Genomic DNA, 57,671 nt, shown 5'->3' on the forward strand with positions numbered 1-57,671 from the left:
CTCTTTGACAAGTCAGTGGTTCCTATTACACTATCCGTTTTTTTACTGTTTATCGCCTATGGTGGTATTACTACATACATACCTCTGTTTGCTGATTCCATCAAAGTAAATTCAGGCACTTTCTTTCTTGTCTATGCAGCAACCCTTGTATTAACTCGTCCAATTGCAGGAAAGCTTTCTGACCGGCACGGTGAGGCCTTTGTTATTATCCCGGCTAAAGTAATTACAATCTCGGCATTGATTATCTTAAGCCTTTCCACTAATTTATTAGGAATAATCATATCAGCGATTTTGTACGGAATTGGTTTTGGTTCTGCACAGCCAGCACTTCAAGCTGCAACAATCCGTCTAGTAAGTCCAGACCGCACAGGTGTTGCCAACGCTTCATTTGCCACCGGGGCAGATCTTGGAATCGGGCTTGGTGCCATGATGTTAGGCTGGATTTCTCAGTATATGAGTTATCAGGCATTGTTCACAGTTAGTGCTGTTGCAGTCGTATTTTCCTTACTGATGTTCATCTTTTTAGTAAAGCGTTTATTAAATTATGACGCTATCCCTCATAATAAGGAAGCAGCTAAAAGAGCATTATAAAAACCGATTCTCCCTTTTCCAGGGAAGAATCGGTTTTTCTAATCAAAATTTCTATCTAATAACATTCCTACTTGTGCTGCCACGGCCTGAGTAGACTCAGATAATTCATTGGTAAACCATGCTTCTACTATTTCTACTATTGCTGCAGAAAAAAATTTAAGGATTAAATCCTTACTTAACCCCTGATTCTGACCATTACTTACATCCACTTCAGCTTCTAGCTCTTCCATAACAAACTTTATAAATTGACTGCGAAAAACCGGTGCCCCTTTACTGGCAAACATAGCCGAAAAAAAGGAGGAATGACGTTCAAAGTATTCAAACCACATAAGATTTCCTTCAGCAAAGCTCAATTCTGATGCTGATTCGCATAGTTTTCTTAATTCGCCGATATGTCCTTCAATCAGCCTTTCGAGTAAATCATATTTATCTAAATAATGCAGATAAACTGTTCTCCTGCCAACATTTGCTTTATCGGCAATATCTTGGATCGTAATTTCATCAATAGCTTTTTCAGTCATCATTGCAATAAAAGCATTTTTGATAGCTTCCTGTGATCTGATTATCCTTCTATCCACCTTGTTCTCCTTCATATACATATCACCAATCTTTCTATTAAAAAATGCACAATTCACCATAATCTGTGCATTAAAACACAAATCTATGGTAATTGGTTATTGTAGGTATTCTAATATCGATTATAATTATACACAAATGTGCGATAATGCACCAAGATGTATTTCGCACAATCCATTAACTAACTGGGCAAATGTGAATACGTAATTTTAATAAATTAGGAGGGGAAGATATGGACCGTATGGAAAAAGGCATGGGAAAATACGAACAACTTTTTGGCAAAGGAGAACCTGCCTCCTATTTTACAGATCCTGAGTTTCAAAACATCTTAAGCAGCTTTATTTTTGGAGAGGTGTTTTTTCAAGGAAAGCTTGATGATAAAATACGTGAACTAATCACTATAGTTGTTTTAACTACTAATCAGACACTTCCCCAGCTTAAAGCACATGTTAATGCTGCATTAAATATTGGCCTAACACCTGTTGAAATCAAAGAGGCTGTTTACCAATGTGCACCGTATATTGGATTCCCAAAAACATTTAATGCTATCAATGAAGTGAACGAGGTATTTAAAGCTCATAATATTGCCTTACCAATTGATAGTCAGAAAACTGTAGATGAAGGTTATCGTCTTTCAAAAGGGCTTGCTATCCAAATAGAGATTTTTGGTGATGTAATTACAAAAATGCGATATCCACAGTCCACAGCCTTGGAAGGAGTTTCGCGAGGAGAGCCGTTATTATGAAGAAAACAAGCAAGTATGGGCTGCTTTGGAGGATGCTTATAAGAAAGGCAAGGTAAAGGCAATAGGGCTTTCTAACTTCCTGCAGGATGATATTGAGAATATTCTTGCAAGCTGTGAGATTAAGCCTATGGTAAATCAAATATTAGCACATGTTAGCAATACTCCTTTGGAGCTGATTGAATTCTGCCAGAAGAATGACATCCTCGTAGAGACATACTCACCAATTGCACACGGTGCAGTTCTTGAGAATGCTGAGGTTAAAGTCATAGCTGATAAATATGGCGTATCTGTTGCTCAGCTATGCCTCCGTTATGATATCCAGCTTGGTCTTGTAGTAATTCCAAAAACGGCTAATCCTGATCATATGAGAATAAATACAGAGCTTGATTTTGTTATCAGCGATGCAGATATGGAGCTTTTGAAGAATGCAGAGCCTATCCAAAATTATGGTGAGCATAGTTTTTTCCCAGTATTCGGTGGAAAACTAAAATAATCAAGTAGTCCCTGAATTGGTCATTGAAAATGATATTGAACAACAAATAATTTGGCTACAACAAATTAAATAATGTCTTTAGGAGGAATATTAATGATTAAGCATGAAAACGTAAAAAATGGCGTAATTTTCCCAGCAGGTGAAAAAAATGAAGCATTTTCCCAATTTTTCGTCGGACAAAGTTACCTTAAGACATTAATTGCTGACCCTAAAGTGAGTGTTGGTGTCGGAAATGTAACTTTTGAACCTGGTTGCAGAAACAACTGGCATGTTCACCGTAATGGTTTTCAGCTATTGCTAGTAACTGGCGGTGAAGGCTGGTATCAGGAGGAAGGAAAACCAGCTCAATTCTTACAGGCTGGTGATGTTATTATCACACATGACGGAGTGAAACACTGGCATGGTGCTGCAAAGGACAGTTGGTTTGAGCATATTGCAATAACTGCTGGTACACCTGAATGGCTAGAACCAGTAACAGATGAGGAGTATAATAAGTTAACATAATAAGCGAGAAAAAAAGCCCTGCAGAGCAAGGATTTTTTGCATTATTCAAGCTAATGATTATTCCAAGACTGCTCTGTACGTGACTATCCCTAGCCGTAATGGAAACATTCTTGATGGTTAGTTAATACGAAATAAAGCCAATTTTTCGGTTTCGATTTGCATATTCATTATTTTCATTTTGGTGGTAGCAGCCAGTGTCTCTTTTATTTATGGAAGAGTTTATTACGGTGCATCAATTAAGTTCCAATTAATTGATGCAGTATATTGCCCTTTATACACATATGGTTCGATTAGTAATAATGGCCCTTTATCTTCCTCCCAGTTCACGGAGATAATTTGCTGTTCCTCTGTAATAGCTTCATAGACTTTTGTCGCAATGCCGATTTCCATATTTATTTCATCACCATTATTGTCAATAAACTTTAAAGCATTTTCTAGTTTTTGGCCTTCACTGTTTGTAAACTCGTCCGTTAAAGTCGCTGTTAAACGAAAGGAGCTTCCGTTTCCGCGGGTATCCAATACTACAATTCCCCAATCATCGCTTCTCTTTGAAAAAACGCGCTCTCCGGAAATTTCTGTGTCGTCAAAACTCACATTATCCGGTACATGGTCAAACTTCAATTCACCAATTACTTTAAGCGTTGTTATTCGAACATTAGATTGTCTATCCGTATCATCAATAGCATAGATTTGCAATTTATGTGTACCAATTGATAGCAATTCAGCTGGAATTTCAAACTCAAAATCAATATCATTCCCTTTGTCAGTGTCGTTAAGTACATTATCAGCAAACATTATAGGACCTTTTTTACCCAGAACATAGTATAAATCAACTTCATCACTATCTAAGTCCTTCCAAGTCCCTGAAATAGAATAACCCGCTCCATTATCAATGGTGACCTCTTTATTTGCATCCTTGAAAGTGATGGAAGGAGGACTTTCGACAATGATTGTTAACTGAACATTTGAAAACCCACCTGACGGGTCTGCTAATGTCATAACCAAGTTATTTTCTCCCAAATTCAATTCATCTGCATGAATAGGATAACTCCATTCAAGCGACTCTAATTCCCCCCCATTATCTAGTACCTCTGTTCCAAGCATAATACCATTTAACTCAGATGTGATGGTGTTTGTAGGATGATCTAAATCTTTCCAGGTTCCCTTTACTAAGTATTCTTCACCAACAGATAGATATATTGGCCCCGCTACATCAATAGTCAATTCGGGAACAAAATTAAAGGACTCCGTTATAGTTTGCTGTACAGTTCCATTAAAGGAATTATCACTTTCCAGATTCCAAGTTAACACATTTTGTCCTGCTGTGTTCCATATTAACTGATTGTTATTGTAATTCCCTTGTCCAGTTTTAAAGGTAATATTAGGTACTGACCCGTCTAAGCCAGCCAATACAAGATATGTAGGATTACCCGTTATTCCTTCCGACAGATAAATTTGTTGACCTCCAGCTTCAAAGCCCTTTAGATGCAATGCTTTTAAAGGACTTATATCACTGATTTTATTATATGAAATACTTAACGAGTTTAGATTCACTAAATTCTTCAACAAACTTATGTCTTTTATTTGGTTGTTTGTAAGATCTAATTCCTCTAGTTGAGTCAGCCTTTCTAGTCCTGTTATATTTTGTATTCCTTTATCAATCAGCACTAATCCTGTAATACTTTGTAATTCTTCCATTGAAACAGGAACACTCGTATTCTCGTTTTTATTTAAAATATTTGCCATCTCTTTAGCTAAGTAATCATCTGGGAAAATCTCCGCGATTGTCTGGTCTGCCCCGTATGCTTGATGGGGAGGAACGAAAACTGTCATTATTGATAATATAACTATTAAAGCTGCAATCAAACATGAGATAGTCCGATTACTCCGCAAGCTTCTTCTATTTTTGCGCATTTGGTAGTCTCTCCCTTAAGAAATGCTGTCACTTAATGAAAACAAAAAAATCTAATCCGTCAACTTTGACTATCCCTCATTTAGTCTTCTTTAGGTTTTCTTTTGTTTTTTACAAGTAAAACAATGATAAGTAGAACTGCTGCTAGTATGGAAGCTGACCAAATAACAATTTTGCTATAATCTTTTTCTGCTTTGACTGCTGTTAAATTAAGTTTTTCTGCAGCGGTATCTTTAATTTCAAACATTTTGTCAAATTCCCATGTTTCCTTGCCGGCAATCGCAGTTATATATAAATGATATTTTCCAGGTTCAAACTCTTGATTATCCCAGCTTATCGGAAAATCAAAGTTGGAATTAGGGGCCATTGATAAGGATTGTTTTTTCGTTTGATGGAGGACTTTTTTTTCTCCTTCTTTCGTAATTCGTGCATTCACAGTTAAGTTATTAATAATGACTGGTTTAATATTTTGTAAATTTGCTGTCACTGCATTTCGATAATTCAATAATACCGGCTTCACCTTATTTAACTGTAATTCCGGAGTAACCAATTTGTTTGTTTCCGTTAATTTCACACCAATGACATAAGAAAATTCGTTATTAATTTGCACACTTTTGTCTGATGTTTTTTTGTCCTCCTGAATAACTTCATATATATAGAAACCACCTAATATCACACCATCAAGTGATTTTTTTGGCATTTTAATAGTAAATGGAAGCGTTTTTGTCTCGTTTGCTTCCAAAATAACTTTTTGACTTGGAGAAATAAGGTCTGAAAAAGCATACTTTAAAGAGCTGTCTTTCTGGCTGCCAGCTTTACTATAGTCAATGACTCCGTTTTGGTTTGTAGTGGCAGTGTTTGTTTCAATCATCAGTTCCATTTTTCGTTCAGAGGTATTGCTAACTGTTATTGTTATCGTTTGTTTATCTCCCGGGCTCATTTTTAAATCAAAATAGCTTAGATTTTTACTTAGTTGATTTTCTGGCAGGTTCGCTTTCACTGAGTACTCCATCGTTGCAGCAAATGCTCTATCATCCTGCGAATTAATTCCGATACCAATCAAGATTAAAACGAGTAACAAAAAAAAGCTTCGTTTCATTCCTTTTCCTCCATACTTTAACTTTCTAAGAAAAACGAAATTATCTTAAAAAAACTAATATTTTAAGTTCATGTGCAGAAATACTGCCTGAGACTTAGCCTTTGTTGTCTTGATAGAAGACGACAATATCTCAGATGAGGGGGCACAGCCCTCGCACATTCATGTGCGAGAGCTGGACTATCTAGCGGTTGATACAGCCTCACCATCTCAACTCGAGTCGAAATTTTAAACTTTATTATTGCGGCGCGGCAACAAGGCTCCAATTTAAAGTAGAAACATAATCTCCAACATAGTTGCCTGTTGGTACAGATAGAGTAACCTCAACTGGATTGAATTTATCAATCCATGTACCCATTCCTTCATCTTTTTGAGCTTGCATGAGGATGTTTGTTTCTTCACTTAATACGACTTTCCTTAAATCTTTTGGGGCAGGAGAGATATTTTCGGGAAGCGTCCGGGCGGACCCTTGAGGTAATGTCAATTGTGCTCCCTTTAATGTTTTATTGGTATTTTCATCAACAAATGGTGTTGCCGATACTTGTAATGACCAGCCTTCTCCTGTTCCACGTCTATCAGTTACTTGGACATTAGGATTGTGTGCTGTCGTTATATACACTTCATCTTTTTCAGATATTTTACCCTCGAACCTTAAAGGCGTGACATAGTCGATTGTAAGTTCGCCGGTATTACCTGTTCCTGGTGGCTCTGGCTTTGGTTCAGGATCAATTGGCTGTGTCGGTCCGTTTCCAGGACCAATAGTGATGCTGCTTTCAGAAGTAGCAGAATCATCGGCAAAAACTGGTGTTACCAGCATCAGTGATGCTGCTAATGTTAATCCCCCAAATAATAATTTTTTCTTCTTCATCTTCAATTCCTCCTCTTGAATTCACCTAAAAATTTGTTTGTTAATGCAAGAAGGATTATATCACGGAGAATTTGCAATTCATTCTCAATAATGAAACAAAGAATTTTCTATTTTCCAGGTCTTAAAACATAGTTTTAGATAAACCTGTATGATTCTGATCAATTTTTAGAAAATATCAATTTTTATTTAATTTATTCACTATGCCAAACTAATATTTTATTTCAATCATGAAACTAAACAATTCTTAATTGTATCTATTTAACTATAATTCTTTAGCAAGATATTGTAGTTAGTTAGTTTTTTTAGCAAATTTTTGACACACTTGGGCAATGTTTAACAATAAACATTTCACTTCTTAGCTAGAATCAACAAACATATATGTCCGTATTTTCAATCATTTTTTATTAAGGTTTGAATTATTCGTCAGTTGTTTAACTTCCTTGGCAGCTAAAGCAAGCCCCTTTCCTAATTCTCCTGCTCGGGCAGCTTTAATTCCAACATTATGTGCCAATAAATTCGTAATCGATATCTTGTAAGATACTTTTATATCATTAGATAATTTCATAATAATCACCTGTTTTTTTGCAAGGATTTTCTTTTGAGAAATAATATTTTAAAAGATTAATAATCGTAAAATCAACTCCATTTATCAATACATTGCCTTCACTGTAATCACCATACCGATTATTAGAAGAAGTATTTTGTTTTATAGCTTTTCTATTTAATTTAGAAACATTAATAGCATCATCCGCGGTAAAGGAAATAAATTTCTCTCCCGCCTGATAAACCACCAAGCTTGAAGGTAATGAATATTCTAATTCGCTTTTAAATAACAACTTACTTGTATCAATTATCGCAGTATCAATTGTTAGCCTATTGCTTTTTGTATTAAAAGGTGATAGGTATGTCAATTGTGTCCACCCAATAAACCAATTGCAATTATGCGAAGATCTATCAGCTATCCTTATATAAGTAGTAGAATCAATCAGTTCTACAATCTTTATATATTCAAGCTTTAGTGCAAAGTGCTCCTCTCCGATTCTCACCAATAAAAAGTGTTCTTTTTCCATCTAATCTACTTATCCCTTCATACATAATTGTCTATAGAGAATCAATGTTATTATTCTTTTAACCTCTATAAACGGCTGCAAAGCTTGATATATTTATTCAGAAGTTATAGCTTGCTCGTATTAATTTATTATTTAGTTATAATCTATTCATATCGAAAGGTCTTGATATAAAATAACCTTGGCAATAATCTACTCCCAATTGCTTTGCTAGCTTTAAATCCTGATGATTTTCAATTCCCTCTAAAACAATGCTAAATTTACGATTTTTAAACTTTGTAATCATCGAAATTACCCTTTGTTTTTCTTTTGAAGTATAAAGGTTTCTAGAGTATGATTTATCTAGCTTTATATAATGTGGATTTACATTATATACTGTATTTATATTGGCAGCCCCAGTGCCAAAATCATCTATAGCTATTTTAAAACCCTTTTTTTTCAAAGCATTTATATGCATTTTAAATGCAAAGCTATCCCATACCTCTTCATCTTGAATATCTTCGTTTAATTCAAAAATAATATTTTTAATTATATCTGGGTATTTATTGCTTATCTGATTAATGAAATATTTAAATTGAGGATTTACAATAGTAGACGGAAATACATTGATAAATATATTAGTCCACAATATCCCTAATTCATTTAATTTACTTAAAGCACAATCAATCGCACTACTGTCCAATTGATAAAGATAGTTTTGTTCTCTTGCTGCTTGAAATAGGTTTAATGGAGAGCTTTCATTGGTACGCAATAATATTTCATAGCCAAAGGTAGTATCAGTAAGACAACATATTATAGGCTGAACATGAAAATCCATTGAATGTGAGATTTGATCACCTTTAACACTTTTTACTTCCTGATTTAATCTCATAATGTCTCCTTTTCGCTTTATTAAGTCCAATATTCAAGCATTTCTAATTATTAGCCACCTTTTTAAGGAGTTTCATCGCATAACTTTAGCACTAGTTCCTATTGATAATTCTATGATCATTTGTGTACGGAGTAAATTTAATCTTTCTATACACTGTGTTTAGTATTACTAACTTCATCTTTACTAATAATTAAAAACATTGGTCTAATAGTATTTATAGTCCTCTACAATTCTTTAAGCAGAAAAAAGCAGATTAACTTTTTGAAGAAACTCAAAAAAAAAATACTTAAGATTTATATAACCACGAGAAATATAAAATCTCTCCCAATAAAAGGCATTATCATAAGCATTACCTAAAAAGGAAAAATGCCATGATAATGCCAGCAAATCTTTTACTCCTTGCTTAAGTTCTAGAAAAGAGCCTCTGGTTCTAGAATGCTTTAATAGAACTGCATCCTATTCGTAATTACTATTTAAAGGTATATGAATTACAAGTGAATAAAGATATCAGAGTTGATTCGCCACTTATCTAAGAAGAAACTATTTATAAAATCCTCAATTACATTTAATTCACCTTTTGAGGGAAAGGTAGATATTTTAATTATTGGTAAATGCTCGAAATTTAGTTCGTCTGTGTCTATTACTGCTACAACTAAATCATACTCATTATTTTTTTTTAATAGCTCATTATCTATATAGTCCATTACCGTTAAACTCAAGTTACTTCCAAAATGGTAGTGTAAAACTTGTTTTATATACTCAGCTTCGATAAATGTTCTACATATTAATGCAGCTGTTATAACGGTCTGCGCTTTTTTTCTTAAAAGTGCTGCTTGTACTAGTAAAAAAATCTCAAAAATCCCCATCCTATCTACACTTATATTATCTGAATAATCCTGGTCAAATAAAGATTTGTTAATGATGTCTTCGATTTTCTTATATAGTGGATTCGACTCTACATAAGGAAGATAAGAAACCATAGCACTGTTTATACTATTAGTACCTAATTGTGAATCAATATAAATCCTCCGAAAGGTCTGAACAAGCTTGTACAAAAAGGTATCATCTTGAGCTATATCAAACCCTAAGTAATTTGCAAGATATTCCATAAAAATCGACAGAAGATTTGCTCGATCATCTGCATTTCCCCTCATTCTGAACCTAACCTCCATAATATCCTTAGATTTATTAACAGGTATTTTTTCGTTAAGAATATTCAAGGAGAAGTAGAGAGCTTCGTTCATTTGGGTTTCTCGATTAGGGCATTTCCTCATGAAATTAAACATTTCACTAGCTACTTTATAAAATTCTGAGTTTCCGTATTCCTTATGAATATATTTCGGAAGCTTCATGTAACACCCATGAGAAATACGCAGGTTTATAACATCCATTATTGTTGCAAGTCTATGTAATGCTCCCATATGTAAAGCTATTGAATATTTTTCAGTAGAAAGAAGTAATTTACTTTTAAAGTCGGCAATATTAAATGTATCTACTATAGAAGGATCGATTAATTTATTAGAGAACTCAAGATATTGGACAATAAATCGGCGGATTTTTCTTTCATCTCCCGTAAGCCGTAAGCGATTAGTTGAGATACTGATGCCGTTAAAGCTCGTTACCTCTTTAATTTTTTCAATGTGGCGATAAACAGTTGCTCTACTTAAATGAATCTTTTCCATTAATTCTGCGACTGTTATCCCATTATTAAAAATAATTAGCCCTATAATTTGAATATATGTATTATTTTCTCTTAAATACGTTAAGACATCCTCAATCGTACCGTTACTTGGTTTTTTTAAACGTATTCCCTTTAGCTCATTTTTTTCAATACTCCAATTAGGAGGAAGATTAAAATTCATAAAGCCAATCTCTCTCCAAATTGTACTTTTTGAATAACTAGTTTTTTCCGAGAGATACCCTATACTACACCATGTGTCTTCATGGAATAACTGATATATTATGTCTGAATATCTTTCATTAAACCTGTTCATATTATATTCCTTCTTTATTCATATTTAGTAAGCAACTCCTTATTAATTTTTTCCAATTAATTTTTTTTATTCAAATTGCTTCTATCCCAAACTTGAAATTATTCATTCCACTAAGTTTTTTCAGTATTGTATTTACCAAAAACACAAAAAAACTGAACTATTAATCGATATTCGATAGTATAGTTCAGAGTTTTACGTTAGTCTTACATACTAATGTACCCAGCCTGTTATCTTTTTAGGTTTTTAAATTCATTTATCAACTTTTCAGCTTGTTCTCCAAGCTTATTAGCCAGGTCATTCATTTGTTCCATGGATGCTGCTTGTTCCTCTATAGATGCAGAGACTTCTTCCGTGTTTGCAGCTGTTTCTTGTGTAATAGCTGTAATATCCATGCTTGATTGGATGATTTCTTCTTTTTTCGTTATCATTTCTGCAATGGCTGTAACCACGTCATTAATATTTTGTCCATTTTGTTTTGTCGTATGTTCAATGGCTTGAAATGCGCTTTCCGCCTCATTAACAGTCACATCTTGAGCCTTAACTAACTCGTGCGTATTTTCTATAAGACCAACAGTATTTTTAGTTTGACTTTGCATTTGTTGAATCAGACCAGCTATTTCCTTTGAAGATTGCGCTGATTTCTCCGCAAGTTTACGAACCTCGTCAGCAACCACTGCAAATCCACGTCCCGATTCACCAGCTCTAGCAGCTTCGATTGCAGCGTTTAACGCAAGTAAATTAGTTTGGTCGGCTAGCTCTTGTATGGTCAAAATGATCTCGCTGATGTTGTTAGAGTTATTTTCCAACAACTTAATAGCTCCTACCATTTCATTCGTCATAGTATTTGTTTGTGCAGATTGTTTTCTAAGCTCAACAACCTTTGTATAGCCTTTGTCTGTTTGTAGCAGCATAGCCTCAGAACTGGTTCTGATTTCGACACTATGTTGTATTACTTCTTCCATCTTTTCCGAAAGAAGGGAAAGATTGCTTGAATCTCTTTCGACAAGGTCGGCTTGTGTTGTAGCGTCATTCGCAATCTTATCCATTGCTGTAGATGTTTCTGCAATGGCACTTGCATTTTCATTCACGCTTATCACTAAGGTATTGGATGCTGTCATTACTGCTCCAGATGATTCTGCTATCGTGCTCAACATTTTCCTAACTTGCTCTAACATATGGTTGAACCCATTTGTTAGACTTCCGATTTCATCACTCGTGTACACATCAACAGAAATAGAGAAGTCCCCAGCTTTTACTTTATCCATCGCTGTGCTCAAATCTTTTAAAGGACGCAGCATCCTTCTGATTACAAAATAGAAGATAGTTGCTATGACAATAACAATACTGCCTAGGATAATTAACATAGGTTCTATATGAGCACTAGCTTGTGTAGCAAATTCCTTTAAAGGTATAACTCCTACTATATACAGGCCTGTAGTTTTATTTTTCACAAAATAAAGTTCTTTCGCGTCACCTTGATATTCATAACTAACGTTATCATTATTGCTATTGGACGTTATAATCCTTTGAATGAACTTTTCCGAACTTATGTCCTTGCCATTCGTATCTTTATTTGGATGGTACACAGCAAGTCCTGTTTCATCTAATAAGAATGTATAGCCTGTCTTTCCTATTTCTGTATTTTTCAACAAGACATTAAAAATAGATAAGTCAACATCGATAGCTAAAACTCCCAAGAACTTTCCTTCGGCGTTATTAACCATTTTTGCAACAGTCATCGTTAATTTCCCACTAGCTGCATCATTATAAGGTTTAGTTAAAACTATTTCTCCATTTTGTTCAATTGCTTTTGTAAACCACGAACTTTCACGTACGTCATAATCATCAGGTATATTCTGTTCTGGATATAATAACAATTTTCCTTTGTTTAACTGAATATAAGTATTAAGGATAACAGGGTTATTCTTCTTAAAACCAGCCAATGCCTTCAAACCTTTAGCTTCATTTTCTTCTATTCCTTGTATCGCCGGGACTTCAGAAAGTTGAGCCAAGGTTGTGCTAAGGCTGTTAAATAGACTCTCGAATTGTCTATCTGTTTGTGCAACTACATTTATTGCATTATTAACCAGTATCTCCTTTGTATTTTCTTTGACTAGATTATAATTTAAATAGGTTAAAACAGCTCCGCCAATAGCAAGCAAAGCAATAACTGGTAATAAAACTTTGCTTACAACGGATCGTGGTTTCTTCATTTAAGCCTCCTCCATTATCCTTCAAATTTCTTTTAAGCATTTTATATAAATTAGAATGGTGTTAATATACTCACGCTTTTAAATAGTTCGTTCTATTGCGCTCTACAGCGGGGCGGTATAAGGTCCTCCTCCCCTTCGCTTGGGGGTCTAAATTATCACTGTTTCCCGCAGCAGTCGAGTGTCCACTACTCCACTAAGAGTTTTTATTATTTTATTTAAAGCTAAAACATCAGCCATATTTACTGGAATTTCACACCAATTCCCACGACTTTATGTCAGTACACAGTCTCTGCCTCCTTCAACATCATTTCCTAGTTAAATTCTAAACCTCAAATTTACAAATAGTAAAATTAAACATTATATACACGATGTTTAGAAAAGCTTATCCACCTGTTAAAGTCCTAACACGACAATCAATGGCTAACTAATAGATGTTCACGTATAAATATGATTGTTTGTGCCATTCCCTGCCTTATTGAAGCTTCTAAATTGATAAAATCTAATAAAATTGCAGAAAAAGTTCCGTTACCTTTCACGGTAAATTTTCATCTCATATCTGGGACGACCAGTTTTAATTTTGAGACTATTTCTTACTCGGGATATTGTACTATATTGCTGTAGCAGCAAATCTTCAACTTCTTAGAAAACAAGAATTAGAGAAGTAACAAAAATACATCGGAGTTTAGAGTATAAAAATATGCCTATGAAAGCTGTTTATATCTATCTTGAGCTTTGGGCGTAAAAGAAATAATAGCCCTATTATCAGTGGTTTAGTAAAAGAAGATTTTCGTACCAACCAATAATTTATGCATGGACGCTGTATTATTTACAGTCTTAGTGTCACCAGTATGTAAAAACAATCAAAAGAAATAGACATTTTTATCTTTACAATTTGATGGGGTTATTTTTTATCGTGTTCAATATCACCTTCCCTCGAAAACACGCCTTCTTTTGTTCACAATTTGTTGCCTATTTACTTTACGAGAGCGGTTCATTAAACATAAAAAACATCCTTCCCTAATAAAGCACTATGATTTATTGGATACCAGCAAATGAAGTTTATCTTTGAGAGGAATAATCAATATTATTTTCAAACTATCTAATGGAATTTTAATCCACTTACATTCAGGAGGTATTTAGGAATATGAAACTAAATTTAGCGATGATGAAGAAAGAGAATCAGAATTTTCTTGAGGAAATATCACTTGAAAATAGATTACTAGTAATTTCCGAAATGAATATAAATTACATTAAATATAATCTAAAAAACGAGTACTCCTTTAGAATTTGTACAAATAATGGAATTGTAGAATTAGAAAGTGCGGAATTGATTAACCTGATATTAGAGACTCACTCAACAGATGATATAAGAGCACTTGTAGCTAATATTAGAAAGATAAAAAAGAGAAATATGCCAGTACGGCATTTTTTTCAAACAATAGCTACTGGACTTATTTAATTTACAATTCGTATAAAATAAAAGGTGCATTAAACAGAGCTAAGTATGTCTTTGACAATGGAGGATTTTTCTTTAGTAAAAAAGAAATATTAAAGGTTTTTGTACAGAGTACTCTTCGTATTAACTTCAAACTAAATGGAAATAAATATGGATATCTACCCTTTCATACTACTTCGCCCTTTTATTGTTAAAAAACAGCTGCCAAAGCAGCTGTTTTCTCTCATTACTTATGATTAGTCTTATTTGCAAAAATGTATAGCAGCATAAATAAAACAGCGAATAAAGAAGTTATGATAGAATACCGAAAGATAGTAAAGAAATACTCCGAATAAGGAATCTCTGTATATGATGTCCAGCCCTCTTCTTCTATGTCACTTATTTCCCGTTTCTTAAAGATTACTAATAGGAAAAATGAAACAATAAATGAGTAAATTCCTGTTTTAACTAGAATTTTTTCCAATGTGTACCCCCTTTTTCAATACATTTTCTTCCTTTGAATATCATAGTTTTACATACTTAATTTTGAAATAGGAGCGTTCTATTAACCTCAGAATCCATCACCAGTTTAGCCACAATTAACAGTCACTATAGTTAATTCATACCTTAAAATCGAGTGAAATCAGATTAAATATTACTAGTTATCATATGCTATTAACCTAGTATATAAGCACATTTAACAATAGACACTATATAAGCCCACTATTATTAGTGGGCTTATATAGTGTCTATTCTTGTCTATTAAATAAAATGTGCTGACTAAGATTTGGTGATTACTCACTTATTAATTTTTATATGTTTAGTTATTTTAAAATAGTCACATACTTGGCAGAAACATAACCAGTCTTTGATCCGTATTTCACCTTATACCATGAACCTTGCTGTGAAAGAATAACAACTGTTTGCTTTTTCTTTAGCTTAAGAATAACCTTTGAGGAAGTATTGGGCTTCTGTCTTAAATTAAGCACAGACGGTTTAACACTAGCTTTTTTCACCTTAACCGGTTTTTTAATTATGATTTTCTGCTTCATTGTATTCTTGTATCCATGTAAATTTTCTGTTGTGATTTCGGCTGTATATGTTCCATTACCCGCCTTGCTAATGTTCCAGCTAAATGATAGGGATCCTGACTTCACCTCTTTATTTTTCACTAAGGTGGCTACTGTCTTTCCTCTAGAATCCTTTAAGACAATGGTGATTTTTCCCGCTTTATTTGTTTTCATACCGAGTTTGACTGTATTCTTCTTATTATCTGTACTAGCCTTAAAGCTTGATATGGCAGGAGGTGCCTTGTCCTTTTTTACTGTTACCTTATGATAGGCTGTTTTTTGATAACCATCTTTATTACTTGCTATGATTTCAGCCGTATATGTGGCATTTTCCACTTTGCTAATATTCCAGTCTAAAGAAAGAGACCCAGACTTCACTTCTTTATTTTTTGCTATTGTGGCTACTGTCTTTCCTTTAGAATCCTTGACGATCATTGTCAGTTTTCCTGACTTATTTATCTTCATTGACAGCTTAGTAGTATTTTTCTTATAATCTATACTAGCTTTAAAGCTTGAAATATTAGGTGGCACCTTATCGTCCATACCTTGTGAATTGCTTGCTGTACCACTATATTCTTTCATAAGAGCGGCCTTTGGGTAATAGAACTGCAATATTTGATTATAGCTATGCCCAGCCTCGGCCCTGTTTCTGGCGCCATATTGACTAAGTCCTACAGCATGCCCATTGCCTCTCCCCTTCATATAAATGCTACCTTTTTTCGTTACTGTCTCATCGATTAAATAGCTAGTCATTCTGTCAATACCGACTATTGCACGGATCTTAGATGCTGCAGTCCCATTCATTTCTAAAACTTTCTTCTCCGCAGTCTTACCATTGGCCATTAACAAGTAGTCCATTTTTAATGTTCCTTTTAAAACTCTTCCTCCAGCAGATAATGAAGTTAAGTCTACCCCTAGCTTGTGAATTTTTGCTATTTTAATCTTAGCAACATCATTTGTATACCCTTCGCTTACAAGCCATTTTTTAATATTAATCAGTACAGTGTTATCTGCATCTGCCTCCTTAAGTGTGTTCCACCATGTATCCGCTATTCCCAAATTCAATGTAGCGGGCAGTTGCTCTTGTTTCAGTTGAATCGACCATGTGAATTTGTCCTTTGTTGCAGGGTTAAAATCAAATGTATCCTCCTTAACTGCGAAGTAAGATAATGCTGCACCACCCCATACACTGCTATTTAATTCTGTCCAGCCTCCATTACTTGCAGAAAACACGGCATCTATTAATGCTCCATTATATTTTAATACCATTCCTTCTGTTTCCTTAACAGCAGTATCCGATCGAGCATGATTTGCCGAACTTCCTCCATATACTTGCTTTGCAATCGTATCTACCATATTACTATCATTCATATGTTTAATTGCATACGTTCTTGCAGCAACGGTTTGTGCCTTAAGTGCCTCCATACTCCAAAGCGCAGGCATTTCTTGAGGAACCACTCCTCTTAAATATGTTTCTATATCGACTTTGTTAATTGGACGAACATATAAATTACCGTTTTTTGTATCTTTTTCGATAACAAATTGAAAGGAACCATTGTATTTGCGACCATTAACAGAAAGAGTTCCATCCGTTTTAACAGGAGCTGCAGAAATGCTACTTTCCTTTTCTATCAATACCTGTCCTTTGCTTGTTTCCATACTCAACTTACTGTTACTAAGCTTTATGACAGCTTCTGTTCCTGAAGTGACCTTTACACCGTTCGAAAGCTTATATTCTCCATTAAAAACTACCGTAATGGACGTTTTATTACCAAGATAATTAACTAATTTCACTTCAATTGTTGGTATAGTTGATGCAGCCCTTATCTTTTCAGGATAAATAGCTGCTCCAAAAAATAATGTAAAAAGAAGCAATATCAATCTAAATTTACGCATCTGTTTTCCCCCTCTTATACTAGTAGAATATTATCTGACTATTTAATTCTATAGTCTTATAGATATGGTTACTAGTTTTAATCGGTGGAAGAAAACAGGTGCTTATGACCTATTCTTATACGCATTTAAACATAATCAAAAGCACCGCTTCAATTGTTTTAGCACGCCCTCTTAATACAAATTGATAAAACCTGATAACAAAGTTTGGTTCCGGAATGTAACAAAAAAAGAGTAGTAGATTTCACGAGGGTTTAACTATCATTTTCCTTAGAAAGCAAATAAGGATATTTATCTCCTCCATTTATAATAAAAAATAACCCGTTAATAAGCGGGTTATCTTAGTATTCTTGAGGGATAGAATCTAGTTTAAGAATGACTATCTTCAACACAAACAACCACTTTCCCTTTGGCATTTCCTTCTCCCAAATAATCAATTGCCTCAGGAACTTGATTTAAAGAATATTCTCTATCAATTACAGGAACTAGTTTACCAGCAGTATAGAGGTCTTTTAGAAAATTTTGATCCTCCTTGCTTGGTTTGTGAAGTAAAATGGCCATTTTCTTCCTTTCTGTTTTATTAATAATTGGTCCAAGTAATAATAACTGCAAAATTAAGAAGGAAGAACCACCAATCATCACATACTTTCCTTCTGACCTTATTGCTTTTTTATAATGAAAGATAGACCGATTTCCTACAACATCAAGAATCAAATCATACTTCTGGTCTTCTTTCTTTGTGAAGTCCTCTGCTCTGTAATCAATCACATGATCCGCACCTATTGATTTCAGCATTTCTAATTTCCCCTTGCTGTCCACACAAGTTACTTCTGCACCGTATAGCTTAGCTATTTGTAACGCAAAGGTTCCGACTCCTCCTCCAGCGCCATTGATTAACACCTTTTTCGTTTCATGCACCCTTCCTTTATCACGAAGTGCCTGTAGAGCAAGAACTCCTGCCTGGGGAATCGCAGCAGCTTCCACAAATGTCATATCTGCTGGTTTCAATGAAAGTGCCTCTTCACAAACACTAACATATTCTGCAAATCCTCCCCAACCGCACCCGGATATGTCCCCGAACACTTCATCTCCAACAGAGAGATGCTTTACGTTTTCTCCAACCGCTTTAACCCTACCCGCTATATCTGCGCCTAAAATCTTGTACCTTGGTTTTCTTATTCCCCCTAAACGGGTCAGGAACGGCTTTCCTCGCAAAAGGTCCCAGTCCCAAGAATTCACAGACGAAGCAAACACCTTAACTAATACTTCATTTGCCTTTAACTCAGGTATATCTACTTCTTTAAGCTCAAGTACATCCGTCATTCCATATTCGCTGTAAACCATCGCTTTCATACAAATAACTCCTTCTTATTAATTTCGCATATGAATAAAATCATGTAGCTTATTACTGTTCATAAAGAATATTTATTTTTAGTCTTTTACATTTATGAGCAGAATTTATTTGGGAGTTACAGAAGCAGTACTTACAGAACAGCTATTTACTATCTACACAACCTTGTCTTTTAAACTACTATTATTCCAGAATTCCCTTTCTAAAACCTTCTTCTTTCTGTTTTTACATGATTTTTACCTTTCTTTAAACATAAAGAAAAACGCCTCGTTATTTATAACAAGGCGTTGTGTTAAAACCAGTGTGTCTGACTGCTATCAATCCTCTAATGAATTATAGCTCGACTTCTTTCTTGTTCCTCTTTCAATTTTTCTGGTGTAACATCATTTCCTAATGGATCAATAATGGTTGTGTTTAACAGGATGCTATCCATGGAGCCACGAAACTCTTTAACATATCCAGTAAAAAGGAGTCTGCGTTCGTCTGTTTCTTCTTGTGTTAAGTTTCTTATTTTAGAAATTCTAGCTAATTCGTTTATTCTATTCAATTTCTCTCTCATAATTGTTACCTCCATGCTTGATTTATTATGTCTTCTTAATAAATTATCTCGAATTCGAGATAATTTATTTTTATAAAACTCCTCATATAATTAAGGAGTTGCAAAGAAAGACTGAATTAAATTATCTTTAACTCAAGATAATTTTACAATACAAAACAGTATCTGTCAATAACTTCCTTTCAATTAATTTGTTATTAAATCGTCAAAAAAAACTTTCCTCTGCTAAAAAGGAAAGTCCTGTTACTATGCTTTTATTCTATACCAATATTGATATACTTCCTGAAATCCTAGTTTGGAATATAGCTTTAATGCTGGAGGATTATTTAACATTACTTGAAGGTAGGCCATTCTGGCTCCATTTTCCTTACCCCATTGTAAAATGCTTTGTATGAGTTTAAAACCATAGCCTCTGTTTCTTTGTTTTTCAGATGTCACGATATCAAACAACCCAATACAGTTATTTTCCAATACACACATCCCACAAGCAACAATTTCATTGCTCTCATCCGTTAATTGAAAATAGCGAGTTTCAGCGATTATATTATTTAGCATGTTGTTCAATGTTAATCGGTCTTGTTCTTTAACATTGTTTAGCTTACAAAAATTGTGGAACCAATCATCTTGTAAATCGTTATACACAATAGCAGGATGTTCTAATTCTATTTGTACATCCTGTAAGGACAAAACTTGAACACTAGTCAAACTATCTTGAATATATCTGCTTTCTTCCAAAATTAAATCTAAGTTTTCGGGTGACACTTGCTTGGTCATTTTATAAACAACCTTTAAATTCTTTTTACGATACATTTGTTCAACAGTCTCTATTTTGTCATGTACATCCTCATTTGAAAAATAAATCGGATTAATGGAATTTGCTCTTTTTGTATATCCATCTGCAAATCGTACTACCCAGCCATCATAAAGCTGTGTTTGCAGTGCAGGTAAAGCATTCATTGATAATTCCTCTATTTTTTGGATTATTTTCTTGTTTGTCATTTACTTATCCTCCTCCTCTTATTGTATAAAAATAAATATAATTAGATAATTATACAAAAATGTCTCATTTCCTTCTTACCATTAAAAAAGATGCTTCCTCTAAAAAGGAAGCACCTAAAGTTACCCTCATTGGATTAAACAGTCTTTATCAGGATTCATTTTCAGCGGCTTCCATTTTCCATCACCATTATTGCGAAATGAAGCAATTTCGACGTCTGTTCCATTTGTCAAAATGAAGAAAATGAAAAAGTAGCTCGCACCATCGTTGCCGTAAAAATATATATATTTAACATACCCCCTGTTTACAGCAGGATATCTTTTCTTAATTAATTTACACCATTCTCCGTATTTCACATCAATTACTGATTCTGCATCATGCTGCCAAAGATGATATGGTGCACAGAGAAAGTCTTCACGCTCTTCTTGAATCTTGTTAATACGATACCCTTCATTCTCATGAATAAGGTCAATAAATCCATATGAATAACCAAAGTATTCCTCATTCGGTTCTATTAAGCTGATAATTTTTTCAATCTCATAAAAGTACCGAATTCCTTGTGTTTCATCAGGTATTTTACAAAGTTTTATTAAATTAATATGTCCTACCCCTGCAAATGAGTTTAAATAGGCTTTATAATCCATCGTTTTTTGATAGGCTTTCGATAAAAAGTTATAAGCTATCGGATAAGGAATATTACCATTTCCAACAGAACCACAATACCTAATCGCAAGATTTGCAGCTTCACGTAAAATGCTAAAGTAATTGATAACAGTATCTTCAGGGGTTTTAGTTAACTGTGCAGGCAGATGTATTTGATCGTATGCTTTGTCATAATATTCATCAAAAAATGTCCAATCGCTAAATCTTAAATTTAACGCGTGTAAGGAAGACGGCCGAAAATATTTCTGGTTCCGTGCGGCTTCTTCCTTTTCCTTTCGTAACACCACATGAATCACCCCTTGTTATTCTATGGGTGATTCACTTATAGGTGATAAAAAAAGGAATAGATTTACTTTATTGTTGGGTGGTTCTTAAAATAGGCTCGGAGCACCCTTTGACTAATGATATTTGCTGCACTGTGCGGCTGTGTGAAGCCGTCAAGATAAGCATTTGGAACGATAACTGCTATAGCGATTTGCGGATCATTATATGGAGCATAGCCTGCGAATGAGAGATTCCAAGTCTTTACACCATTTTTATAGGACTCAGAGGTCCCTGTTTTTCCTGCCGCATCATACGGTTCATTGGCGAAATAGCTCCTTGCTGTACCTTGGGAGCCGTGAGTTACAAGCCGTAGCCCTTGCTGAACCCGCTCAATCATTTCATTATTCATGTCAACTTTATTCAATACGACTGGTTCCATTTCATCTACAATCTTTCCTGGTCCCATTTTATCAGTATTCGATTCACGGATTTCCTTTACAAGCTGTGGCTTCATGCGGTACCCGCCATTAGCAATCGTTGTCATATATTGAGCAATTTGCATTGGTGTATATGTATCTAGTTGTCCAATAGCAATTTGAAAATAAGTGCTGATATTGTCTCCTTTAATTCCTGCTGTTTCATTATCAAAACCAATTCCTGTCGGAACGCCTAAGCCAAACTGGTTAAAATAATAGCGAATGGTTTCGATTTTTTTGGAATCTATATTTAATGTGCCATTAGGAATATACTTACCGTCCATCATTTCAATCGCTGTTTTCCACATATATACGTTGGATGATCGTTCCATTGCTTCCAAATCATCAACTATCCCCATCGTCTGGTAAGAAGAAAAGGTTCCAGAGCCTTTAAATCTCATAACTTCATCACGCTCTGTTTCGCCTATATTTCTAACACCTGACTGAAAACCAGCTAAAACTGTTGCTCCCTTAACAACAGAGCCTTGTTCAAACGCATAAGTAAAGGTTCCCGGCGTAAAATCGCTAAATTCCTTAGACTTTCGATTATATACTTGTCCTGACATAGCAAGTATGCGACCAGTTTTTGGTTCCATCGCAACGACAAAGGCCGTGTCCAGCAAATTTGTATGAGGCTTTTGAATAGCGGCAACTAACTCTTCCTGCATTATTTTTTCAACTTGCTCTTGGAATTCCATATCAATTGTTAAAACAATATCATTACCATTTTTCCCCTCGGTGACTACGTCTGTGTCCTCAATATCTCCATTTCTGTCTGTACTTACGTTTACAACTTCATTTTGCCCCTGTAGCACACTATCATAAAGCTCTTCTATATAGCTTTTTCCAACCCGGTCATTAAGCTTGTACCCTTTGGAAGTGTAGTAATCTAATTTTTCTTCTGGCAGACCTTCTTCTGTAGTCGTTACTGTACCAAGCATGTTGTTAAAAGTGTTTCCGAATTTGTGCGCTCTTTTCCAATCTGTCGTTACATCAATCCCAGGCAGATTTTCGAGCGTTTCAGCGGCAATTGCATATTCTTGATTTGTCACATCTTCATTTTTTATAACTGTTTTGGTAAATGCTGTTGCAGTTGTTATTCTACGGTATATAGCCGTCATGTTTTTATTTATAGACTTTAAATCCTTCTCTGTAATACGATTTAATTTTAAGTTATATATTTCCTTATCATTCAATTTATCTTCTTTAGCTAATTTTTCTTCCTTGTCTGTCAGTAGCCTCGCTCCATTGTCATTTTCTAGCAGCCAAATATCCTTTAAATCCCTGGTAGTCACTTTTTTTATGTCCTTTTTATTCATAGCGACAAAGTCAGCCAACTTTTTGGCCAAGCTTAGCATTTCTTCTGGCTGCGGGTGTAATGGCGGCGTATACACAATTGCCTTAGCTGGAATATTGTAGACTACTAATCTATTATTTGCATCATATATTTTTCCACGCGGAACAGAGGAACTAACGGGAGTAACTACTTTACTTTTTACTTGTGCAGAGTACTCTTCCCCACTGACAATTTGAATTAATCCAAGGCGTATAATCAGAACAGAAAACAGAATAAAGACGGCAAAAAAGATACCAGTGATTCTAATCCGGTATTGATTATTTGCTTTTGATGGTTTCTTACTTTTTTGCTTCACAGTAATTTTCCCTTTCCATATGTGTCATCGAACCAAATACTACAATTGTAGTATTCGGTTGCAGAATGGAGCCAAAAAGAACACTAAACTCTTTTCGGCCGCAATTTTAATATATATTTTTATCCTTCAGAATTTGCTTGGCTATCTCCATAGCCTTACTTCCACTGGCTTCTGTCCCATGATTTTGGATATTAATAGCAAAATAATAGCTATGCTCTCCTTTGTTCACAAAGCCAACAAACCAGCCATTTACATTCTTTCCATTAATCGTTCCGGTTCCAGTTTTCCCATATAATCGCTTATCCTTTTGGTCATCAATTAACATCGCTTCTTTTATTGCTTCAACATTTTCTGCTTTAAAGTCAAACTTATTTTCTGATAGCTCATGTAATAACAGCACTTGTTCAATTGGTGATACTTTCAGAGAAGATTCCATCCAATAGGTATCCAAACCTCCTGACATGTCCTTATTTCCATAGTTCACCTTATTGAAATAAGCTTGCAGGTGTTTTTCTCCTATCTTTTGATCCAGATGTTGAAAATACCAGTTTACTGAATTACTCATGGCAGAAGTTAAGTTATGGTCTTTATCCCACTCTTTATAAGGATTACTTTTCCCATTCCAAGTCTGTTCAGAGTTATTTTTTGATATTATATTTGATTCTAATGCAAATAACCCAGAATAAATTTTATATGTGCTATCTGGTGAAACCCTTTGTTCACTTAATTTACGATTGTATATTTGAAATTGGTTATTGGCCGCATCGAATAAAACAAAGCTCCCTTTATAGCCTTTAAAATACGTATCTAAATCTTCATAGGTTGTATTCTTCCCATCAAAATGAAACACATCATTTGAAGCAGCTAATACAGTCGTAAGTGGTGTAATAACGAGTACAAGTATTCCCAAAAACATACAGATAACCTTACTTTTCCATTTCAATAAAGAAGATGCTTTAGAAAAGTTAGCAATACTTTGGATTCTTTGTTTAATTTGTTGTTTAGTTCCGCCAATTCCTGAGGCAAATAATTCAAATGACTTCTCCTGTTTTTTATGAGCAAATCGAATAATAGTATGGCCATATTCTATATAGCCGCTCTCATCTAAAAGATTTAGAACCGAATCATCACAAGCCAATTCGCGGTCTATTCGTATCCTTTTTAAGGAATACCACAATAATGGATTAAACCAATATACAATTTGAAAAATCCCCATAACATAATTGACAAGCATATCTTTGTTTTTATGATGTGTTAGCTCATGCAGTAATACATATTTGATTTCTTTTAAAGTAAATACTGCTTGTATGTTTGATGGTACTAAAATATAGGGCTTGAAAATACCAAACGTGATTGGCGTGGTAATAAGAGGTGTTTCTTTCAGGATAATATTCCTTTTAATCCCTACAACCTCTTTACACTCTTCTAATAATACATTTATTTTATTGTTCTTTATGAAAACAGCGGACTTTTTCAGTTTATTAAGTTGATAGTTTGAATATATCAGTATGGCAAGACAAAGAACCATGCCAATTATCCAAACAGCAAATACTAGCTGAGAAACATATTCTGGTGTTGAGTTGTGTACAGATACGGAAAAATCACGGATTAAATCAGTACTTGTATCATTAGACTCTGTTAGACCACCACTTTTGTACTCACTCTGAGCTGAAGTTTTACCAGTAAACGTCAGCACGTTTTTAATATATTGTATTCCTTCCCCTAAACCTAAATAATTCCATGGCAAAACGGAAACAAAAAGAGGGACAAACAGAAAGAACCAAATTTTATAATGTGTTTTAATTGACATATGTTTAGTTAATGCCTTTTTCAACAAGAGAATAATAAAAATCAGGAGGGATAACGCTATTGTATTAAGCAAAAGCCATTGTACAACGATATCCATTATTTTTGCCCTCCCTCTTTCTCTCTCTGTGATAATATTTTCTGTAATTCAGAAATATCCTCATTAGACAACTTATCATTTTCAATGAAATTTAATACCATTGAATTTAACGTGCCATCGAAAAATTGTTTAAGAAAGGTTTTGCTTTTTTGCTCTATATAATCATGCTTTTCGACTAGTGATGTATAAATAAACACTCTGCCATTTTTTCTTGCATGCAATGCCTTTTTCTTTACAAGTCGTGCAAGCATCGTATGAATTGTATTCGGCTTCCAGTCAAACTCTGCAGATGACAGCTTATCGACTACCTCAGGTGTTGAGATGGGCTCATATTTCCACACAACGTTCATAACTTCATATTCTGCTTCTGATATTTGGGGACTATTAGTCATATTGAAACCTCCTACTTTTACAATTGTAGTATTTATTATAGCATGAAGGTTCCATTGCTTAAAGTAAGCATCTATTCCCAATTACTGCATCCCAAAATATAAATACAGCTTATCGATAAATGATTTATTCAACTGAGTTGCTGAGCTTCCTGGTATATAACCTTCAACAAGTGAAAGCATAAGAAAATTATCTTGCTCTGTATCAAAGGCAAGTAAGAAACTATTTTCATTCCCCTTTTCACCTTGTTTCAATTTCAATTCTGCTGTTCCCGTCTTTGCAGCTAGCTGATATTGCTGGTTATATAGGAGATGGGCTGTTCCATTTGGATTACTGACAACCCCTATTAAGCTTTTTTCCATTTCATTAGCTGTTGTACTTGTGATAGCTGATTTTGTTTTAGGGCTTTCTTTGCTTTTAACCAATGTCGGATAAACTATTTTCCCTTCATTCTGAAAAACAGTATACATCGCAGCCTGCTGAATAGGATTTATCAATAATTCACCTTGACCGTAAGCTGTATCTGCCAGCAGAATTTCTGAGTTAAATGTATTTTCCTTTGAGATTTGCGCTGGATTCATGGCAATTGGTAAATCCAATTCCTCCCCAAAGATAAATTTTTTTAAGCCATCTCTAAAGGCGTCTTCCCCTAATTCAAGTACCTCTTGGGCAAAATAAATATTATCTGAATAGATTAATGCTTTTCTCATATCGACATTTTGCACATCTGAAACACGCGTAACCGAATAACCGCCCCAGCTCCCATCCTTTTGCCAGCTTCGTCCATTTATGGTTCTTAGCTTGTCTGGATACGTCACATTAGCATCAAGCCCAATGCTAGCTGTTATCGTTTTAAAGGTAGATCCAGGCGCATATCCAACAGCAAACCTCGAAATAAATGGCTTTTTATCGTCATTTGCATATTGATCATAGTCCTGTTGAGAGATCCCTTGAACCATTTTATTCGGATCATAGGAAGGGGAGCTAACTAAAGCAAAAAGCCCGCCTTCTTTAGGGTTCATTACTACCGTCGAACCAGCATTTCCTCTCAGATGTTCAAATGCTTCTGATTGAATATAGGAATCTATTGTCAACTTTATATCTTCGCCATCCGCTTTCTCCACTGCTTGAATTTCCTGTTTATTTTCGCCATTTTCATCAACGATCCATATTTCTCCTCCATCCTTACCGCGAAGTCTATTATCAAAAGCTTTTTCCAAGCCAGCTTTTCCAATGATATCGCCATCAACTAAATTTGGATGTTTTTCAATATCCTCTTTTGTTACCTTTCCGATATAACCAATTAAATTAGCTGCTGCTTCCTTTAATGGATAATATCGCAGCTTGATATTCTGATAGGAAACTCCCGGTAGTTCTTCTGCTTTATTTGACTCGATTGTTTTTAAAGGGACAAAAAGCTCATCTGTGACCCAGCTTTGATTTAGTTTTTTAATTAGCTCCTCCATCGATAGATCAAATTGTTGGCTGATTTTTTGCAGCTTTGCCTCTTTGTCATTTCCCTCACCTAATTCTTTCGGAACAACTCCCATCGACTTAAAGGGTTCATTTATCGCCAAGCCATTGCCTAAGTGGTCTTGAATTTCTCCACGCTCTGCTTTCAAATATTGATACGAAATTCTATCATTACCTTCCATACCAGGGAAAATTAACGCAGGTTCCCAATTCACTAAATATTTATCAGCTTTTTTCGTCATTTCTGTTTTATATTCCAGCTTTTCTAATGCTCCTAATGGCGTAGTAAAGCTTAATAGGTAACTTAATTCATAAAGATTGGCGTTCACCTTTTTTAATGAAACGTGAGAAGCATGGATATCCGTTATATTAATCCCATTAAATATGCGATCATACTTTTGTTCTACTTCCTCCAACGTATAATTTAACGACTTATATGAATGCTCATCCAATGCCTTGCCTAATTTCTTATAATCCTTATTTTCTAGAATCTGAATAAAATTAGAGGCTGCCTCTTCAAACAATGCTTTGTCATTCTTTTTCCATATTAGATAGGAAGCAAATACTCCAGCCCCAATTACAATAACAACTAACAATAATAGTAAAGGCTTGAATCTTCGTCTGTTGTTCTCAACTCTACTATTCAACTTTTATCACTTCATTTCATGTAGTTTAATACTACAAGTGTAGTAATTTAACAATAACTACACTTGTAGTATTTAGAAAATTATAGCACATTTTTTTGTTAAGGCAAATTACTTTGATAAATGTGCTTAATTAATTGCAAAGAAGCTGAAAAGGTCATTTTATTCAAAGAAGGGAATTTCCCTTACATAGTCCCTGTCGCACATATCGCTCGCTTAATTTTGCAAAAAAGCATCCTCTTCAAGAAGATGCCTCAATTACACTTATTTTTTACATTTAATCACAATAAAGTTGATTGGAGGTGCATTTTCATGATGCTTATTAGGTTCGTCTATGTCTGTAAACTCTGCCAGTCCATATTTACCAAACTCTTGTTTTACACTATCAGCATCATAAAAGAACATTTTTAAGCCTTCCATAATCTCAAAATAATCTTTATCTATTTGTTTGCCCTTGCCAAACATTGGCGCATCCTGTGAAACAGTTGTAAAAATCATATAACCGTCTGGTTTTAACTGGTTATAGCAATCGCTAATAAACTTTTCTCTCTCCTGTTTGTTTAATAAGTGGATAAGCCCATGACTAAATATTCCATCATAAAGCTTATTTTCAAAAGGCATCTCATTAACGGAACCATGAAAGATATTAATATCGAGCCCATTGACCCGCGCCAGTTCAATCGCTGTCTTGGAGATTTCAATGCCTGTAACATTTATGCCGTTTTCCATAAATACCATTGCATTTCGGCCATAGCCAATACCTGGTATCAGTATGTCCTTCATATTTTTTTCGAGAAAAAAATCCTTCGTTAAGATTGCTGAATCTGTAGGATCAAATCCCCACATCGTTTGTTTTTCAAGAAAGCTTGATTCCCAGAATTCCATTTCCCTATCTCCTTTTGGTTTTTATTGTGTACAGCATTATTTTAATTAGAGATAAAACGACTCTCTAATAACTATAATAGGTGTGAGCGTTTTTGTAAATCATTATTCATTTAGTGTACTGTTTATCTATTCACCATGAGCTCTTTCAAACCATATGATAAAAACAGTATGCATGCTTAAAGACAGACTGTTTTTATCATACTTCATCTATTTCACGAATCAATTCTTTTTATCTGTTGATGCGAGTAATCTAGATAACGTAATACGGCTCCCGCCTTGTAAATTGACTAACCAGATACCTACAAGAACAAAGGAAATTCCTAGCAATGTAATCACTTTGAGCTCTTCATTAAGAAATAAAAATCCTGACAAAGTACCGACGACTGGAACAATCAGTAAAGAAACTGACGCTTTACTGGCTTCTGTTTTAGAGAGGACATAAGACCATAAAACAAAAGCCAATGCAGAAGCTAAAACGCCAGAATATAATAAATACAATACGGCCATAGGACTCCAATCTACTGTTCCATTTTCAAAACAGAAGGAATAAAGAAATAGCCCTGCTGCTCCTGCCCCCATCTGCCACGTTGTAAATTGCACATTATTACAGCCATGTAATTTCTTCTTGAAAATTAAACTGGATAAAGCCCACGTAACTGCGGAGCTTAAAGCGAGAATTGGCGCCCATATTGTTCCTCCTAGGTGTATATCCATTGCTAGAAACAAGCCTATTATTCCGATTAATATTCCAATCGTTTTGTTGAGAGTTAGTTTTTCTCCAGGAATGAAATAATGGGCGAAAACAGATAAAAACAGTGGCATGCTATATGTTAATACAGATGTAAGACCTGCACTTATGTAATTCAATGAAATTTGGATGGCGATATTGAAGTATGTTGTCTGTAGCAATCCGCATAGTATGTACCACTTAAGCTGCCCTTTTGCTGGCATAGGAGTTCTTTTTAAGAGAGATAACCCAAACAGCACGATAGTGCCCAGAAGGAAGCGATAGGCTGCAAACAATACTGGCGGAAATATGTCATTGCCCATTTTCATGATTACAAAATTAAATCCCCAAATTAAACATAAGAAAAGCATAATCCCCTTCATGACCTATATCCTCCAAGTCTATTATCTATATAAATTTCTATGACAAAAAGGACCTAAAATGGCCCTTTTTGAAAAACAATGTTATTTATCTAATTGCTCTCCATTACTTGCAATAACATTTTTATACCAATCAAATGATTTCTTCTTAATACGGCGCTTTGAGCCTCTGCCTAAATCATCTTGATCAACATAAATGTAACCGTAGCGTTTAGACATTTGACTAGTTGATGCGCTTATCATATCAATACAGCCCCAGCTTGTATATCCAAATACGTCTACGCCGTCTGTTATGGCCTCTTTAATTTGTAAAATATGATCTCTTAAATAAGAAATGCGATAATCATCATTAATAACGTCGCCTTCCTCCAATTCATCCACTGCACCCAGACCATTTTCAGCAATAAATAATGGTTTTTGATAGCGATCAAATAATTGGTTCAAGGCAGTGCGCAAGCCCTTAGGGTCAATTTGCCATCCCCAATCACTAGTAGGCAAATACGGGTTTTTTATTCCTCCAGTTATTAAGTTACCAACAGCTCCTTCAAGATTCTCAGGATGGGCACTTACCGCACTAGACATATAGTAGCTAAAGGAAATAAAATCTACTGGGTAATCACGGATAATTTGTTCATCTGATGCTTCTGTTTCAAGGACAACATTTTTATCAGCCAGCATTCTTGCTGTATAGCCAGGATAGTAGCCTCTAGCTAAAACATCCGTAAAGAATAAGGACTCTCGCTGTTTTTCAACTGTTTTTTGAATATCATCTGGGTCACAGCTGTATGGCACTAAAAGCTGATAGCTGATCATGCAGCCTATTTTCGCATTAGGATTGCTTTCTAGACATGCTTTTTTTGCTAAAGCACTAGCAATAAATTGATGATGTGCGCCCTGATATTTTGCTTGTTCGATATGTGGATGATTTTCCTCCACAACCCCGACGCTTACAAACGGATGATGCTTTACACAATTGATTTCATTAAATGGAACCCAATATTTGACCTTATCTTTATAGCGCTTAAATACAGTTGAGGCAAAACGAAGATAAAACTCAATTGATTTTCGGTTTACCCAGCCTCCATATTCTGTTGCAAGATAAAGAGGCATTTCATAATGAGATAGAGACACAAGTGGCTCAATTCCGTGCTTATTTAATTCATCAAAAACACGGTCATAGAATGCCAAGCCTGCCTCATTTGGCTCTAACTCATCTCCTTTTGGGAAAATACGTGTCCAAGCAATCGACATTCTGTACACTTTAAAGCCCATTTCTGCGAACAAAGCAATATCTTCCTTATAGTGATGATAAAAATCCACCCCATGCCTTTTGGGATAATATTTTGGACTATGCGGGTCTTGTGCTTCTTCTACCTGCTTGTGTGTCATCATATGCCACTGATCTGTCCACTGCTCTTTCGGCATGTTCTCATCAAAAATATATACATCTGAAACAGATAGGCCTTTTCCGCCAACATCACTTGCCCCCTCTACTTGCATTGCAGCTGTAGCGCCACCCCATAGAAAATTTTCTGGAAATGTTGTTTTCATATTAAACATACTTAATAGCCTCCTATATTTTTTAGTCTATTTTTATAATAATAAAGATAATGCTTCTTCCCCATGTATGATTTGGTTTTTCTTTAAAGGAAGAATATCTAAATATTTATCTGAATTTGTTACAACAATTGGTGTTGTTACATCATAGCCAAGCTCTTTTAACATTTGGATATCAAACTCTGCAATTAAATCTCCTTTTTTCACCATTGCTCCTGTCTCAACAAAACTAGTAAAACCTTCCCCGTTTAATTTAACGGTATCTAAGCCAATATGAATGAGGATTTCTCCCCCAGAGGTGGATGTAAATCCATAAGCGTGTTTTGTAGGGAAAGCCAAGGTTACTGTTCCATCAACAGGTGAGTAAACTTTTCCATCCTCAGGTACGACAGCAATACCTTTACCCATCGCTCCACCCGCAAATACAGGATCACTTATTTCTTCTAATGGCTTCGCATACCCTGATATCGGACTGATAATACTTTCTCTTTTTATCATAGAATTATCTACAGTTAACTCTGATTTATCTGTTTTTTTCATATCCTCTTCGCTTGATTCCTCTTTAAAGCCGATTATGATAGTTAGAATACAGGAACCTATTAAAGCAAAGAAATAGGCAATAATATATCCAGTCATACCATGAGCAACTACTGGAATAGTCAGGATACTTTTTTGTACTTGGGCAATGGCAGCAGATCCAAATCCACCTGCTATTCCTCCGCCTATTGCTCCCATTGTACAAGCAATAATAAATGGTCTTTTCAGCTTTAAGGTAACACCATAAACAGCAGGTTCAGTTATACCCATTAATCCTGCAAAAAAAGCGGATAGAGATAAGCTTTTTAGTTTTTTATTCTTTGTTTTAAAAAATACGCCAAGTGCTGCTCCTGATTGAGCTGCAACAGAAGGGCCAATCATAGCATTGATAGAGTCTTTTCCATAAACGGTAATATTGTTAAGCATGACAGGTACAAATCCCCAATGTAACCCAAAGATAACGAGAATTTGCCAGCAGGCTCCTAACACGATACCTGAAATAATTGGACTTAAATTATAGATAAATAGATAACCAGATGCTATTAATCCACTTGTATAAATGGCTACAGGGCCGATAGCAAGCAAGGTTAAAGGCAGCATGATTAGCAAACAGAAAAATGGCGTTAATAGGTTGCGGATACTTTCGTGAAGAAACCTTGTAAAGAAGCCTTCCACATATTTCAATATCCAAATAGCAATAATGATGGGAATAACCGTACTGCTATACTTTGCTAAAACGACTGGAATTCCTAAGAAACTTAGAGATTCATTTGCATTTAAGGCATTAACTAAATCCGGGTAAATTAAACCACCTGCTAACGCAACTGCTATAAACTGATTTACTTTAAACTTTCTTGCCGCAGTAATCGCTAAAATAATCGGCATAAAATAATAGAAACTGTCACCAGCTGCGGCAATAATCCTATATGTTCCTCCGGCAGGATCAAGGATTTCATATTTTCCGAGTACAAAATTTAACCCTTTAATTAAACCTGAAGCTGCCAATAAGCCGAGCACAGGGCTAAATATACCTGAGAGCAGATCAATAAACCGCTCAAATAAGTTACCCTTTTTTCCATCTTCCGCTGTTTGCTGTTTTGTACCTAAACCTGTCTGGTCCATAATTGCATCATGCACCGATGCCACATTATTCCCGATAACAACCTGGAACATGCCCCCACTCTCTGTAACTGTAATAACACCATCTAAGTTTTCGATTGCATTTCTATTTGCTTTATTGTCATTTTTTAAAGTAAACCGCAACCTTGTAGCGCAATGATAAAGGTCAGATATATTCTCTTGACCACCAATATGCTTCACTATGTCTTTCGCTAATTTTTGGAAATCCATCTAAAACGCCTCCAGATAATAATAAAAAAAGACTTGGATTCAACTAAAAATTCATGTCTTTAACATGAGTTTCAAGTATAAATCCAAGTCTAGCCTCCCGCAGAGTAACAAGTTTGAATAATAATATTTAGTTTTTCCTTTCTAACAAGCGCTGAATATGAATGGTAAGATATGTAACCTCCATATCAGATACTTTATAGGAATACTGCAAATTAATATGCTTCTTCACTTTTTGAGCAATTTCAAATGCTGTAGCGTATCTTTCCTTTACTACTTCATATAAAAAGGGGTCATCTGAGCTTTCATTTACCTCTTGTGAAAACATCCTATTTGCGAAAAATTTCAAGTGAGTAATAAACCTAAAGCCACTTAATGATTCTTCATCTATAGTCATTTTCAACTGATAAGTTACAATATTAATAATCTCACTAATAAACTTAGTGATTTTTGCAACCGTGTTCATTCCGCTGTTTAGTTGAGCATTTACAAAGTGAAAGGCAATAAATCCAGCTTCATCATCACCAAGTTCTATGTTAAATCGTTCATTTATTAATTGTACTGCCTTTTTAGCAACCGAATACTCTTCTTTGTACAATTTTTTAATTTCCCAAAGCAAACCATTTTTAACATTTAGCCCAGTTTTTATCCGATTGACAGCTAAACTGATGTGATCAGGTAAAGAAATATAGATACTTTCACTAAGCTCTTTCTTTAATTCTCTTCGGGCTAAACTAATAATATCGTCCGCAATATTTATTTCCTCGACAGATACTTCTTGAAGCAGCTTTTTGAATTTAGCATATAAACCTTTGTCCTCTAAATAAAAACGTTTTTCAATTTTCTTATTATCTATCTCCTCTCCTTTTTTCTTACTAAATGCCAGGCCTTTTCCAATTAGGATGACTTCATCCCCTTGGGAATCAATACTTATGGCAATATTATTATTGATAATTTGGTTTATTACCATATTACTACCTCCAATGAAACGTAAAAAGGCAAAACTTCAACAAATAAAAGGACTTTAATCCCCTGCATTTGTTGAAGTCTTGCCTGCATAATCAGTAACAACCTTCAATTGAATTTATTTACTTGAGTCCATAATACAATATATTCTGATTTATGTAAACCTTTTCTTTTTGCGTTATTTTTAAATTTTTGCATGTAGTCAGCTTTTTATTGTCCAAAATCCTTATAACTAGGCAGTCCTGCTAGTTGTATTTAGAACGTAATAAACTCTTTTTAATGCTCGACTTTGCTTGATTGAGTATTAAAAAAGCTAAGTATAATGGTTAAACCTGCAATGATTCCAATGATATTCATGGAAAATATTTTTTGTAGCCCAAACGAAATTGGAGAACTTTCTACTATTCCTGGTAGATGTCCACTCAATGAAAGGCTTGCTAAGATCGGAAAAGCGACTGAAAGGATAAGTGACGGAATAGCTACACACCATAATAAAGAGAAATTTACTTTAATGGACCATTTTTTTACTAAAATAAGAGAAATATAAAGACCAAATATAATTGAAATGACCAGTTTAGTCCAAATAACAGGTAGTAAGCTATATGTTTCACTCGCAGATTGTTGAATTTGATTATCTAAATTAAAAGCTATAATGGCTAAAGCGATTAATCCAATAAACCAAATGAATTTTATTAAGTAGGGTACCCCATTAGTTTGTTTCACTTAAAATCCTCCTTTTATTTATCTACGTCTGAATGGTATGTATAGTTTCAAATAATTGTATGAAATGACATGTATGCAGGCAATTTCCCTAGGATAATAGGAATATGTTTCGTATAAAGAAGTTTTGTCCATCAAGCTTTTTCATCTGCTAGATGTTTATTCCTGCTTTCTAATTTGCTTGTTATTTTTTTAATATATAACGCAAATATTCATTTTCAACAAAAAAACAGCTGCCGAAAAGCAGCTGCTGTAAATAAGACAATTAGGAAATCAGAAAAAAATTAATAATAAAATTCCGACGATAAAACAATAGTATGTAAAATATACTAGCTTACCTTTTTTCATAATTCCCATAAACCATTTCATTGCAAGATAGCTCATTATTAGCGTTGCAATAAATGCTGATAAGTAAGGCAAGGCTAATTCCGCTTTATTTGGTTCCCCAATAAAGTCAGAGAATCCGAGGATAACTCCGCCAAGACTAACGGGAATATACAATAAAAAGGAAAATCGAAGTGCTGTTTCCTGTTTTATACCTACCGCAATACTTGAAATAATGGTTGCACCTGATCGGCTTATTCCTGGCGCTAAGGCAATTGCCTGCCCTAATCCCACAAGAAAGGCATCTTTAGCTGTAATATCTGCCTCTCCCTTGACTCCATTCCTATTTCGAATGAGCCACAAAGCAATTCCTGTGACAAACAGCATGATAGCAATTGTGGTCATGCTTACATTTGCAGCAATAAAATCACTTAATAACACTCCTAGGACACCTGCTGGAATCGTACCAATAATGATAAAGCAAACAAACCGAAAATCGTTTTTATATTTATTATCTTTTGTCTTTAAGTACTGAATCGTATTATATGCTAGTCTTAGAATATCTTTTCGATAGATAAAAAGGATTGCAAGCAAGGAAGCAGTATTCGTTAATATCGCAAATGTAAAGCCCTGTTCTCCCAAACCTAGAATTTGACTGGCTATCATAACATGTCCGCTCGAGGAAACAGGAATCGGCTCAGTAAATCCTTGTACTAATCCGATAATGATCATTTTAATGATTAAGATAATATCCATTTTCGTATTTTTATCTCCTTAAGTATTATTCGTTCTAATTAAAAAATGATTTAATAGCATCTTTATTTATGTCTAAATCTGTTTTTAAAACAGCACCTACATTCACTACCTCATTTTCATAAGAATCTTGAACAGGAATTCTTATACTCTCCAATCCTTCTGATCCATTCATTATTAGCCCTTTGCTCAATGACAATAATGATGGAGTATCTAAGTTTGTATCGATATAAGGGGTTGAGAGTCCAATAATTTTTGGCAAGTTATAAATAGTATGAGCTGATATTGCTTGTTCCTTCAGCTTTGACATTACTTCCTGCTGCCTTGCGACTCGACCAAAATCACTTAATCTATCATGGCGAAAGCGGACATATCCCAACAAATCTTGACCGTGCAGTACTTGATTACCTGGTTTTAAAACCGTTCCAATTCCATAAGACATTTCATACGGAATATCGACCTGTACCCCATCTGGAGCGATAATGTCTACTAACTTAGAAAAACCGGTAAAATCAACAATTGCATAGTAATTAACATCTAAATCGAAGTTTTCCTTCAATGTTTTTCTCACTAATTCGGGACCGCCAAATGCGAAAGCTGAGTTAATTTTTTGAAGCCCATGCTCTGGTACTTCAACATATGTATCTCTCATAATGGATGCTAGTTTTATATTGTTAGTAGTAGAATTATAATGGGCAACCATTAAAGTATCAGAACGCGCATGTTCTTCTCCTCTTGAATCACTGCCAATCAATAATATATTTATTTCTCCTAATTGAGGTTCTGCAGGCAGAAAATCATAATCCTTATGTCCTTTTAAATTTACATCCTTAGTGGACTCTAATACTCCGCTTCTAAATTGATAAACGCCAAACGCAACAATAACAATCATCAGCAAAACTACGGCAGATAGGAAATACCGTATTCCTTTGCGTTTCCTTTTTATTGAATTTCTTTTTTCCAAAATGCTTCACCTTCTAAAATTTCGAGTTATAATTTCATTTCAAAAAAACACAGCTTCCATTTTATATAATGCATACCACCGTAGATAAATCCTTCGTTCTACTATGATAAAGAATCCATTAATCTTCGTTTCTTTGCATTCCAGTATAAATAAGAATTAACCGGATCAGCTCTAACACTGCAACCGCAGCTGCTGCCACATATGTCAATGCTGCTGCGTTCAACACTTTTTTTGTTCGTCTTTCTTCTTCATTATTAATGATTCCAAGTGAAACCACCTCATCCATCGCTCGGTTGGATGCATTGAATTCGACAGGCAATGTAACAAACTGAAACAAAACAGCTGCTGCCATAAAGATAATTCCTAATAATAAGAAGTTCGTTAATCCTGCAACCATTCCTATCATGATTAAAATCCATGAAAAGTTACTCCCGATATTTGCAACAGGTACTAATGCATGCCTTATTCGTAAAAAGGAATAAGCCTGTTGGTCTTGGAGAGCATGCCCCACCTCATGTGCTGCAATTGCGGCAGCCGCTAAAGAATGCCCATGATAATTCTCACTAGATAATCTGACTACTTTCGCTTGGGGATCATAATGGTCAGAAAGAACTCCATGTGTTTCTTCAATATAAACATCGAATAATCCATTTGCGTCCAATATTTTTCTAGCTGCTTCTCTTCCTGTTAAGCTCGAAGACGAGTTTATTTTTGCATACTTTTTGTAGGTTCCTTTCACTCTCAATTGTGCCCATATTGGTACAATCAAAATGATGATAAAATAAACGAAAAACATTTCCCTTCTCCTCCTGCGTAAACTATGTAGATATAACCCTTAGATAAAACCTCTAATTAAATCGTAAACATTACGCTTTTCTTGTTATCTCTGTAATTAAATATTAAACTAGTATCAGCTTAGTATATCCGTTGACATTTTGTCAACAAAGGGGTATATTTCAATTGTGAAAAACGGAGGCTGAATATAAATGACGAGTAAGGATATAAGCGAAAATAAACTCGGACAACTTTTAAAGACCACATTAGAAAAACAGAATATTTCAATGAGCCGATTAAGCATAGAAACGAATATTGACAAAGCAACAATTTCAAGAATCATTAATGGAAAGCGAAGGGCAACACCACAACATCTGCAAGCAATTTCCGATTCCCTTAAGATTCCTGTCTATGAATTATTTACTGCAGCAGGCTATACAGAGAAATCCAGTCAAGCTGAAGATCATTTTGATCTGCACTCAAAAATAGATGTTATCCAAAATATGATTAATTTATATAGCGATGACTTTAAAGTGGAAAAAGTAGAAGACCAATTAAATGGCTATAAAAATCAGTTTGCATCACAAGTTGACCATAAGAATCTATTTAGTCAATTTAAGAAAAAAATTAAAAACTTGGGCGGTGAGGGTCCCTTTATAAAGCAGTTGGAGGATTTATATAACAGATTAAAGTATAAAAAAGGAACTCCAGCTCAACTTATATTAATTGGAAGCGGACTGTTGTATTTTGTTAGCACAATAGATGTTATTCCAGATTATTTAATTCCAGTTGGATATCTCGACGATGCTATAGCTATTAATATCATTCTGGATAAAATATCAAAATTATAATGAATTAGAATACATTCATTATGAACTGTTTAGATGATATCCCAATTGTGTACTATCCATACGTTCGGGATATTTTTATCGTGCAATATCGTATAGGAGTTTAAAATGCGAAATTATTTTATTAATTACATTCTGTTAGTAGGAGTCATACTTTGGATTTCATTCTTTGGCTGGATTAAGCTAATTAGACAAGGATTGTCCCATTATTTCGGATAAATGCAGAAGAAATGAAGTGCGATCGGTCGCTTGCTAGAGGATGATTTATTTGGTTTTAAAAGTTATAATATGTGTTACAAAAGAGATTATTATTCAGATTAGGGCGACCGTTGTAAAAAAAGAGATCGCCAGCATCAGCTTAAGGATGATATTCTATTTTACCAAGAGTATTAATTTCATCTTATAGATGACTTTTACAAAACGGAAGAGGTAAGTAAAAATGAAACAACAAAAATATATAACTTGGAAATTAATATTAAGATTAGGGACACTTGCATTAATTCTTTATTGGTATCGTGGAGAATACAACGCACACTTCAAGGAAATAACCATGTTTCATCAAATTTTATTATATATTTCCTATCTTGCCATCATACACTTGGCCTTAGAAATAATGAAGTGGAAGTTCTGGAATAATTGGTTTTATGAAGAAGTTGTGAAGAACAAAGGAATTCATGAGTGAAATGGAGAGTTTGGGCAACTTTCACCATATATAAATTCTGATTTAAGGGAGCTTAAAAATATAAGGGAGGAATTTCATGCTAAAAAAAGGCGATATTGTTTTATATCAAATGAAAGAGTATGAAATTCTTTATGTATATTCAAGTGGTTTTGCTGAGATAAAAGAGAAAAAAATAATAACTAACTTTTTCGAGGTGCAATTGGTTTCTTTATCGCAAATAAAAAGGAAACTAACCTGAAATCCTTGCTATGTTAATTTCCTCTGCAATTCACTAAACAACAGTCCCAGAAATCACCTTTACTTATTAACCGAAGAATAAATCAAGTATGTTTGATGTACCAGAGGTTTGTTTATTATAAAACTCAGAATAACCACATTTTTTACAATAAACAACGATAAACGTATTATGTTGTATATCAAACATTTTAGATAACCCTGTTCCCGTCATTGCAACTTCCTTTTTGTCAGCATCTTTGCTTCCACATTTTAGACAACCTTTATTTGTCATTATTAATCCCTCTCTAACGAGTTGATTTATTTATGTATTACGGAAGAAACTCGAAAAAGGTTTCAAGAGAAATTATCCTTTATTATTCTTTCGTTCTTTTCTATATCTCCTCTCTGCGAAGAATAAGATGACCCCTGCCAATATTGAACCAGCATAAACAATTCCATAAATTATTTTATTTTTCATTTACCTTTTCCTTTCGATATGCATCGTCCCATTCCAGATCAACTTATAATTATGTATAAATTAATTATAAAGAGCTTCTAAAAAGAAAAATATAGTACATTAGGTTATCCATTTTTTTCAATTAGGTAAATACTCTTATTAAATACTCTTTTCCTGTTACAGCTGACACTATTTCTGTCCTAAAAATTAGGATGTATTCTCTCTCATTCTGCACAAATATTTATGATAACTTACCTTCATAACGAGAAATATGACAATAATAGGTAAAAAGGTTTAAAATTTATTTGAATCCTGCTTATCAGCTATTTGAATAGAAACTAATGGCTAATAGGGTGCCTTTAAACACCCCAAATAGCACCATAGTTTTCTCATAACTCTTTGCAAGTTTTTTTAAAGTCAACAATCAATTGCCTATACCTTTCAAATACACTTGCCTACTCCTTTATTTATTTTATCTATTTTTTATATTATTAATTTCACCTTCTTAACTAGTACATTAAAGACTCATTATATCTTTAATTAACACAAACTCCTCTCTTCATAACAGATACAAATACGTTTGTCATACCTTTAATCTAAGGAGGAATGTATTTCAATAAAATTTTTCCAGATATTATGTTGACTGTTTGTGCGCAATGTCTACAATTTTAGTCTCTTTTAAATATTGCAGCATTTTTTGCTCTGCTTTTTTCATTTCCGCTTGAATTAGACATTCTTCTCCGTGGACAAAATCACATTCAAACATGGAAGAAGTACCTTCAATTGCATGAATTATATCTAAAAATGTTATTTCGTCTTTGTTTCGCGTCAATCGGTATCCTCCTTGAGCACCAGAAGCAGACTCAATAATACCGGCTTTTGCCAACTTTGTTAAGATTTTAGATAGGTATGTGGTCGAAACATCTTGAGATTTCGCAAGTTGTTGAACCCCAATTGGTTTAACGGAAGAAGCAGAAACGAGAGCAAGCGTTGTATGCAGAGCATAATTTGTAGCTTTCGAAAATTTCATTTTAACACCTCATAACAGACTTATTGACTCTATAATATCTCCGTTTAAATTTATATGTCAAGGATAACGCAAAACTAAAAAGCTCCCTTGGGGTAGTATGAAGTACGGTTTTATTTACTTGAGATAAAGAAATCTTGGGAAATATACGCCAAGGTGAGCTCTCAAAAATTAGGAATTCCCTTAACTTTAAGTGTCATTACTCTAATGATACTGCTTATAAAGCTTATATAATACTCTGTCTATACTGATTGATTTGCTTTACGTGAAAAAATATTTATTAAATATTGAAATACTGGTCCTTGCGAGCTGCTTTTGCGATAGAGTAATTGACTATAGAAATGGAACCCTTCATCCTGAAAAGGAATTCCAGCTACTTGATCATGCCCCTCTATACTGAATTCAGGCAAAAAGCCAATGCCCCATTTATTGTGCACAGCTTTCTTTATTGTCTCTATACTGCTTAACTCCATAGATAAAGTGAAATCAATATAATTTCTTTCTAATTGGTTCAATAAATAAGCTCTGTATGTACACCCTTCTTCTGTCAAAATGATGGTTTCATCCTTAAAATCAGCAAGCGTAAAAAATGTTTTTTTTGTGTATGTATGGTCAGGTGGCACAATTACTTTCATCTTTTGTTTTTTAATAGATATACTTTGGATTCTTTCAGAAATAAATGGTTTATCAATAATTAACCCAAAATCTAGTTCTTTATTATTAATTTTGTCTATTATCACTGCTTCTGTATCAGGAATGATTTGTACCATTACTTCTGGATATTTTTTCTTAAACTCTGCTAAAACATGAGGTAATTCGTAAATTGCTAACGATTCAATCGTACCAATTCTTATTGTTTTGACTTCTTGATTGTTTAATATTTGCTGTGATTCTTCATATAATGCCAGCATTTTCTCAGCATAACCATATAGAAGCTCGCCTGAAGGAGTTAGTTTCATCGCTCGTCCGTGTCTTTCTAACAGTCGCTTTCCTCCATACATAGTCTCAAGCTTTTGAATATGGGTTGTGATACTGGATTGTGCATAATCCAAAACATATGCAGCTTTGGTATAATTCCCGCTCTTCACAACTTGAACGAATGTTTTGAAATACAACAGTTCCACCTCTTTTTCCTCCTCCAACTATCGATATTATTGATAGTATATATCAAGAACTATCTGCGTTGTTAAACTTTTTCCACCCTATAATGGAGTAGAGAACAATAAGGGAGGAATCAACTTGAAAATAGAACCAAAATACTCGTTAACTTTAAATATCCAGCCTAGTGAAACAGAGGCCGCTTATAATCACTTTATGAAGAAATTATCCTTTGAAGCAGATGTTGCTGATTTACTTATCGACCTGAAAAAGGGGTATAAAGGCATTACAGTTATTGATGTTAGGGATGTGCTAGCCTATCAAGAATGTCATATCCCACAAGCAATATCGTTTCCAGGAAATACAATATCAGAAAAAACGGTTGAAAAATTATCTAAGGACCAAGTTTTTGTTGTCTATTGCTGGGGTCCAGCATGTAATGGTGCAACTAGAGCATGTGCCAAGCTTTCCAAATTAGGTTTTAAAGTAAAAGAACTAATTGGTGGACTTGAATACTGGAGAAAAGAAGGCGGAGAGGTAAGCGGTACTTTAGCCGAAAATGCGCCTATGTATTGGGCATATGAGCGGTAATCTGTAATATTTATAATCGATGGAAAGACATAGTAATAATGCAATTATTCGCACTTTAATGTAGTACCTCTAACCTTCGTACAAAATATACCTTGTTACAATAATAAACAGTCGTATATACTTGTATGTAGATTTTTATTACTTAGAGTGGTGATAATAGTGGCTAAAATAGATAGAAGAATTTTAAAATCGCAGGAAGCAATCAAAAATGCCCTTATTGAGCTTATGTCTGAGAAGAAGTTTGATGACATTACCATTCAAGATATTTCTGATAAGGCAAATGTGAGCAGAGGTACGATTTATCTTCACTACTTAGATAAATATGATTTACTGGAAAAGCTTATAGCAGAGCATATTAATAATATGCGAGAATTATGTGAGGCTACTTCAGAGTCAGAATACAGTGAAGCAAATTTACCTTGGTTTAAATACCTTGAAAGGAATTACCTTTTCATTTCAACTATGCTCAAAAGCAAAGGTGCTCCTTATTTCCGAAGCCAATTTCATGAGTTTTTAATAGAAGAATTCAAGGATGAGGTTGATATCACTAAAGAAAAAAATACCGAATTGCAAGAAGAGGTACTTCTTCAATTTATTGTTACGTCTTATGTTGGATTAGTGGAATGGTGGGTTGTAAAAGACATGCCAATCTCCCCGGAAGAAATGGCGTTACAAGTGGGGATTTTATTAGAAAGAAATTTGTAAATACGAAGTGCTTGTGACATAAGGATTTAAACAATGTTAAAACTGAACTATTCTATCGTTTATCGATTAATAGTTCAGTTTTTTTAACGTTTGAAACAATGGACCGGCTTTAACATCAGTGCGTTTCATTATGCGCTCGTCCTCGCGCTTTCCGCGGGGAGGAAGATGAGCCTCCTCTATATGCCTTAGTAGTCGAGTGGGCTCCGCTCCATTCCACTAAAATTTTCAATTATTGAATTAAACAATAATAAACCACCGCATAGTTAAGAAATATTTAATGATTCTTGTTTAGATAGGCTATTTTGTTTTGTCCATCCTCTTTCGCGTTACATATAAATTTGGGGTTTTTTCGTTTATTGTTAGTTTCGACCGATTTGTTTATTAATGGACAGATCGACGTGAATTGTTCATTAACCTGTATTGACTATAATGCGTAAAAAAAGAATAATAAAATTGTTCCCATTTAAATGTAAGACCATTATTAAACCTTTACTTGATAACGCTTTCTTTTTTGATGCTGATTTCTAATAATCCATAAAACGGGCTGCTTAACGGAAATATCCAATTATAAACTCATTATTAAAAAGTATGAAACTAATACACAAAACAAGTAAGGGGAGAAAATCTATGAAGCTTATAGCACTAGACTTGGACGGTACTACTTTAAATTCCAAAAAGGTAATTACCACAGAGACAATTCAAGCAATCCTTAAAGCTCAAGAACAAGGGCATATTGTGATGGCATTAACAGGCAGATCGGCAACGCCGGTGATTGCAGAGCTCGCAAAATATGATTTGGATTTACATGTCGGCGGAAACAACGGAACAGAAATATACGCTAATGGGCAATTAATAGAGTTAACTTCACTACCTCTGCTTCAATGCCAAAAGATTGTGTTAGAACTAGAAAAAGAAGTAATGCCATATAAAATATGTACAAATATTAGTACATTTGCACATAAAGATTGGCTAGACCGCTTTGAAAAGGTGGTAGCATCCGGACTTGTCCCAAGTGACTATTACGACCACAAAGATTATAAAATGTTTACGACACCTCCACATGTGTATGGCCAGCCATTCTTTAATCAACCAGAAGAATTACTAAATATTGAATCTTCTGTCATAAAGTTTCTAATTTTAGGTCTTGACCCAATCCAAAAAAACCGGGTTAAAGCACTTTTAGAAACAATTGAAGACACTTATGTTACCTCCTCTTCTCCATTTAATCTTGAAGTTACACACGTTAATGGACATAAAGGGAATGGATTAAAGGCAATGGCCCGTTTTTTTAATATTCCGATCGAGGATACAGTAGCTATTGGGGATGAAATTAATGATATTCCAATGTTTCATGCAGCTGGTTTGTCTATTGCAATGGGGAATGCGGAGGATGAAGTAAAAAAACATAGTGACGTAGTAACACTATCAAACGATGAAAATGGGGTAGCTTACGCTTTTGAAAATTATATTTTAACGGATTAATTGAAGGTGGCGAAAAGGATTGCTAATACGCATAAAGAATTTGTTCACAATTAAAGGCTATAGCCTTTTCATTGTTTGTATGCTTCTCGTCGGCACAGGTATCTCTATAACAATGCCCTACTTATCCTTGTATTCAACCGAGGAATTGGGAATGAGCGCAGGATCATTTGGGATATTCATGGCTGTTAGCTCACTTAGTGGGGTATTCATTAATTCCTTTATCGCCAAGCGGTCAGACAACGGGATTAACAGAAAATTAATCATAGTAATAGCAATGCTCTCTTCTGCTATTGGATACGTATCCTACTTACTATTTCACCACTATTTTATTCTGCTAATTGTAGTTACACTATTTAACGGCTTAGGGGCTGCTGCTATGCCTCAAATCTTCGCATTCGCACAGGAATCGGCTAATGCTAGTAAAAGTGATGATAAAACATTTGCACTGTCTACATTACGCTCCCTTGTTTCACTTGGTTTCCTTATTGGGCCGTTGGGAGGTACTTTGATTTTAGGAATAGCTGGCTATAATGGACTGTTTGTTGGTACTTCCGCCATTTTCCTGATTATTGCAGCACTCGTAGTCTTTTTTCTCCGTAATCAAACTACCACAATTCCTAATAAAAAGAAGAATAAATCACAAACTTCAGTTTCTATTATTAATAACAGGCAAATAAGATACCCCTTTTTCGCCTTTATTCTTCTCTTTGCTGTTAATGCTATTAATGCAATAAACACACCACTTTTTATTGTTAATGAACTGCATGGCAGCCATGCTATTGTGGGAATTGTCGTCAGTGTTTGTGCAGGCTTAGAAATTCCAATAATGATTGCACTTGGTTCCTTAAGCAGAAAAATAACCAATCATTCTTTAATGATGATCAGCTGTTTTATTGCCGGTCTTTATTTTATTATTCTAACAGCCTCCACAGCTTCTTGGGTGCTTATAGCAGCACAGTTACTTCAAGCTGTTTTCGTTGCAATAGTTATGGGAAATGGGCTTAGTTATTTCACCGACTTGCTTCCTAATTCACCTGGAATGTCGGCAACTATCTACTCAAACGGCTCTACTATCGGAAGATTAGTAGGCAATCTTGGTGGCGGTCTTTTTGCCACATTGATAGGCTATCGGTTTGTAAACATAGTTTGTCTGCTACTAGTCCTGCTTTCCTTCTTTATCCTATGGAGAGTTAAGGCTGATCGAAGGATAGATAATACATTAGAGAATGCTCATAATTAAAGCTTTCAAAAAGACACCCTATCATGAATCAGGGTGTCTCCATTTCATTTTATTTTAAGAAACAACAGGAAATTCCTCTTTAATATCACTTACATTAGGGTTTATTATTTCAACAAGGGTGAATTGATTATTTTCATATTCAAATTTTAGAATGCAGCAATTTCCGATTTTTACTTGTTGGTTTATATTGCTGGTATATTCCCAATATCTCATGAAATTTCGGCAAGCTCCACTATGTGACACAGCTAGAACAATCGCATTATCTTCGTCCATTATTTTTTGACAGGTCGTAACCATTCTTTGTTGAACTTCCTTCTGATCCTCTCCGCCATACTTCACAAAAAAATCATTGTAGGGCAAGGGTGGATTTAGATCCTCACTTTCTCCTTCAAAGGTACCAAAGCTGAATTCCTTCAATCCTTTTAATCTTGTATACGGCATACTAGTTATAAGCTCAAGTGTGTCACAGGCTCTTTCAGCAGTGGAACAATAGGCATGGTCGAATACAATATTGCTCTCTTTAAAGTATTCTGCAGCAGCCTTTGCCTGATTTATACCTAATGGTGTGAGCGGTGAGTCACACCAGCCTTGGATCTTCCGTCTTTGATTAAATAATGTTTGTCCGTGTCTCATTAGATATAGCGTCTTTTTCATTTAGTTCCTCCCCCACTTTTTAAAAAATCTGATTTGTATATTCTCTATGTAAATTATCCAACAAAATAAAAGAAAACGCTACCATGTTTTCATATGTTTGCCTAGTGAATTAGATTAACAAATTTGTGCGATATTAAATATCTATTTACTTATAAAACAAAAAATGACCTATTTATAAATGAAAACTGGCTAATTTGCACTTAAGGAAAAAAGCCAGCAGCGATTAGCAGCTGGATGATCATTTTCTAAATGTTGCTGGTACACTCGGCCCAACATATGGAAAGTATATTTGTTCTCCTGGAGGTCTTGGTGAAATCATAAATTGATAGCCGCCAATATTATAATGATATGGCGCACTTCCCAGCAGTTGTTGGTTCCACGCTCCATATGCTGGATTAGGAAAGTTTTGATAAAGTGTTCCATTAAGCCCTGTTATGATACTAGGATGCAAAATAATCCCCCCTTCTAATTGTTATTTTATGCGGGAAGATGCAAGCCTGCTTTAGGTCAAACGCATATGGACATACAAAAAAAACCTCCAAGAAAATTGGAGGTTTTGAGCTTTTAAGTCCTAATAAAATGCACAAATATTAACATCAGGAAAGAGATAGCTATTATACTTGATACCCATAACCAAGCCATTTCCATGTTCCCCGAATCAATTGCAACATAAATGGCAGTCGGAATGGTTTGTGTTTTCCCAGGTATATTCCCTGCAAACATTAACGTTGCCCCGAACTCTCCTAATGCTCTTGCAAAGCTTAAAATCGCTCCAGAAACAATTGTTTTAATGGCAAGCGGAATAGATATAAACATAAATAAATGGTATTCACTTGCTCCATCTACGCGAGCAGCATTCTCAATATCTTCATCAACTGCTTCAAACCCTGTTCTGGCAGATTGATACATTAGTGGAAACGCAACGATAGTAGAAGCAATTAACGCAGCCCACCAGGTAAACATTATTGGCTGCTTGAAAAACCACTCAATAAATTGACCTACTGGACTATTTCGTCCGAAAATGATAATTAACAAAAAACCTACAACGGTGGGTGGCAAAACTAACGGTAAAAGGAAAATCGTATCAATTATAATTTTGCCTTTGAACTTCCTGACTGCCATTAGTCTTCCTAAAAACACACCTAAAATAATTACTATTATCGTGGAAACAGCTGCAATTTCAATCGATAATTGAACGGGTGTCCAAAAATTAGTTGCCATTTAGAATTAATTTAAACCCTTGAATCCATATTCTTCTAAAACTTTCATAGCGGCATCACTCTTTATATACTCGTAAAATAGTTCAGCCGCTTTATAATGAGAGCTATTTTTAATAACCCCTACTGGATAAATAATCGCATCATGTGTCTTTTCCTCTGCAGCAGCAGCTATTTCAACTTTATCAGAAGTTAATGCATCTGTTTTATATACAATACCTGCATCCACATTATTCGTTTCAACATATGTAAGTGTTTGCCTTACGTCTTTTGCAAATACGACTTTCCCTTCAACCTCACTCCACAGACCAAGACTTTCTAATGAATCCTTACCATATTGTCCTGCAGGAACAGATTCTGGAGTACCAAGGGCTATCTTATCGGCTTTAGTTAAATCCTCAAACGTATTTATTCCTGTATCTGCGCCTTTAGGTGTTACAAGCACAAGCTCATTACCTACAAGATCTGTACCATCCTTTTCATCAATAATGCCATCGTCCACTAGCTTTTGAAATTTATCCTCTGCTGCAGAAAAGAAGATATCTGCAGGCGCTCCTTGCGAAATCTGTTGTTGCAGTGCCCCAGATCCTCCAAAGTTAAAGCTAAGTTTAATATTTTCATGTTCCTTCTCAAAGCTCTTTTGGATATCAGTCAAAGCATCTTGTAAACTAGCAGCAGCTGAGATTGTTAGTTCAACATTCTCCTGCGTTGATTTTTGCTTATCTTGTTCTTCTGTTGCTCCCGATTGCTCATTAGTAGCGCAACCAGTAATGAGGATTAATACCATAAACATTGAAAATAAAGAAAGCCATAGTTTTTTCATATTCTTTCTCCTTTTTATAATTGGTTATAACTAATTATAACTAATTATAATCAATATAAAAGGTCGAAATCTGTAAAAAGGTGGCAATTGTGTGAATTTTTAATAAATCCTCCTTTTCTTAAGCTATTACGTTAAAATACAAGGTGGAGGGATGCATATGTCAAAAGAGTTTTCCTATACAATTGAAGAAGTATCTCAACTATTAAAGGTATCGAAATTAACTTTGTATGACATTGTTAAAAAAGGAGAAATTCCTGTATTCCGTGTTGGCAGACAAATGAGAATCGACGCAGATGATTTATATGCTTACATAAAAAATCAAAAATCAAACCAAATGATCCCTGTAAAAGCAACTGATCTTGAGTCTCCCAGAAACGAAATAAAGAACCCTAATACAATTGTTATTAGTGGACAGGATATGGTCCTTGACATACTCGGTAAATATATGGAGAAAGATTCTACCTATCAAGCATTACGCTCTTATACAGGGAGTTTAAATAGCCTTATAGCTATGTATCATGGCAAAAATGATATTGTTAGTTTACATATGTATGATGGCGATACAGGAGAGTATAATGTTCCCTATTTACAAAAAATTTTAGTTGGACAGCCTTATATATTACTCAATCTCTTATCAAGGAGAGCAGGCTTGTATGTGAGGAAGGGAAATCCTTTAAAGCTTTCCACATGGTCTGATTTAAAGGATAAAGGAGTAAAGCTTGTTAACAGAGAAAAAGGATCTGGAGCCCGCATTCTCCTTGATGAACAACTCAGAATAAATAATATATCCTCTAGTGATATTACAGGCTACCAGCATGAAGAATCGAACCATTATAGTGTCGCATCTGCTGTTTCAAGCGGGATTGCAGACACAGGGGTGGGGATTGAAAAAGCGGCAAGAATGGTTGGCATTGATTTTGTCCCATTAATAACAGAAAGCTATGATTTAGTAATGCTAAAAACTCCGGAAAATGAGCCACTCATTAATAAGGTAAAGAATATATTATCCTCTGCGCAATTTCAGGCAGAAATTCATTCCTTAGGAGATTATGATATATCTAAAACCGGAACTATTATTCATGAAACCTTTTAATAATCTCTCAAAAAAACAAACCATTAAATAAAAAAAAGTTACCACCTGGTAACTGAAAATAAAGCTGCCGATATGAATATCATAAGCTGCTGACTATAGGTGAGCAGCTTTTGGATCAGATGAAAATTCTTCAATGGAAAGGAAATCAGATTGTACAGATTGGTCCTTTCCTTGAGGTCTGCAAGCAAATAATCCAGCTGAAGTCAGAGCATTCTCAGGGGTGTCCAATTGAGCTATACGTATTTGCATTGCAGCCATTCATTCCCATCCCAAGAAAAATCAACAAAGCTATTTTGTGCAATTCTTGAAATGCGAAAAAGGTATAAGTTATTACTTGTTTAACAGAAAATTCTTTAGTGTGTCCATACTGATCTTTTCATCAACACCATTAACATATAAAGTGACTTCATCGCCATTATTCACATTTAAGTCCATAACCTTCATAATTTCTTTTCCGTTTGAAGAATCATTTCTTTTTGTAAGAGTAACATCACTGCTAAAGGAACGCGCTTTATAGACAAAAGTCGTTGTATTTCTTGCTTGAAGTCCACGAGGCAATTGAACTGTTATCTTTGTTACCAACAAGTACACTCCCTCCTCAATGTTAACTGGCAAGTGGTTTTGTTTGAGATTGCTTCGAGTAGTTTCTTACGATAATAGATATTAAACCTAATATTAAGGATAATATTCCAACAAATATGACATATTCTGTTCCGATGCCAGAAATGAATAATCCCCCTGCAGCAGTACCAATTGTTGTTCCTACGTTACAGGATGATATAAATAAACCATTGGCAAAGTCAGGAGCTTCAGGAGCAGAAGACATTATCCAATATTGATTGATATTGCCACCTATTCCAGCTAAAATTCCCCAAACTAACGTAATAACAGCGACAGGAATCGAAAACTGTCCAAACAGAAATAAGGCTATATAAACTGCTACCAATGCGAAGGGAAAAATCATGACGGATTTCGCGGCATTATTTGTAAGCAGCTTCCCTGCGACAATATTGCCAATAATATTAGCTCCTCCAAATACGACTAACATGATGGTGATACTATTGGAAGACATAGCTGTTACACTTTTCAAATATTCAGCTAAGTAACTGTACACTCCAAAAACTGCTGAATTAAGGAAAATAACGGCAACAATCGATTGCCATGTAATAAGTTTTTTTAACACAGATAATTGACTGCCGTATGAAAGCTTCTCTTTAACAGGCATGGAAGGTATATATATCATCGTAGCAATGAATGCGATTATATTTATAAGAGCAAAGAAGGCCATTGCCATTTGTAACGAAGCTGTATTGGCAAGGAAGCTGGCAATTGGCACACCGACAACCATGCCTGCTGAAACACCTATAAACACCTTTGAAACAGCCTTTGGTGCTTCTGCTTTGCTGACAGAGGCAGCAGCAACTGAAAAAGCTAATGAACAATAGATTGGATGAAAAAAAGCTGGTACAATCCGAGCAAGTAACGCCACTGTAAAGTTAGTAGTAAATATAGAAACAACGCTTCCTAACACGAAAATCCCTAGAACAAGCAGCATTACCTTCTTCCGGTCCATACCCGCAAAAAATAACGGCATTGTCGGACCAGAAACAGCAATCACGAGTGCAAAAAGACTAACTAACAACCCTGCTTTTGATATACTAACACCAAAATGTTCTGCCAGAGATGGCAGTATGCCAATAACACCCATTTCCGTATTAATAATGCCAAACACACCGATCGTTAATATAAATATAAGTAGCCTGTTTTGTTTAACCAAGAATATTCACCTCTTTTGAAAAATAAAAAACTGCCACAAATTTTATTAGTACCTTTTGCAGCAGATTTTTTGTTTACTGACAGTATCTATTAATCTTCTTGTTTTGTTGGACGAATAATAACTTCACTCACTGCGACAGTTTCAGGAGTACTAATTGCATATGCAACCGCTTCGGCAACATCGCTTGCTTGCAGGCCGTTTGTACGCTGAAGATTCTCCACCCAATTTCGTCTTTCTATATCATTAATTGTTGTGTGAAGCTCCGTATCTACCGTTCCTGGAGAGATTAACGTACTGCGGATATTGTTATGACGTTCCTCTTGGCGCAAGCCTTCCATGATGGCACGAACAGCAAACTTAGTTCCACAATAAACAGCACCTTGCTGAAAAACAACATGTCCAGCGACAGAATCCGTCGTCACAATTTGTCCAGATTGTTGTTTTTGCATGATAGGTAATACTGCAGCAATCCCATTTAACACGCCCATAATATTGACATCTAACAGTTGACGCCATTCAGCAAAGCGTTTTTCAAAAAGAGATGCTGTCGGCATAATACCAGCATTGTTAAACAGCACGTCTACACGGCCATGTTTTTCAACCGCAAGGTCTACCACTGCTTGCACTTCTTCTTCTTTCGTCACATCTGCAACTGCATATGAAATTTCAGCATTAGGTATTGCTTCAACAATTGCCTTTAAACGGTCTTCTCGACGAGCTGCAATCACTAATTTAGCTCCTGCTTCTGCCAGTTTTTTAGTGGTCGCTTCCCCTATCCCGCTTGACGCTCCCATGATTACAACAACTTTGTCTTGCATAGAATACATATTAGATAACATTCCTTTCTTCTCATAGACTTTTATTCTGTTGTTCTTCATTTTAGCGACAGAATGTCTTCATAACAAATACCTATATCAAATAACAAGATATGCTTGATAAGCATTTCAGTTATATATATACTAAAACAATTAACAGGAGGTGTAATACATGGAGTTAAGAGTATTACGGTACTTTCTTGCAGTTGCCAGGGAAGGAAGTATAACCGCAGCGGCTGACTTGCTGCATGTTACTCAGCCAACCTTATCCAGACAATTAAAGGATTTGGAGCAAGAGTTAGGAAAAAAACTGTTTATTCGCAGCAGTCACAGCATCATTTTGACAGATGAAGGTTTGATATTAAGACAAAGAGCTGAAGAAATTGTTAATATGGTTAGTAAATTAGAGGCAGAATTTAACTCTATGGAAGATACCGTTAGCGGGGATGTTTACATAGGTGGCGGCGAAACAGAGGCTATGAAGCAAATTGCAAGAGTAGTTAAGGATTTACAGTTAAAATACCCTAATATTCGCTATCATCTTTACAGCGGCAATGAAGAAGATGTAACAGATCGACTTGATAAGGGCTTACTTGACTTTGGTATTTTAATTCAACCCGCCGATTTGTCCAAATATAACTATATCAATATCCCTGATAAAGATGTTTGGGGAGTTATCATGAGAAAAGACAGTCCACTTGCAGTTAAAGCTACGATTCAATCTTCTGACTTACTAAATGTTCCGTTAATCTGTTCACGCCAAGCCATCCAACAATCTTACTCAAAAAATGAATTTGCAGATTGGTTTGGAGAGGATTTTGAAAAATTAAATGTGGTAACAACATACAATCTTGCCTATAATGCTGCCATAATGGTTGAAGAAGGCATTGGTTATGCAATAACCCTTGATAAGATTGTGAATACTTCCAGTGACAGCAGTCTTTGCTTTAGACCACTTAATCCAAAACTAGAATCAGGATTAAATATTGTTTGGAAAAAGCACCATGTTTTTTCCACTGCTGCTTCTGTATTTTTACAAGACATTCAAACTAAATTTTCAAGTTTGTCATAAGGAATTATTTGTTTTGTAATTCTCACGATCATAAAAAACATAGATGGCTGAGCTGTTGACCTCAACTATCTATGTTTTTTTCCAACAAAGCAAATAATTCTTAGAGTACTTTATTCTTAAAGATACGAATAGACAATAACCAGGAACAAGCAAACAAAATAAGGATGGAGCCCGAAGTTATCAGATAAAAAGACAGAGTTTGCAAGGATAGCAGCTTCTCTACAAAATTCATGATAACTTCGTTCAGATTGTGAAATATCATATTAATTATTACCATATAAATAACAAATAACACAATGGAGGCTATCAGCAAATATTGACTTTTAAACTGATAAGAAAAAGGAAGAATAAAAGAAGCAACAATCATCACTAAACTAATGATAAGCATTATTTCTTTCCAAGCCATTAGCTCCTGGTTAAGAATTAAATTCCCAATAAATAGACCGGAAATAACAATGAATGTAAACACTAATACGCCAATATATTTAGAACTTACCATTTCTTTTCTGGTGTATGGCAGTGAATTTAGCAGTGTATTAATGGAGGACTTTTCATCCATGGAAAATGCATTCATAATGATTACAATACTAAATACAAACCCTATCCAAACATATCCGATATTAAGAGACAAATACACTAATTGAATTGGTAACAGTATCCACAATGTTTTCTTCTGCATTACTATATCTTTTCGAATTAGATTATACATCTGTCACAGTTCCTTTCTTTGTATAAAACATAATGTCTTCTAAAGTCGGTTTTTCCATAACAACTAATGACCCAAAAACCTCTTCTACTCTCCCTTTATTGCTAGTTAATGCCTCAAAGCCATGAGGAGACGTTTTAATAGAAATAAATTCTTGCTTCGTATCTGGATCTAATAAATCCAGCCCACCCTTTACTAGGGCATACTCCTCTTCTATTTGATAAGATTTCTTTGTGAAAATATGTTCGCCATTGTGAAGGAATGTGATATAATCTGCGATTCGGTCTAAATCTGTTGTAATATGCGTGGAAAAAAAGATTGATTTCTGCCCATCTTCCATTATTTCATGAAGGATTTCCAACAGCTCTCTGCGAAAGATTGGATCTAATCCTGATGTCGGTTCATCCATAATAATTAACTCTGCTTGATGTGATAAAGCGATTGCTATGGAAGTCTTCATCATCATGCCTTTAGAGAATGTTTTTAGCTTTTTCTTTAACGGTAGTTCAAACTTCTCAACATATGCTTGAAATATACCGTCATCCCAATAATGATAAGATCGACTTATTATTCCGACCATCTCTTTAAGTGATAGATGCTCATAAAATACATTACTATCGAACACAAAACCAACTCGCTGTTTGATTTCTTTTTCATTTCCCTTGTAATTTAACCCGAAAATAGATATATCACCGCTATCTGGCTGCAATAAATTCATAATTAACTTAATTGTTGTTGACTTCCCTACACCGTTTCCGCCAATAAGCCCTGTAATATATCCCTTTTTCACATTCATTGTAAGGTTTTTCAGCTGAAAATCACCAAATGATTTGTTGACGTTTTGTAATTCAATAACATTCTCCACTAAATTTCCTCCTTGTATAAGAATGTAAGCAGCTCCTTCAATTCTGTCAGTGAAACACCAATTTCTTTACTGTTATGGATTGCTGCTATTAATTGCTCCTCAATTACCTTCATTTTTCTTTCTTTAATCATTTCATTATTTTGCTCTTGAACAAATGAGCCTTTCCCAACAACTGAATAGATGAACCCGTTTTTCTCAAGCTCTTCATAAGCACGTTTCGTTGTTATTACACTTATGTCCAACTCCTTAGCTAATTGGCGCATGCTTGGGAGCGGACTTCCTTCCGGTAATTCAGCTGAAAGGATATGCTTCTTTATTTGTGCATAAATTTGTTCATATATAGGTTCTTTTGATTTGTTTGAAATAATTATTTGCATGCAAAAACCTCTTTTACAATATTGTATATATAACTTATATACAATATATACAAAATACTAACTATATACAATAGTTTTTTTAGAAATTTTTACTTTTTTTCGCAAGCATAAAAAAAACCAGGAGCCGCTTTCCGGTCCCTGGTTTTAAACAAGTTAAATTTTCCTATTATTTTGAAGCCGGTGCTAGCGAAGACTCTGGTGTAGTTACCTTATCATAGAAATCTACAAATTTATCTCTGTCTTCACTGTCACGGTATGCCATTGCTACACGTGGATGCTCATTAAGCACACCAGAAATCATGTAAGGAATAATATAGCCCCATTCCCACTTTTGTCTCATTTCTACCATATGCTTTTCAATAACTCCAAGAACTGGCTTAAGCTCATAGCTTGGTTTTTGGATATAGCCAACTAAAAGCTCTGTATTACAGTTTCCTGCAGCACGGCCCATTCCATATACAGATGAATCAAGGAATGTAACTCCGTGTTGATATGCAGTTAATGTATTGGCAAATGCCAGCTGCATATTGTTGTGAGTATGTATTCCCAGCTTTTTATTTGGTAGCATTGCTTTAAATTTATTAACTTGATGCTCAATATCAGAAGGATCTAAGCTTCCAAAGGAGTCCACAATATAAACAACATCCACTGGGCTTGCTTTCACCATATCAAATGCTTTAATAAGCTGTTTCTCAGGTACACTGGATAATGCCATAATATTAAGTGATGTTTCGTAGCCTAAATCATGGAACAGCTTAACAAGTTCTAAGCCTTTATCTACTTCACGAATATAACAAGCTACCCGGATCATATCCAGCACACTTTGCTCACGAGGCAGGACATCATTTGGGTCTACTCGTCCAATGTCGACTAATGCAGAAAGCTTTGTGAACTTCTTCTCCGGTATAATTTCTTTCAAGAAGTTATCATCAAGAAATCTCCATGGGTTAGGCTCAGACACATTTAAAAGCTTTGCAGAATTTTTATAACCAATCTCCATATACTCAACGCCAGCTTCACTTAAACCATTATATAAGTCCTGAACAAATTCTACACTGAAGTCCCAATTGTTGACTAAACCTCCATCACGGATGGTACAGTCGATAATTTTACTATGATGTTCCATAATTCTACCTCTCTCCACTAATTCTTTTGGGTCATAATATAATACGTTATCTATGCTTATATCATGTTTATTGCAAGGGAGTCAACCTTATCATCCAAATCCATAAACTTTCTATACAATTAACAACGTAATAATGTTCTTAATGTAAATTGGCTATGATTTATAAAAAATATCTGAAGGATATTTTGATACTAGGAATTAACTTACAACTAACCATACATCAACCCTCTAGATAGTGCTAGAGAAAAACGAAAAAAAAGAAGCCCTTATTAAATGTCTTCTACGAAAAAGATATATATAAACAGCAGAAAAAAAGAATAATGGATAATGGTGACATAACGATCCTTTCTTTTTTACTTTTAGAAATTAAGTTTGTTAATGTATTTAAACCAAGGAATATGGTCATAACCCATACTAGTATGTTTGTAGGTAAAAAATGAAAACCATTAAATACTTCAGCATGAAGTAGAAAAACAAAGCCCATAAATAAAAGAATAATGGCATTTATGAAGCTCACAATGCGTAACTTTTTAGGTAAAACCTTGTAAAATCCCCCCATTGCATACTCACCGTAAGGATATCCAAGTGAAAGTAATACTTGAAATACTGCTATTAACACAAACATAATCGCAACTAGAATGGAAGCTATGTGGACAATTTCCATACATTTATTACCCCCTGTTTACTGTAAATTTCTAAGTTAGTTCGAAATAGAATACGTTTGACCAGTCTTCATTATTCCTGTTAACAGCTATACTTGCTTATGTAAGGATAAAAATTTTTATTAAAACAAAGTAATATTTCATATTCTGCTGCGGAAGTTTAAAAAAAGACAATGCCAGCTTTTGCATTGCCCCTGAACATTTATTTAGCTGTGAGATTTTTATCATTATCTACTCAGTAGTTTCTAGCCCAACTGTATCTTTTTCTGTTATTGGTCTGATGACTCTACATGGAACACCTGCCGCAATAACACCTGCAGGAATATCCTTTGTGACAACACTGCCTGCACCAATTATAGTATTATCACCGATAGTCACTCCTGGAACAATCGTAACTGAACCACCAAGCCATACATTATCCCCTATAGTAATAGGCAATGACCTCTCATATCCTGCCTTTCGCTCAGCTGCATCCATTGCATGGTTCGGCGTATACAAACTAAC

General features: G+C 34.8%; 58 protein-coding genes and 1 pseudogene (2 of these 59 running past the window's edge). 15 read left to right on the forward strand and 44 right to left on the reverse strand.

Annotated elements, in window-relative coordinates:
- Positions 1–591, forward strand: the 3' portion of a protein-coding gene (locus NQZ71_RS23415; RefSeq protein WP_317011845.1) for an MFS transporter. The gene continues 585 nt to the left of window position 1, outside the view; 591 of the gene's 1,176 nt are visible here — the last part of the coding sequence; the start codon falls outside the window, past its left edge; the stop codon is at positions 589–591.
- 38 nt (positions 592–629) lie between these two features.
- On the opposite strand, the gene NQZ71_RS23420 is transcribed toward NQZ71_RS23415, so the two are convergent.
- The gene (locus tag NQZ71_RS23420) at positions 630–1,184 is read right to left on the reverse strand and encodes a TetR/AcrR family transcriptional regulator (protein ID WP_275008556.1); all 555 of its coding nucleotides are present in this window, start codon (positions 1,182–1,184) and stop codon (positions 630–632) included.
- 236 nt (positions 1,185–1,420) lie between these two features.
- On the opposite strand from NQZ71_RS23420, the gene NQZ71_RS23425 reads away from it, so the two are divergent.
- The 3 genes and pseudogenes from NQZ71_RS23425 to NQZ71_RS23435 all read left to right on the forward strand — a co-directional run bounded on the left by NQZ71_RS23425 (position 1,421) and on the right by NQZ71_RS23435 (position 2,909).
- The gene (locus tag NQZ71_RS23425) at positions 1,421–1,912 is read left to right on the forward strand and encodes a carboxymuconolactone decarboxylase family protein (RefSeq protein ID WP_317012525.1); all 492 of its coding nucleotides are present in this window, start codon (positions 1,421–1,423) and stop codon (positions 1,910–1,912) included.
- A pseudogene (locus NQZ71_RS23430) lies at positions 1,860–2,405 on the forward strand (aldo/keto reductase family protein); the annotation flags it as partial. The gene NQZ71_RS23425 and the pseudogene NQZ71_RS23430, both read left to right, overlap by 53 nt.
- 93 nt (positions 2,406–2,498) lie before the next feature.
- Positions 2,499–2,909, forward strand: a complete 411-nt coding sequence (locus NQZ71_RS23435; protein ID WP_144457863.1) for a cupin domain-containing protein — start codon at positions 2,499–2,501, stop codon at positions 2,907–2,909.
- A 222-nt stretch (positions 2,910–3,131) separates the two neighbouring features.
- Here the strand turns inward: NQZ71_RS23435 and NQZ71_RS23440 are convergent, their stop codons facing one another.
- The 8 genes from NQZ71_RS23440 to NQZ71_RS23475 all read right to left on the reverse strand — a co-directional run bounded on the left by NQZ71_RS23440 (position 3,132) and on the right by NQZ71_RS23475 (position 12,930).
- Positions 3,132–4,823 carry a leucine-rich repeat domain-containing protein gene (locus NQZ71_RS23440; protein ID WP_317011846.1) on the reverse strand — a complete coding sequence of 564 codons (1,692 nt, stop codon included), beginning with the start codon at positions 4,821–4,823 and terminating at the stop codon, positions 3,132–3,134.
- Between the two features lie 80 nt (positions 4,824–4,903).
- Complete coding sequence (locus tag NQZ71_RS23445) at positions 4,904–5,920, reverse strand: WxLIP family cell surface protein (RefSeq protein ID WP_317011847.1); 1,017 nt, start codon at positions 5,918–5,920, stop codon at positions 4,904–4,906.
- 235 nt (positions 5,921–6,155) lie between these two features.
- Positions 6,156–6,785 (reverse strand): WxL domain-containing protein, encoded by a 630-nt coding sequence (locus NQZ71_RS23450; protein ID WP_144457867.1) that lies wholly within the window; start codon positions 6,783–6,785, stop codon positions 6,156–6,158.
- 394 nt (positions 6,786–7,179) lie between these two features.
- Complete coding sequence (locus NQZ71_RS23455) at positions 7,180–7,350, reverse strand: methyl-accepting chemotaxis protein (RefSeq protein ID WP_275008562.1); 171 nt, start codon at positions 7,348–7,350, stop codon at positions 7,180–7,182.
- Positions 7,337–7,855: a hypothetical protein gene (locus tag NQZ71_RS23460; protein WP_317011848.1), complete on the reverse strand. Its 519-nt coding sequence runs from the start codon at positions 7,853–7,855 to the stop codon at positions 7,337–7,339. Before NQZ71_RS23460 ends, NQZ71_RS23455 begins: the two co-directional genes overlap by 14 nt.
- Positions 7,856–7,991: 136 nt before the next feature.
- On the reverse strand, positions 7,992–8,723 hold the full coding sequence (locus tag NQZ71_RS23465) for an EAL domain-containing protein (RefSeq protein WP_317011849.1): 732 nt from the start codon (positions 8,721–8,723) through the stop codon (positions 7,992–7,994).
- A gap of 488 nt (positions 8,724–9,211) precedes the next feature.
- Entirely contained in the window at positions 9,212–10,717 is a 1,506-nt protein-coding gene (locus tag NQZ71_RS23470; RefSeq protein WP_260055079.1) for an AcpB/EbpR/MafR family transcriptional regulator, read from the reverse strand.
- Between the two features lie 227 nt (positions 10,718–10,944).
- Positions 10,945–12,930 (reverse strand): methyl-accepting chemotaxis protein, encoded by a 1,986-nt coding sequence (locus tag NQZ71_RS23475; protein ID WP_317011850.1) that lies wholly within the window; start codon positions 12,928–12,930, stop codon positions 10,945–10,947.
- Between the two features lie 1,144 nt (positions 12,931–14,074).
- On the opposite strand from NQZ71_RS23475, the gene NQZ71_RS23480 reads away from it, so the two are divergent.
- The gene (locus NQZ71_RS23480; protein ID WP_317011851.1) at positions 14,075–14,389 is read left to right on the forward strand and encodes a hypothetical protein; all 315 of its coding nucleotides are present in this window, start codon (positions 14,075–14,077) and stop codon (positions 14,387–14,389) included.
- A gap of 223 nt (positions 14,390–14,612) precedes the next feature.
- Here NQZ71_RS23480 and NQZ71_RS23485 read toward each other — a convergent pair whose 3' ends face one another.
- The 19 genes from NQZ71_RS23485 to NQZ71_RS23575 form a co-directional block, all read right to left on the reverse strand.
- A complete protein-coding gene (locus NQZ71_RS23485) occupies positions 14,613–14,849 on the reverse strand; it encodes a hypothetical protein (protein ID WP_317011852.1) in 237 nt (78 codons plus the stop codon).
- A gap of 340 nt (positions 14,850–15,189) precedes the next feature.
- Positions 15,190–17,331, reverse strand: a complete 2,142-nt coding sequence (locus NQZ71_RS23490) for a SpoIID/LytB domain-containing protein (RefSeq protein ID WP_317011853.1) — start codon at positions 17,329–17,331, stop codon at positions 15,190–15,192.
- Between the two features lie 366 nt (positions 17,332–17,697).
- Positions 17,698–18,681 (reverse strand): NAD(P)-dependent alcohol dehydrogenase, encoded by a 984-nt coding sequence (locus NQZ71_RS23495; protein ID WP_317011854.1) that lies wholly within the window; start codon positions 18,679–18,681, stop codon positions 17,698–17,700.
- Between the two features lie 323 nt (positions 18,682–19,004).
- Entirely contained in the window at positions 19,005–19,238 is a 234-nt protein-coding gene (locus NQZ71_RS23500; protein WP_260055074.1) for a DUF896 domain-containing protein, read from the reverse strand.
- A 243-nt stretch (positions 19,239–19,481) separates the two neighbouring features.
- Complete coding sequence (locus tag NQZ71_RS23505; protein ID WP_144457887.1) at positions 19,482–20,234, reverse strand: GNAT family N-acetyltransferase; 753 nt, start codon at positions 20,232–20,234, stop codon at positions 19,482–19,484.
- A gap of 126 nt (positions 20,235–20,360) precedes the next feature.
- Positions 20,361–21,182: a hypothetical protein gene (locus tag NQZ71_RS23510; protein ID WP_317011855.1), complete on the reverse strand. Its 822-nt coding sequence runs from the start codon at positions 21,180–21,182 to the stop codon at positions 20,361–20,363.
- Positions 21,183–21,244: 62 nt separating this feature from the next.
- Positions 21,245–23,287 (reverse strand): peptidoglycan D,D-transpeptidase FtsI family protein, encoded by a 2,043-nt coding sequence (locus NQZ71_RS23515; protein WP_317011856.1) that lies wholly within the window; start codon positions 23,285–23,287, stop codon positions 21,245–21,247.
- Between the two features lie 106 nt (positions 23,288–23,393).
- Positions 23,394–25,193, reverse strand: coding sequence for a BlaR1 family beta-lactam sensor/signal transducer (locus NQZ71_RS23520; protein WP_317011857.1), 1,800 nt, complete (start codon positions 25,191–25,193; stop codon positions 23,394–23,396).
- Positions 25,193–25,585 carry a BlaI/MecI/CopY family transcriptional regulator gene (locus NQZ71_RS23525; RefSeq protein WP_144457895.1) on the reverse strand — a complete coding sequence of 131 codons (393 nt, stop codon included), beginning with the start codon at positions 25,583–25,585 and terminating at the stop codon, positions 25,193–25,195. Before NQZ71_RS23525 ends, NQZ71_RS23520 begins: the two co-directional genes overlap by 1 nt.
- Before the next feature lie 81 nt (positions 25,586–25,666).
- On the reverse strand, positions 25,667–27,703 hold the full coding sequence (pbp4, locus tag NQZ71_RS23530; protein ID WP_317011858.1) for a penicillin-binding protein PBP4(5): 2,037 nt from the start codon (positions 27,701–27,703) through the stop codon (positions 25,667–25,669).
- 261 nt (positions 27,704–27,964) lie between these two features.
- A complete protein-coding gene (locus NQZ71_RS23535; protein WP_317011859.1) occupies positions 27,965–28,585 on the reverse strand; it encodes a class I SAM-dependent methyltransferase in 621 nt (206 codons plus the stop codon).
- 219 nt (positions 28,586–28,804) lie between these two features.
- Positions 28,805–29,695, reverse strand: a complete 891-nt coding sequence (locus NQZ71_RS23540; RefSeq protein WP_317011860.1) for a DMT family transporter — start codon at positions 29,693–29,695, stop codon at positions 28,805–28,807.
- Positions 29,696–29,776: 81 nt separating this feature from the next.
- Positions 29,777–31,243, reverse strand: a complete 1,467-nt coding sequence (locus NQZ71_RS23545) for a glycoside hydrolase family 1 protein (RefSeq protein ID WP_317012526.1) — start codon at positions 31,241–31,243, stop codon at positions 29,777–29,779.
- Positions 31,244–31,285: 42 nt separating this feature from the next.
- On the reverse strand, positions 31,286–33,136 hold the full coding sequence (locus NQZ71_RS23550) for a beta-glucoside-specific PTS transporter subunit IIABC (RefSeq protein WP_144457902.1): 1,851 nt from the start codon (positions 33,134–33,136) through the stop codon (positions 31,286–31,288).
- A gap of 127 nt (positions 33,137–33,263) precedes the next feature.
- Positions 33,264–34,103, reverse strand: a complete 840-nt coding sequence (licT, locus tag NQZ71_RS23555; RefSeq protein ID WP_127738465.1) for a BglG family transcription antiterminator LicT — start codon at positions 34,101–34,103, stop codon at positions 33,264–33,266.
- A 272-nt stretch (positions 34,104–34,375) separates the two neighbouring features.
- On the reverse strand, positions 34,376–34,822 hold the full coding sequence (locus NQZ71_RS23560) for a hypothetical protein (RefSeq protein WP_260055065.1): 447 nt from the start codon (positions 34,820–34,822) through the stop codon (positions 34,376–34,378).
- Positions 34,823–35,092: 270 nt separating this feature from the next.
- Positions 35,093–35,899 carry an undecaprenyl-diphosphate phosphatase gene (locus tag NQZ71_RS23565; RefSeq protein ID WP_144457908.1) on the reverse strand — a complete coding sequence of 269 codons (807 nt, stop codon included), beginning with the start codon at positions 35,897–35,899 and terminating at the stop codon, positions 35,093–35,095.
- Positions 35,900–35,933: 34 nt separating this feature from the next.
- On the reverse strand, positions 35,934–36,860 hold the full coding sequence (locus NQZ71_RS23570; RefSeq protein ID WP_275008575.1) for an LCP family protein: 927 nt from the start codon (positions 36,858–36,860) through the stop codon (positions 35,934–35,936).
- A gap of 118 nt (positions 36,861–36,978) precedes the next feature.
- Complete coding sequence (locus NQZ71_RS23575; RefSeq protein WP_275008576.1) at positions 36,979–37,656, reverse strand: zinc metallopeptidase; 678 nt, start codon at positions 37,654–37,656, stop codon at positions 36,979–36,981.
- 190 nt (positions 37,657–37,846) lie between these two features.
- On the opposite strand from NQZ71_RS23575, the gene NQZ71_RS23580 reads away from it, so the two are divergent.
- The 3 genes from NQZ71_RS23580 (at position 37,847) to NQZ71_RS23590 (ending at position 39,402) form a co-directional block, all read left to right on the forward strand.
- A complete protein-coding gene (locus tag NQZ71_RS23580) occupies positions 37,847–38,485 on the forward strand; it encodes a DUF1232 domain-containing protein (RefSeq protein WP_144457912.1) in 639 nt (212 codons plus the stop codon).
- 436 nt (positions 38,486–38,921) lie between these two features.
- Entirely contained in the window at positions 38,922–39,164 is a 243-nt protein-coding gene (locus NQZ71_RS23585; protein ID WP_260055062.1) for a hypothetical protein, read from the forward strand.
- A gap of 76 nt (positions 39,165–39,240) precedes the next feature.
- A complete protein-coding gene (locus tag NQZ71_RS23590) occupies positions 39,241–39,402 on the forward strand; it encodes a hypothetical protein (protein WP_186304164.1) in 162 nt (53 codons plus the stop codon).
- Between the two features lie 66 nt (positions 39,403–39,468).
- Here NQZ71_RS23590 and NQZ71_RS23595 read toward each other — a convergent pair whose 3' ends face one another.
- The 3 genes from NQZ71_RS23595 to NQZ71_RS23605 all read right to left on the reverse strand — a co-directional run bounded on the left by NQZ71_RS23595 (position 39,469) and on the right by NQZ71_RS23605 (position 41,988).
- Positions 39,469–39,672: a zinc ribbon domain-containing protein gene (locus NQZ71_RS23595; RefSeq protein WP_144457916.1), complete on the reverse strand. Its 204-nt coding sequence runs from the start codon at positions 39,670–39,672 to the stop codon at positions 39,469–39,471.
- A gap of 799 nt (positions 39,673–40,471) precedes the next feature.
- Entirely contained in the window at positions 40,472–40,867 is a 396-nt protein-coding gene (locus NQZ71_RS23600; protein WP_144457918.1) for an Rrf2 family transcriptional regulator, read from the reverse strand.
- A 239-nt stretch (positions 40,868–41,106) separates the two neighbouring features.
- Complete coding sequence (locus NQZ71_RS23605) at positions 41,107–41,988, reverse strand: LysR family transcriptional regulator (protein ID WP_186304165.1); 882 nt, start codon at positions 41,986–41,988, stop codon at positions 41,107–41,109.
- A 115-nt stretch (positions 41,989–42,103) separates the two neighbouring features.
- On the opposite strand from NQZ71_RS23605, the gene NQZ71_RS23610 reads away from it, so the two are divergent.
- From NQZ71_RS23610 to NQZ71_RS23625, 4 genes are all read left to right on the forward strand, one after another.
- Positions 42,104–42,553: a rhodanese-like domain-containing protein gene (locus tag NQZ71_RS23610; RefSeq protein ID WP_317011863.1), complete on the forward strand. Its 450-nt coding sequence runs from the start codon at positions 42,104–42,106 to the stop codon at positions 42,551–42,553.
- Between the two features lie 159 nt (positions 42,554–42,712).
- Complete coding sequence (locus NQZ71_RS23615; protein ID WP_275008579.1) at positions 42,713–43,258, forward strand: TetR/AcrR family transcriptional regulator; 546 nt, start codon at positions 42,713–42,715, stop codon at positions 43,256–43,258.
- Between the two features lie 627 nt (positions 43,259–43,885).
- The gene (locus NQZ71_RS23620) at positions 43,886–44,740 is read left to right on the forward strand and encodes a Cof-type HAD-IIB family hydrolase (RefSeq protein WP_186304166.1); all 855 of its coding nucleotides are present in this window, start codon (positions 43,886–43,888) and stop codon (positions 44,738–44,740) included.
- Positions 44,741–44,759: 19 nt separating this feature from the next.
- On the forward strand, positions 44,760–45,980 hold the full coding sequence (locus tag NQZ71_RS23625) for a sugar efflux transporter (RefSeq protein ID WP_317011864.1): 1,221 nt from the start codon (positions 44,760–44,762) through the stop codon (positions 45,978–45,980).
- 54 nt (positions 45,981–46,034) lie between these two features.
- Here the strand turns inward: NQZ71_RS23625 and NQZ71_RS23630 are convergent, their stop codons facing one another.
- From NQZ71_RS23630 to modA, 4 genes are all read right to left on the reverse strand, one after another.
- On the reverse strand, positions 46,035–46,634 hold the full coding sequence (locus tag NQZ71_RS23630; RefSeq protein ID WP_275008582.1) for a histidine phosphatase family protein: 600 nt from the start codon (positions 46,632–46,634) through the stop codon (positions 46,035–46,037).
- 238 nt (positions 46,635–46,872) lie between these two features.
- Entirely contained in the window at positions 46,873–47,085 is a 213-nt protein-coding gene (locus tag NQZ71_RS23635) for a hypothetical protein (RefSeq protein ID WP_144457929.1), read from the reverse strand.
- 113 nt (positions 47,086–47,198) lie between these two features.
- A complete protein-coding gene (gene modB, locus NQZ71_RS23640; protein WP_144457931.1) occupies positions 47,199–47,855 on the reverse strand; it encodes a molybdate ABC transporter permease subunit in 657 nt (218 codons plus the stop codon).
- A 6-nt stretch (positions 47,856–47,861) separates the two neighbouring features.
- The gene (gene modA / locus NQZ71_RS23645) at positions 47,862–48,674 is read right to left on the reverse strand and encodes a molybdate ABC transporter substrate-binding protein (protein WP_275008583.1); all 813 of its coding nucleotides are present in this window, start codon (positions 48,672–48,674) and stop codon (positions 47,862–47,864) included.
- A 157-nt stretch (positions 48,675–48,831) separates the two neighbouring features.
- Here modA and NQZ71_RS23650 point away from each other — a divergent pair, with 157 nt between their 5' ends.
- Both NQZ71_RS23650 and NQZ71_RS23655 read left to right on the forward strand, forming a co-directional pair.
- Positions 48,832–49,767: a substrate-binding domain-containing protein gene (locus NQZ71_RS23650; RefSeq protein WP_317011865.1), complete on the forward strand. Its 936-nt coding sequence runs from the start codon at positions 48,832–48,834 to the stop codon at positions 49,765–49,767.
- A gap of 110 nt (positions 49,768–49,877) precedes the next feature.
- Positions 49,878–50,075, forward strand: a complete 198-nt coding sequence (locus NQZ71_RS23655; RefSeq protein WP_317011866.1) for a hypothetical protein — start codon at positions 49,878–49,880, stop codon at positions 50,073–50,075.
- A 22-nt stretch (positions 50,076–50,097) separates the two neighbouring features.
- Here the strand turns inward: NQZ71_RS23655 and NQZ71_RS23660 are convergent, their stop codons facing one another.
- The 3 genes from NQZ71_RS23660 to NQZ71_RS23670 form a co-directional block, all read right to left on the reverse strand.
- Positions 50,098–50,358 (reverse strand): HPr family phosphocarrier protein, encoded by a 261-nt coding sequence (locus NQZ71_RS23660; RefSeq protein WP_317011868.1) that lies wholly within the window; start codon positions 50,356–50,358, stop codon positions 50,098–50,100.
- A 13-nt stretch (positions 50,359–50,371) separates the two neighbouring features.
- A complete protein-coding gene (locus NQZ71_RS23665) occupies positions 50,372–51,544 on the reverse strand; it encodes an MFS transporter (protein ID WP_275008587.1) in 1,173 nt (390 codons plus the stop codon).
- 89 nt (positions 51,545–51,633) lie between these two features.
- Positions 51,634–52,371: an SDR family oxidoreductase gene (locus NQZ71_RS23670; protein ID WP_275008739.1), complete on the reverse strand. Its 738-nt coding sequence runs from the start codon at positions 52,369–52,371 to the stop codon at positions 51,634–51,636.
- Between the two features lie 160 nt (positions 52,372–52,531).
- On the opposite strand from NQZ71_RS23670, the gene NQZ71_RS23675 reads away from it, so the two are divergent.
- Positions 52,532–53,431 (forward strand): LysR family transcriptional regulator, encoded by a 900-nt coding sequence (locus tag NQZ71_RS23675; RefSeq protein WP_144457940.1) that lies wholly within the window; start codon positions 52,532–52,534, stop codon positions 53,429–53,431.
- A 100-nt stretch (positions 53,432–53,531) separates the two neighbouring features.
- Here NQZ71_RS23675 and NQZ71_RS23680 read toward each other — a convergent pair whose 3' ends face one another.
- The 6 genes from NQZ71_RS23680 to NQZ71_RS23705 all read right to left on the reverse strand — a co-directional run.
- Entirely contained in the window at positions 53,532–54,140 is a 609-nt protein-coding gene (locus NQZ71_RS23680; protein WP_275008588.1) for an ABC-2 transporter permease, read from the reverse strand.
- Entirely contained in the window at positions 54,133–55,002 is an 870-nt protein-coding gene (locus NQZ71_RS23685) for an ABC transporter ATP-binding protein (RefSeq protein WP_275008589.1), read from the reverse strand. The genes NQZ71_RS23680 and NQZ71_RS23685 overlap by 8 nt, the downstream gene beginning before the upstream one ends.
- Positions 55,002–55,379 (reverse strand): GntR family transcriptional regulator, encoded by a 378-nt coding sequence (locus tag NQZ71_RS23690; protein ID WP_144457946.1) that lies wholly within the window; start codon positions 55,377–55,379, stop codon positions 55,002–55,004. Before NQZ71_RS23690 ends, NQZ71_RS23685 begins: the two co-directional genes overlap by 1 nt.
- A 166-nt stretch (positions 55,380–55,545) precedes the next feature.
- Entirely contained in the window at positions 55,546–56,505 is a 960-nt protein-coding gene (locus tag NQZ71_RS23695; protein WP_144457948.1) for an aldolase catalytic domain-containing protein, read from the reverse strand.
- A gap of 280 nt (positions 56,506–56,785) precedes the next feature.
- Positions 56,786–57,169, reverse strand: coding sequence for a hypothetical protein (locus tag NQZ71_RS23700; protein WP_260055049.1), 384 nt, complete (start codon positions 57,167–57,169; stop codon positions 56,786–56,788).
- A 229-nt stretch (positions 57,170–57,398) separates the two neighbouring features.
- Positions 57,399–57,671 carry the 3' portion of a sugar O-acetyltransferase gene (locus NQZ71_RS23705; protein WP_144457952.1) on the reverse strand. 318 nt of this gene lie beyond the right edge of the window, so the window shows 273 of its 591 coding nt (coding positions 319–591); its start codon lies beyond the right edge, outside the window; its stop codon occupies positions 57,399–57,401.

This window comes from Niallia taxi, assembly GCF_032818155.1.
Classification (GTDB): domain Bacteria; phylum Bacillota; class Bacilli; order Bacillales; family Cytobacillaceae; genus Niallia; species Niallia taxi_A.

Bases quoted from the DNA above. Each gene is read 5' to 3' on its own strand.
- NQZ71_RS23540 (WP_317011860.1), bottom strand. From the start codon at position 29,695: ATGAAGGGGATTATGCTTTTCTTATGTTTAATTTGGGGATTTAATTTT.
- NQZ71_RS23455 (WP_275008562.1), bottom strand. From the start codon at position 7,350: ATGAAATTATCTAATGATATAAAAGTATCTTACAAGATATCGATTACG.
- NQZ71_RS23700 (WP_260055049.1), bottom strand. From the start codon at position 57,169: ATGGAAATTGTCCACATAGCTTCCATTCTAGTTGCGATTATGTTTGTG.
- NQZ71_RS23680 (WP_275008588.1), bottom strand. From the start codon at position 54,140: ATGTATAATCTAATTCGAAAAGATATAGTAATGCAGAAGAAAACATTG.
- NQZ71_RS23535 (WP_317011859.1), bottom strand. From the start codon at position 28,585: ATGGAATTCTGGGAATCAAGCTTTCTTGAAAAACAAACGATGTGGGGA.
- NQZ71_RS23445 (WP_317011847.1), bottom strand. From the start codon at position 5,920: ATGAAACGAAGCTTTTTTTTGTTACTCGTTTTAATCTTGATTGGTATC.
- NQZ71_RS23465 (WP_317011849.1), bottom strand. From the start codon at position 8,723: ATGAGATTAAATCAGGAAGTAAAAAGTGTTAAAGGTGATCAAATCTCA.
- NQZ71_RS23420 (WP_275008556.1), bottom strand. From the start codon at position 1,184: ATGAAGGAGAACAAGGTGGATAGAAGGATAATCAGATCACAGGAAGCT.
- NQZ71_RS23620 (WP_186304166.1), top strand. From the start codon at position 43,886: ATGAAGCTTATAGCACTAGACTTGGACGGTACTACTTTAAATTCCAAA.
- NQZ71_RS23500 (WP_260055074.1), bottom strand. From the start codon at position 19,238: ATGAGAGAGAAATTGAATAGAATAAACGAATTAGCTAGAATTTCTAAA.
- modA (WP_275008583.1), bottom strand. From the start codon at position 48,674: ATGAAAAAACTATGGCTTTCTTTATTTTCAATGTTTATGGTATTAATC.
- NQZ71_RS23470 (WP_260055079.1), bottom strand. From the start codon at position 10,717: ATGAACAGGTTTAATGAAAGATATTCAGACATAATATATCAGTTATTC.
- NQZ71_RS23675 (WP_144457940.1), top strand. From the start codon at position 52,532: ATGGAGTTAAGAGTATTACGGTACTTTCTTGCAGTTGCCAGGGAAGGA.
- NQZ71_RS23590 (WP_186304164.1), top strand. From the start codon at position 39,241: ATGCTAAAAAAAGGCGATATTGTTTTATATCAAATGAAAGAGTATGAA.
- NQZ71_RS23440 (WP_317011846.1), bottom strand. From the start codon at position 4,823: ATGCGCAAAAATAGAAGAAGCTTGCGGAGTAATCGGACTATCTCATGT.
- NQZ71_RS23490 (WP_317011853.1), bottom strand. From the start codon at position 17,331: ATGCGTAAATTTAGATTGATATTGCTTCTTTTTACATTATTTTTTGGA.
- NQZ71_RS23435 (WP_144457863.1), top strand. From the start codon at position 2,499: ATGATTAAGCATGAAAACGTAAAAAATGGCGTAATTTTCCCAGCAGGT.
- NQZ71_RS23575 (WP_275008576.1), bottom strand. From the start codon at position 37,656: ATGTTTTTCGTTTATTTTATCATCATTTTGATTGTACCAATATGGGCA.
- NQZ71_RS23595 (WP_144457916.1), bottom strand. From the start codon at position 39,672: ATGACAAATAAAGGTTGTCTAAAATGTGGAAGCAAAGATGCTGACAAA.
- licT (WP_127738465.1), bottom strand. From the start codon at position 34,103: ATGGTAATAAACCAAATTATCAATAATAATATTGCCATAAGTATTGAT.
- NQZ71_RS23690 (WP_144457946.1), bottom strand. From the start codon at position 55,379: ATGCAAATAATTATTTCAAACAAATCAAAAGAACCTATATATGAACAA.
- NQZ71_RS23630 (WP_275008582.1), bottom strand. From the start codon at position 46,634: ATGAAAAAGACGCTATATCTAATGAGACACGGACAAACATTATTTAAT.
- NQZ71_RS23585 (WP_260055062.1), top strand. From the start codon at position 38,922: ATGAAACAACAAAAATATATAACTTGGAAATTAATATTAAGATTAGGG.
- NQZ71_RS23505 (WP_144457887.1), bottom strand. From the start codon at position 20,234: ATGACAAACAAGAAAATAATCCAAAAAATAGAGGAATTATCAATGAAT.
- NQZ71_RS23460 (WP_317011848.1), bottom strand. From the start codon at position 7,855: ATGGAAAAAGAACACTTTTTATTGGTGAGAATCGGAGAGGAGCACTTT.
- NQZ71_RS23580 (WP_144457912.1), top strand. From the start codon at position 37,847: ATGACGAGTAAGGATATAAGCGAAAATAAACTCGGACAACTTTTAAAG.
- NQZ71_RS23695 (WP_144457948.1), bottom strand. From the start codon at position 56,505: ATGGAACATCATAGTAAAATTATCGACTGTACCATCCGTGATGGAGGT.
- NQZ71_RS23670 (WP_275008739.1), bottom strand. From the start codon at position 52,371: ATGTATTCTATGCAAGACAAAGTTGTTGTAATCATGGGAGCGTCAAGC.
- NQZ71_RS23450 (WP_144457867.1), bottom strand. From the start codon at position 6,785: ATGAAGAAGAAAAAATTATTATTTGGGGGATTAACATTAGCAGCATCA.
- NQZ71_RS23425 (WP_317012525.1), top strand. From the start codon at position 1,421: ATGGGAAAATACGAACAACTTTTTGGCAAAGGAGAACCTGCCTCCTAT.
- NQZ71_RS23545 (WP_317012526.1), bottom strand. From the start codon at position 31,243: ATGAAAACAACATTTCCAGAAAATTTTCTATGGGGTGGCGCTACAGCT.
- NQZ71_RS23475 (WP_317011850.1), bottom strand. From the start codon at position 12,930: ATGAAGAAACCACGATCCGTTGTAAGCAAAGTTTTATTACCAGTTATT.
- NQZ71_RS23495 (WP_317011854.1), bottom strand. From the start codon at position 18,681: ATGAAAGCGATGGTTTACAGCGAATATGGAATGACGGATGTACTTGAG.
- NQZ71_RS23520 (WP_317011857.1), bottom strand. From the start codon at position 25,193: ATGGATATCGTTGTACAATGGCTTTTGCTTAATACAATAGCGTTATCC.
- NQZ71_RS23525 (WP_144457895.1), bottom strand. From the start codon at position 25,585: ATGACTAATAGTCCCCAAATATCAGAAGCAGAATATGAAGTTATGAAC.
- NQZ71_RS23550 (WP_144457902.1), bottom strand. From the start codon at position 33,136: ATGGATTTCCAAAAATTAGCGAAAGACATAGTGAAGCATATTGGTGGT.
- NQZ71_RS23650 (WP_317011865.1), top strand. From the start codon at position 48,832: ATGTCAAAAGAGTTTTCCTATACAATTGAAGAAGTATCTCAACTATTA.
- NQZ71_RS23600 (WP_144457918.1), bottom strand. From the start codon at position 40,867: ATGAAATTTTCGAAAGCTACAAATTATGCTCTGCATACAACGCTTGCT.
- NQZ71_RS23480 (WP_317011851.1), top strand. From the start codon at position 14,075: ATGAAACTAAATTTAGCGATGATGAAGAAAGAGAATCAGAATTTTCTT.
- modB (WP_144457931.1), bottom strand. From the start codon at position 47,855: ATGGCAACTAATTTTTGGACACCCGTTCAATTATCGATTGAAATTGCA.
- NQZ71_RS23565 (WP_144457908.1), bottom strand. From the start codon at position 35,899: ATGGATATTATCTTAATCATTAAAATGATCATTATCGGATTAGTACAA.